General features: G+C 59.3%; 58 protein-coding genes (2 of these 58 cut by a window edge). 27 read left to right on the forward strand and 31 right to left on the reverse strand.

Going from position 1 to position 56428, the window contains the following annotated elements:
• The 7 genes from secY to QA646_RS05300 all read left to right on the forward strand — a co-directional run.
• Positions 1-598, forward strand: the final stretch of a protein-coding gene (gene secY, locus QA646_RS05270) for a preprotein translocase subunit SecY (RefSeq protein WP_283057983.1). The gene continues 743 nt to the left of window position 1, outside the view; only the last 598 of its 1341 coding nucleotides appear in the window; its start codon lies off the left edge, out of view; its stop codon occupies positions 596-598.
• The gene (locus QA646_RS05275) at positions 595-1245 is read left to right on the forward strand and encodes an adenylate kinase (RefSeq protein ID WP_283057984.1); all 651 of its coding nucleotides are present in this window, start codon (positions 595-597) and stop codon (positions 1243-1245) included. The genes secY and QA646_RS05275 overlap by 4 nt, the downstream gene beginning before the upstream one ends.
• Before the next feature lie 218 nt (positions 1246-1463).
• A complete protein-coding gene (gene rpsM, locus QA646_RS05280) occupies positions 1464-1832 on the forward strand; it encodes a 30S ribosomal protein S13 (RefSeq protein ID WP_004118424.1) in 369 nt (122 codons plus the stop codon).
• Between the two features lie 133 nt (positions 1833-1965).
• Complete coding sequence (gene rpsK / locus QA646_RS05285) at positions 1966-2355, forward strand: 30S ribosomal protein S11 (RefSeq protein ID WP_004118426.1); 390 nt, start codon at positions 1966-1968, stop codon at positions 2353-2355.
• A gap of 103 nt (positions 2356-2458) precedes the next feature.
• The gene (locus tag QA646_RS05290) at positions 2459-3469 is read left to right on the forward strand and encodes a DNA-directed RNA polymerase subunit alpha (RefSeq protein WP_283057985.1); all 1011 of its coding nucleotides are present in this window, start codon (positions 2459-2461) and stop codon (positions 3467-3469) included.
• A gap of 45 nt (positions 3470-3514) precedes the next feature.
• Entirely contained in the window at positions 3515-3937 is a 423-nt protein-coding gene (rplQ, locus tag QA646_RS05295) for a 50S ribosomal protein L17 (protein WP_107107815.1), read from the forward strand.
• Positions 3938-4109: 172 nt separating this feature from the next.
• Positions 4110-4532 (forward strand): DUF2809 domain-containing protein, encoded by a 423-nt coding sequence (locus tag QA646_RS05300; RefSeq protein ID WP_283058976.1) that lies wholly within the window; start codon positions 4110-4112, stop codon positions 4530-4532.
• 25 nt (positions 4533-4557) lie between these two features.
• Here QA646_RS05300 and msrQ read toward each other — a convergent pair whose 3' ends face one another.
• Positions 4558-5214 (reverse strand): protein-methionine-sulfoxide reductase heme-binding subunit MsrQ, encoded by a 657-nt coding sequence (gene msrQ / locus QA646_RS05305; RefSeq protein ID WP_283058977.1) that lies wholly within the window; start codon positions 5212-5214, stop codon positions 4558-4560.
• Positions 5211-6158 carry a protein-methionine-sulfoxide reductase catalytic subunit MsrP gene (gene msrP / locus QA646_RS05310; protein ID WP_283057986.1) on the reverse strand — a complete coding sequence of 316 codons (948 nt, stop codon included), beginning with the start codon at positions 6156-6158 and terminating at the stop codon, positions 5211-5213. The genes msrQ and msrP overlap by 4 nt, the downstream gene beginning before the upstream one ends.
• A gap of 344 nt (positions 6159-6502) precedes the next feature.
• Between msrP and ilvD the strand changes: the two genes are divergently transcribed.
• Positions 6503-8341 carry a dihydroxy-acid dehydratase gene (ilvD, locus tag QA646_RS05315; RefSeq protein ID WP_283057987.1) on the forward strand — a complete coding sequence of 613 codons (1839 nt, stop codon included), beginning with the start codon at positions 6503-6505 and terminating at the stop codon, positions 8339-8341.
• Positions 8342-8547: 206 nt separating this feature from the next.
• On the opposite strand, the gene QA646_RS05320 is transcribed toward ilvD, so the two are convergent.
• A complete protein-coding gene (locus tag QA646_RS05320; RefSeq protein WP_283057988.1) occupies positions 8548-8895 on the reverse strand; it encodes a lysozyme inhibitor LprI family protein in 348 nt (115 codons plus the stop codon).
• A 175-nt stretch (positions 8896-9070) separates the two neighbouring features.
• Here QA646_RS05320 and QA646_RS05325 point away from each other — a divergent pair, with 175 nt between their 5' ends.
• Positions 9071-10474 carry a DegQ family serine endoprotease gene (locus tag QA646_RS05325; protein ID WP_283057989.1) on the forward strand — a complete coding sequence of 468 codons (1404 nt, stop codon included), beginning with the start codon at positions 9071-9073 and terminating at the stop codon, positions 10472-10474.
• A complete protein-coding gene (locus QA646_RS05330) occupies positions 10471-11787 on the forward strand; it encodes a replication-associated recombination protein A (RefSeq protein ID WP_283057990.1) in 1317 nt (438 codons plus the stop codon). Before QA646_RS05325 ends, QA646_RS05330 begins: the two co-directional genes overlap by 4 nt.
• 8 nt (positions 11788-11795) lie before the next feature.
• On the opposite strand, the gene QA646_RS05335 is transcribed toward QA646_RS05330, so the two are convergent.
• The gene (locus QA646_RS05335) at positions 11796-12125 is read right to left on the reverse strand and encodes a DUF1883 domain-containing protein (RefSeq protein WP_283057991.1); all 330 of its coding nucleotides are present in this window, start codon (positions 12123-12125) and stop codon (positions 11796-11798) included.
• A 282-nt stretch (positions 12126-12407) separates the two neighbouring features.
• Between QA646_RS05335 and QA646_RS05340 the strand changes: the two genes are divergently transcribed.
• Positions 12408-12854: a VOC family protein gene (locus QA646_RS05340; protein WP_283057992.1), complete on the forward strand. Its 447-nt coding sequence runs from the start codon at positions 12408-12410 to the stop codon at positions 12852-12854.
• A gap of 60 nt (positions 12855-12914) precedes the next feature.
• Here the strand turns inward: QA646_RS05340 and QA646_RS05345 are convergent, their stop codons facing one another.
• Positions 12915-13931, reverse strand: a complete 1017-nt coding sequence (locus tag QA646_RS05345; protein ID WP_283057993.1) for a 2-dehydropantoate 2-reductase — start codon at positions 13929-13931, stop codon at positions 12915-12917.
• A gap of 229 nt (positions 13932-14160) precedes the next feature.
• On the opposite strand from QA646_RS05345, the gene QA646_RS05350 reads away from it, so the two are divergent.
• The 4 genes from QA646_RS05350 to QA646_RS05365 are packed head-to-tail and all read left to right on the forward strand — an operon-like array spanning position 14161 to position 18413.
• A complete protein-coding gene (locus tag QA646_RS05350; RefSeq protein ID WP_283057994.1) occupies positions 14161-15609 on the forward strand; it encodes a hypothetical protein in 1449 nt (482 codons plus the stop codon).
• Entirely contained in the window at positions 15587-16405 is an 819-nt protein-coding gene (locus QA646_RS05355) for a hypothetical protein (protein WP_283057995.1), read from the forward strand. Before QA646_RS05350 ends, QA646_RS05355 begins: the two co-directional genes overlap by 23 nt.
• Positions 16405-17406: a hypothetical protein gene (locus QA646_RS05360; protein ID WP_283057996.1), complete on the forward strand. Its 1002-nt coding sequence runs from the start codon at positions 16405-16407 to the stop codon at positions 17404-17406. The genes QA646_RS05355 and QA646_RS05360 overlap by 1 nt, the downstream gene beginning before the upstream one ends.
• On the forward strand, positions 17400-18413 hold the full coding sequence (locus tag QA646_RS05365; RefSeq protein WP_283057997.1) for an OmpA family protein: 1014 nt from the start codon (positions 17400-17402) through the stop codon (positions 18411-18413). The genes QA646_RS05360 and QA646_RS05365 overlap by 7 nt, the downstream gene beginning before the upstream one ends.
• A 16-nt stretch (positions 18414-18429) precedes the next feature.
• On the opposite strand, the gene QA646_RS05370 is transcribed toward QA646_RS05365, so the two are convergent.
• From QA646_RS05370 to QA646_RS05395, 6 genes are all read right to left on the reverse strand, one after another.
• The gene (locus QA646_RS05370) at positions 18430-20052 is read right to left on the reverse strand and encodes an ABC-F family ATP-binding cassette domain-containing protein (protein WP_283057998.1); all 1623 of its coding nucleotides are present in this window, start codon (positions 20050-20052) and stop codon (positions 18430-18432) included.
• Positions 20053-20241: 189 nt separating this feature from the next.
• Positions 20242-21231, reverse strand: a complete 990-nt coding sequence (locus QA646_RS05375; protein ID WP_283057999.1) for an acyltransferase — start codon at positions 21229-21231, stop codon at positions 20242-20244.
• A gap of 431 nt (positions 21232-21662) precedes the next feature.
• Positions 21663-22609 (reverse strand): IS630 family transposase gene (locus QA646_RS05380; RefSeq protein ID WP_283055531.1). Its coding sequence is split into 2 segments (ribosomal slippage): positions 21663-22261 and positions 22261-22609, totalling 948 coding nucleotides; the frame shifts between segments, so codons are not numbered across the junction.
• An 86-nt stretch (positions 22610-22695) separates the two neighbouring features.
• Positions 22696-23304 (reverse strand): ImmA/IrrE family metallo-endopeptidase, encoded by a 609-nt coding sequence (locus QA646_RS05385; protein ID WP_283058000.1) that lies wholly within the window; start codon positions 23302-23304, stop codon positions 22696-22698.
• Positions 23271-23639: a helix-turn-helix domain-containing protein gene (locus QA646_RS05390; RefSeq protein ID WP_283058001.1), complete on the reverse strand. Its 369-nt coding sequence runs from the start codon at positions 23637-23639 to the stop codon at positions 23271-23273. The genes QA646_RS05385 and QA646_RS05390 overlap by 34 nt, the downstream gene beginning before the upstream one ends.
• 72 nt (positions 23640-23711) lie before the next feature.
• Entirely contained in the window at positions 23712-23867 is a 156-nt protein-coding gene (locus tag QA646_RS05395) for a hypothetical protein (protein WP_283058002.1), read from the reverse strand.
• A 1067-nt stretch (positions 23868-24934) separates the two neighbouring features.
• Here QA646_RS05395 and QA646_RS05400 point away from each other — a divergent pair.
• Entirely contained in the window at positions 24935-25228 is a 294-nt protein-coding gene (locus tag QA646_RS05400) for a nucleotidyltransferase domain-containing protein (protein WP_283058003.1), read from the forward strand.
• Between the two features lie 46 nt (positions 25229-25274).
• On the opposite strand, the gene QA646_RS05405 is transcribed toward QA646_RS05400, so the two are convergent.
• The 6 genes from QA646_RS05405 to QA646_RS05430 form a co-directional block, all read right to left on the reverse strand.
• A complete protein-coding gene (locus QA646_RS05405) occupies positions 25275-27128 on the reverse strand; it encodes a TniQ family protein (protein ID WP_283058004.1) in 1854 nt (617 codons plus the stop codon).
• Positions 27129-27135: 7 nt separating this feature from the next.
• Positions 27136-28215: a TniB family NTP-binding protein gene (locus QA646_RS05410; RefSeq protein WP_283058005.1), complete on the reverse strand. Its 1080-nt coding sequence runs from the start codon at positions 28213-28215 to the stop codon at positions 27136-27138.
• Positions 28216-28218: 3 nt separating this feature from the next.
• Positions 28219-30594: a hypothetical protein gene (locus QA646_RS05415; protein ID WP_283058006.1), complete on the reverse strand. Its 2376-nt coding sequence runs from the start codon at positions 30592-30594 to the stop codon at positions 28219-28221.
• The gene (locus QA646_RS05420) at positions 30594-31331 is read right to left on the reverse strand and encodes a hypothetical protein (RefSeq protein ID WP_283058007.1); all 738 of its coding nucleotides are present in this window, start codon (positions 31329-31331) and stop codon (positions 30594-30596) included. Before QA646_RS05420 ends, QA646_RS05415 begins: the two co-directional genes overlap by 1 nt.
• A 138-nt stretch (positions 31332-31469) precedes the next feature.
• Positions 31470-31919, reverse strand: coding sequence for a hypothetical protein (locus tag QA646_RS05425; protein WP_283058008.1), 450 nt, complete (start codon positions 31917-31919; stop codon positions 31470-31472).
• Between the two features lie 9 nt (positions 31920-31928).
• The gene (locus QA646_RS05430) at positions 31929-32399 is read right to left on the reverse strand and encodes a hypothetical protein (protein WP_283058009.1); all 471 of its coding nucleotides are present in this window, start codon (positions 32397-32399) and stop codon (positions 31929-31931) included.
• Here QA646_RS05430 and QA646_RS05435 point away from each other — a divergent pair.
• Positions 32398-32895: a hypothetical protein gene (locus QA646_RS05435; RefSeq protein WP_283058010.1), complete on the forward strand. Its 498-nt coding sequence runs from the start codon at positions 32398-32400 to the stop codon at positions 32893-32895. The two genes, QA646_RS05430 and QA646_RS05435, sit on opposite strands and share 2 nt — an antisense overlap.
• 233 nt (positions 32896-33128) lie before the next feature.
• Here the strand turns inward: QA646_RS05435 and QA646_RS05440 are convergent, their stop codons facing one another.
• Positions 33129-33692, reverse strand: coding sequence for a hypothetical protein (locus QA646_RS05440; protein WP_283058011.1), 564 nt, complete (start codon positions 33690-33692; stop codon positions 33129-33131).
• A gap of 53 nt (positions 33693-33745) precedes the next feature.
• Complete coding sequence (locus tag QA646_RS05445) at positions 33746-34138, reverse strand: hypothetical protein (RefSeq protein WP_283058012.1); 393 nt, start codon at positions 34136-34138, stop codon at positions 33746-33748.
• A 115-nt stretch (positions 34139-34253) separates the two neighbouring features.
• Between QA646_RS05445 and QA646_RS05450 the strand changes: the two genes are divergently transcribed.
• Both QA646_RS05450 and QA646_RS05455 read left to right on the forward strand, forming a co-directional pair.
• A complete protein-coding gene (locus tag QA646_RS05450; RefSeq protein WP_283058013.1) occupies positions 34254-34652 on the forward strand; it encodes a cupin domain-containing protein in 399 nt (132 codons plus the stop codon).
• A 333-nt stretch (positions 34653-34985) separates the two neighbouring features.
• Entirely contained in the window at positions 34986-35975 is a 990-nt protein-coding gene (locus QA646_RS05455; RefSeq protein WP_283058014.1) for an aldo/keto reductase, read from the forward strand.
• Positions 35976-36019: 44 nt separating this feature from the next.
• Here QA646_RS05455 and QA646_RS05460 read toward each other — a convergent pair whose 3' ends face one another.
• Entirely contained in the window at positions 36020-36913 is an 894-nt protein-coding gene (locus QA646_RS05460) for a LysR family transcriptional regulator (protein ID WP_283058015.1), read from the reverse strand.
• 107 nt (positions 36914-37020) lie between these two features.
• Here QA646_RS05460 and QA646_RS05465 point away from each other — a divergent pair, with 107 nt between their 5' ends.
• Positions 37021-38220 (forward strand): arabinose transporter, encoded by a 1200-nt coding sequence (locus tag QA646_RS05465; RefSeq protein ID WP_283058016.1) that lies wholly within the window; start codon positions 37021-37023, stop codon positions 38218-38220.
• 50 nt (positions 38221-38270) lie between these two features.
• Complete coding sequence (locus tag QA646_RS05470) at positions 38271-38504, forward strand: tautomerase family protein (protein WP_283058017.1); 234 nt, start codon at positions 38271-38273, stop codon at positions 38502-38504.
• A 160-nt stretch (positions 38505-38664) separates the two neighbouring features.
• Here QA646_RS05470 and QA646_RS05475 read toward each other — a convergent pair whose 3' ends face one another.
• Positions 38665-39558: a LysR family transcriptional regulator gene (locus QA646_RS05475; RefSeq protein WP_283058018.1), complete on the reverse strand. Its 894-nt coding sequence runs from the start codon at positions 39556-39558 to the stop codon at positions 38665-38667.
• A 118-nt stretch (positions 39559-39676) separates the two neighbouring features.
• Here QA646_RS05475 and QA646_RS05480 point away from each other — a divergent pair, with 118 nt between their 5' ends.
• The 3 genes from QA646_RS05480 to QA646_RS05490 all read left to right on the forward strand — a co-directional run bounded on the left by QA646_RS05480 (position 39677) and on the right by QA646_RS05490 (position 41448).
• Entirely contained in the window at positions 39677-40279 is a 603-nt protein-coding gene (locus QA646_RS05480) for a flavodoxin family protein (RefSeq protein WP_283058019.1), read from the forward strand.
• Positions 40280-40370: 91 nt separating this feature from the next.
• Entirely contained in the window at positions 40371-41054 is a 684-nt protein-coding gene (locus tag QA646_RS05485; protein ID WP_349254258.1) for a carboxymuconolactone decarboxylase family protein, read from the forward strand.
• Positions 41055-41076: 22 nt separating this feature from the next.
• Positions 41077-41448 (forward strand): DUF2255 family protein, encoded by a 372-nt coding sequence (locus tag QA646_RS05490; RefSeq protein ID WP_283058022.1) that lies wholly within the window; start codon positions 41077-41079, stop codon positions 41446-41448.
• A 266-nt stretch (positions 41449-41714) separates the two neighbouring features.
• Here QA646_RS05490 and QA646_RS05495 read toward each other — a convergent pair whose 3' ends face one another.
• The 6 genes from QA646_RS05495 to QA646_RS05520 form a co-directional block, all read right to left on the reverse strand.
• Positions 41715-42731, reverse strand: a complete 1017-nt coding sequence (locus QA646_RS05495) for a zinc-dependent alcohol dehydrogenase family protein (protein WP_283058023.1) — start codon at positions 42729-42731, stop codon at positions 41715-41717.
• Between the two features lie 108 nt (positions 42732-42839).
• Positions 42840-44183, reverse strand: a complete 1344-nt coding sequence (locus QA646_RS05500) for a cytochrome c (RefSeq protein ID WP_283058024.1) — start codon at positions 44181-44183, stop codon at positions 42840-42842.
• 120 nt (positions 44184-44303) lie between these two features.
• Positions 44304-46559: a xanthine dehydrogenase family protein molybdopterin-binding subunit gene (locus QA646_RS05505; protein ID WP_283058978.1), complete on the reverse strand. Its 2256-nt coding sequence runs from the start codon at positions 46557-46559 to the stop codon at positions 44304-44306.
• Between the two features lie 5 nt (positions 46560-46564).
• Complete coding sequence (locus QA646_RS05510) at positions 46565-47026, reverse strand: (2Fe-2S)-binding protein (RefSeq protein WP_283058025.1); 462 nt, start codon at positions 47024-47026, stop codon at positions 46565-46567.
• 242 nt (positions 47027-47268) lie between these two features.
• Entirely contained in the window at positions 47269-47433 is a 165-nt protein-coding gene (locus QA646_RS05515; RefSeq protein ID WP_283058026.1) for a hypothetical protein, read from the reverse strand.
• 48 nt (positions 47434-47481) lie between these two features.
• Entirely contained in the window at positions 47482-48375 is an 894-nt protein-coding gene (locus tag QA646_RS05520; protein ID WP_283058027.1) for a LysR family transcriptional regulator, read from the reverse strand.
• Positions 48376-48745: 370 nt separating this feature from the next.
• Between QA646_RS05520 and QA646_RS05525 the strand changes: the two genes are divergently transcribed.
• The 3 genes from QA646_RS05525 (at position 48746) to QA646_RS05535 (ending at position 50945) form a co-directional block, all read left to right on the forward strand.
• Positions 48746-49021, forward strand: a complete 276-nt coding sequence (locus QA646_RS05525) for a cyclophilin-like fold protein (protein WP_283058028.1) — start codon at positions 48746-48748, stop codon at positions 49019-49021.
• Positions 49022-49165: 144 nt separating this feature from the next.
• Positions 49166-50386 carry an MFS transporter gene (locus tag QA646_RS05530; protein WP_283058029.1) on the forward strand — a complete coding sequence of 407 codons (1221 nt, stop codon included), beginning with the start codon at positions 49166-49168 and terminating at the stop codon, positions 50384-50386.
• 274 nt (positions 50387-50660) lie between these two features.
• The gene (locus tag QA646_RS05535; protein WP_283058030.1) at positions 50661-50945 is read left to right on the forward strand and encodes an SOS response-associated peptidase family protein; all 285 of its coding nucleotides are present in this window, start codon (positions 50661-50663) and stop codon (positions 50943-50945) included.
• Positions 50946-50969: 24 nt separating this feature from the next.
• Here the strand turns inward: QA646_RS05535 and QA646_RS05540 are convergent, their stop codons facing one another.
• The 4 genes from QA646_RS05540 to QA646_RS05555 form a co-directional block, all read right to left on the reverse strand.
• Positions 50970-51611 (reverse strand): methyltransferase domain-containing protein, encoded by a 642-nt coding sequence (locus QA646_RS05540; RefSeq protein ID WP_283058031.1) that lies wholly within the window; start codon positions 51609-51611, stop codon positions 50970-50972.
• On the reverse strand, positions 51608-52246 hold the full coding sequence (locus QA646_RS05545; protein ID WP_283058032.1) for a DedA family protein: 639 nt from the start codon (positions 52244-52246) through the stop codon (positions 51608-51610). Before QA646_RS05545 ends, QA646_RS05540 begins: the two co-directional genes overlap by 4 nt.
• Positions 52247-52478: 232 nt before the next feature.
• A complete protein-coding gene (locus QA646_RS05550) occupies positions 52479-55637 on the reverse strand; it encodes an efflux RND transporter permease subunit (RefSeq protein ID WP_283058033.1) in 3159 nt (1052 codons plus the stop codon).
• Positions 55637-56428, reverse strand: the 3' portion of a protein-coding gene (locus QA646_RS05555) for an efflux RND transporter periplasmic adaptor subunit (protein WP_283058034.1). Its footprint extends 318 nt past the window's final position; only the last 792 of its 1110 coding nucleotides appear in the window; its start codon lies beyond the right edge, outside the window — the gene reads right to left on this strand; its stop codon occupies positions 55637-55639. Before QA646_RS05555 ends, QA646_RS05550 begins: the two co-directional genes overlap by 1 nt.

Consider the following 56428-nt stretch of genomic DNA (forward strand, 5'->3'; position numbering starts at 1 on the left):
GTATCCGAAGCGCCAGGTCGGCACCCGCATGTTTCAGGGCGATACCTCGCACCTGCCGCTGAAGCTCAATACATCAGGTGTTATTCCAGCGATCTTCGCATCGTCGCTGCTGCTGCTGCCTGCGACCGTCGCCGGCCTTGGCAACAACACGGCCCTGCCGACGTGGGTCACCTCCATCGTTGCGGCCCTCGGTCACGGGCAGCCGGTCTACATGGTGCTCTACGGTGCCCTGATCGCCTTTTTCGCCTTCTTCTACACCGCGCTCGTCTTCAATCCAAAGGATACGGCCGACAATCTGAAGAAGCATGGCGGCTTCATTCCAGGCATTCGCCCGGGTGAGCGCACCGCCGAGTATATCGATTATGTGCTGACCCGAATCACGGTGATCGGCGCGATCTACCTTGTCTTCGTCTGCATTCTGCCCGAAATTCTCGTGTCCCAGACAGGTATTCCGCTGTCCCTGGGTGGCACTTCGCTTCTGATCGTGGTTAGCGTAACGCTCGATACGGTGGCACAGATTCAGGGTCACCTGATTGCACAGCAATATGAAGGCCTGATCAAGAAATCGAAGCTGCGTGGAGGAAAGAGGGGGCGATGAGATTGATACTTTTGGGGCCGCCGGGAGCAGGTAAGGGGACCCAGGCCCAGCGTATCGTGGAAAGGTACGGCATTCCGCAGCTTTCCACGGGCGACATGCTGAGAGCCGCGGTGGCAGCCGGGACAGACGTTGGCAAGCGCGCCAAAGCTGTCATGGACGCCGGCAAGCTCGTTTCAGACGAAATAGTCAACGCGATCGTGTCCGAGCGTATCGACCAACCGGATTGCGCCAAGGGCTTCATTCTTGACGGTTATCCGCGCACGCTTGTTCAAGCTGATGCGACGGAGGCGATGCTGAGGGAGAAAGGTCTCAACCTTTCCGCCGTGATCGAGATCAAGGTGGATGACGCCGTACTCGCCGATCGTATTTCGGGCCGTTACACTTGCGCCAACTGTGGCTCCGGTTATCACGACGAAAACTTGAAGCCGAGGGTAGAAGGGGTGTGTGACCGCTGCGGTTCCACGCATTTCAAGCGCCGCGCCGACGACAATAGAGAAACGGTCGTGGAGCGTCTGCAGGTCTACTACAAGGAAACGTCGCCGCTCATCGGCTATTACTATGCCAAGGGCAAGCTGCAGTCGGTAGACGGCATGGCCGATATCGAACATGTGACCGCCGATATCGAGGCCATCCTGTCCAAGCTGTAGGTGGTCTAAAATAAACTTGCCGGAGCGGTTGCTTTTTTGCGCTGATTCCGCTAAACACCGCGCCAACTCGCGACATGCCATGCGATCGGCGCGGATTTCCGTAGGGAAGTCCGGGTACGGTCGTTTTGACGTGTTGCGGACCCAAGTTTGAACAAGCAGCTCCAGGGCTGCATAACAAAGACCTCTGCCCGGGCGGAGGGAATGCAAGGAGAACAGGCGTGGCTCGTATCGCTGGCGTCAACATCCCGACTGCAAAGCGCGTAGTAATTGCGCTTCGTTACATTCACGGGATCGGACCGAAGTTTGCACAGGAAATCTGCGAGAAGGTCGGTATTCCGGCTGAGCGTCGCGTCAATCAGTTGACGGACGCAGAAGTTCTGCAGATCCGCGAAACCATCGACCGCGACTATCAGGTCGAAGGCGACCTTCGTCGCGAAACCGCAATGAACATCAAGCGTCTGATGGACCTTGGCAGCTACCGCGGCCTGCGTCATCGTCGCGGCCTGCCGGTTCGCGGCCAGCGCACCCATACCAATGCCCGCACCCGCAAGGGTCCGGCAAAGGCTATTGCTGGTAAGAAGAAGTAATTTCCGGGAAGCCGGATTTGGGAGGCTGGCGGTCTGCGCCGGCCTCTTTTGAATTTGGAACGGGGCTATACAGGCGTCGTTCCGGTGTAGCCGCTGGCATTACGGCGGTGAAGAGATCCAAGAAAGGACTACCATGGCCAAGGAAGCCGTCCGCGTTCGCCGTCGCGAGCGCAAGAATATCACGTCGGGCGTTGCGCACGTCAATTCGACCTTCAACAACACGATGATCACCATCACCGACGCACAGGGCAACGCCATTGCCTGGTCGTCCGCTGGTGCCAAGGGCTTCAAGGGTTCGCGCAAGTCGACTCCGTTCGCTGCTCAGATCGCTGCTGAAGACTGCGCCAAGAAGGCCCAGGAACATGGCATGAAGTCGCTGGAAGTCGAAGTTTGCGGTCCGGGCTCCGGCCGTGAATCTGCTCTGCGCGCGCTCCAGGCTGCCGGTTTCATGATCACGTCCATCCGCGACGTGACCCCGATCCCGCACAATGGTTGCCGCCCGCGCAAGAAGCGCCGCGTCTGATCATCGCCACTCACGGCACCAGCCGGCGCATTTGTGTCCGGCTCGGTGCTTCTCAAGCTCGGTTGTCACGATTGGATGGTGGCAACGAACGGAAGGCAAGAACATGATTCAGAAAAACTGGCAGGAACTGATCAAGCCGAACAAGGTCGAGTTCTCCTCGGGCGGTCGCACCAAGGCGACGCTCGTGGCTGAACCGCTGGAACGTGGCTTCGGTCTCACCCTCGGCAACGCGCTGCGTCGCGTTCTGCTGTCCTCTTTGCGCGGCGCCGCTGTGACGGCCGTGCAGATCGACGGCGTGCTGCATGAGTTCTCCTCTATCCCGGGTGTTCGGGAAGACGTGACGGACATCGTGCTGAACATCAAGGAAATCGCCATCAAGATGGACGGCGATGACAGCAAGCGCATGGTCGTCCGCAAGCAGGGCCCAGGCGTGGTAACGGCTGGCGACATCCAGACGGTCGGCGATATCGAAATCCTCAACCCCGAGCATGTCATCTGCACGCTCGACGAGGGCGCCGAAATCCGCATGGAGTTCACCGTCAACAACGGCAAGGGCTATGTGCCCGCCGAGCGCAATCGTGCGGAAGATGCTCCGATCGGCCTCATCCCGGTCGACAGCCTCTATTCGCCGGTCAAGAAGGTGTCCTACAAGGTTGAAAACACCCGCGAAGGACAGGTTCTCGACTACGACAAGCTGAGCATGTCGATCGAAACCGATGGCTCGATCACCGGTGAAGATGCCGTCGCTTTTGCGGCTCGCATCCTCCAGGATCAGCTTGGCGTCTTCGTCAACTTCGACGAGCCGCAGAAGGAAGCCGAAGAAGAAGCAGTCACCGAACTTGCTTTCAACCCGGCGCTCCTCAAGAAGGTGGACGAACTGGAACTGTCTGTTCGCTCGGCAAACTGCCTGAAGAACGACAACATCGTCTATATCGGCGACCTCATTCAGAAGACCGAAGCAGAAATGCTCCGCACGCCGAATTTTGGTCGCAAGTCGCTGAACGAAATCAAGGAAGTTCTCGCTTCCATGGGCCTGCATCTCGGCATGGAAGTGCCGGCATGGCCGCCGGAGAACATCGAAGATCTCGCCAAGCGTTACGAAGACCAATACTAACCAATCAAACTGCGGGCGAATGTCTGCAAGTGAAGGAGAATAGCCATGCGCCACGGTAAAGCCGGCCGCAAGCTGAATAGAACCGCTAGCCACCGTAAGGCGATGTTCGCCAACATGGCGGCTTCGCTCATTACCCATGAGCAGATCGTCACCACGCTCCCGAAGGCGAAGGAAATTCGTCCGATCGTCGAGAAGCTGGTCACCCTCGGCAAGCGCGGCGACCTGCACGCTCGTCGTCAGGCCATCTCGCAGATCCGCGACGCAGCCGTCGTTTCGAAGCTGTTCGACACGATCGCTTCGCGCTACGCCACCCGCAACGGCGGCTATCTGCGCATCATGAAGGCTGGCTTCCGCCAGGGCGACAACGCCGCTCTCGCAGTCGTCGAATTCGTCGATCGCGACACGCTCGCCAAGGGCGCAGCCGACAAGGCTCGCGTTGCTGCTGAAGAAGAAGCTGCAGCCGCTTAATCGGCTCGCTTCGAATATAGAATTAAGAGGCCGGATGAGTGATCATCCGGCCTTTTGTCGTTTACGGTCCACCACGGTCCGCCGGGGCGGACTTTTATGCCCCAGATCGCTATGGAATAGCGGCGCTGCATTGCTGCGTCGCGTGCTGGCCTGTGCGCATTTGTCAGTGAGGATGCCGATGGACACGCAGGGAAAAAAGACACGCGAAAGGGTATTTTTGTTCTCGGCACTGCTGCTGACCATAATCAGCGGCCTGGCGCTTCGGCGATATGGCTATGCGATGCATCTGACCTTTGTCGCCGTCAAATATGGCGGCTCGCTATTGTGGGGAGCGATGGTCTATTGGCTCCTGGCGATAATCTTCGTTTCGGCAGGTCGTTTCAGGATCGCCTCGGTGGCGCTTATCTTGGCTGTGTTGGTTGAGCTATTCAGGCTTTGGCATATGCCGGCGCTGGACGCATTTCGATTGACCACCGCCGGAGCTTTGTTGCTGGGTCGAGTCTTTTCGCTCTGGAATATCCTGGCCTATGTCATCGGTATTGCGGTGGCGCTGGTACTTGATCGTGCGCTGCCAAGGCCTAAACCTTCGGTTTGAACGCTATTCAAAGATCGCGATCGCTTCAGGCGGCCCTGGAGCGGGAAACGGCTATCGGTTTCCGCGCTGCCCTGCGCTTCTCCATCATGATCGGCCGATACGACCGATAGAGGATCATGACGATCAGCAAGCCGATATAGATATATTGCTCCAGCGACAGCACTTTGGTCGACAGCGCGAAATGCAGCGCGCCGCAGGCGGCGATGATATAGACCAGCCGATGCAGCCAGATCCATGTCTTGCCAAGACGTTTGATCGAAAAATTGTTGGACGTCACGGCCAGCGCCAGCAGCATGACCAGCCCCGCCATGCCGAACATGATGAAGGGCCGCTTCAGCACATCGTCGATGACGGCCTGCACGTCGAGCGCCTGGTCGAGGATCATGTAAACGGCCAGGTGAAACAGCGCGTAGTAGAAGCAAAGCAGGCCGAGCGCTCTCCGGTAGCGTAGGTAGTTCCACCCAAAGAGATCGCGTGCCGGAGTGATGGCGAGCGTCAGAAGCAGAAAGCGGATTGCCCAGAGCCCGAGGAAGAGCTCGAAGGTCTTCACCGCATCGGCGCCGAGCTGATCCGTGGCGCCGAGATAGAATTCCCATGCGGCCGGTATCAGACCGATGACATAAAGCGCCCAGACGGAAGCCGGCTGCCAGCGTTTGGGCAGGGCGAGGGAAAGAGCCATCAGAAATTCGCCCTCAGGTCCATGCCGGCGTAGAGGCTTGCGACCTGATCGGCATAGCCGTTGAAGGGCAGGGTGGGGTGACGATTGGCGCCGAAGAAGCCGCCTTCGCCGATGCGGCGCTCGGTCGCCTGGCTCCAGCGCGGATGATCCACCGCCGGATTGACGTTGGCATAGAAGCCATATTCCTGGCCGTTGGTCGCTTGCCAAGTGTTTATTGGCTGCTTGTCGGTGAGGGTGATGCGCACGATCGACTTGATGCCCTTGAAGCCATATTTCCACGGCACGACAAGGCGGATCGGCGCGCCGTTCGCATTCGGCAATGTCTCGCCGTAGAGACCGACAGCCAAAAGTGTCAGCGGATTGCACGCTTCATCGAGCCGCAGGCCTTCGACATAGGGCCAGTTCAGCGACTGGAAAACGCCTGACTGCCCGGGCATCTCCTCCGGCCGTACGACCGTTTCGAAGGCGATGAATTTGGCACTGCCCAGCGGCTCGACCTTGTCGAGCAGGGCCGAGAGAGGAAAGCCGTCCCAGGGGATGACCATCGACCAGGCCTCGACGCAGCGCATGCGGTAGACGCGCTCTTCCGTCGGAAACTCCTTGATCAGCGCATCGATGTCGAATGTGCCGGGTTTGCCGACCATGCCATCGACCTTGACGGTCCAGGGCCGCGGCTTGAAGTTGCCCGAAAGCCTCGCCGGATCGGCCTTGTCGAGACCGAATTCATAGAAATTGTTGTAGGTGGTGACGTCCTTGAGCGGCGTCAGCTTCTCGTCGACCGTATAGTTGCTCTTGGTGGCGTTCAACGTAGCGGCAAAAGCGCTTTTGCCGCTGGCAATCGCAAGGCCGGCGCCGGCCGCAGCCGTCAGGAATTCCCGGCGCCTCAGATAGACCGAGCGCGGCGTGATCTCGGAAGAGGCGATCTTCGGCGGGCGATAGGACGGCATTACGATATTCCTTTCTACGATCGTAGAGATGATACGGCCTCTACGCGGGAGAAACATGATTTGTTACCGTCTTACGACGTTATTTCTTTTCAACGGAAACCAACTTTTTGTGTGCTTCCGTGATGGAATAAACAGCCCTTTGTGTTGTCTATGTCATTTCGCTGATGACTGAGCCAGAGACTAGCTTGCCCTTGCGGCGTACCGGATTCGGTCGAGTTGATAGTGACAGTCCGGCTCGATTGGATTAGGACATTTCCAAAAAGCAGGAATGTCGGCGCTCCTTTCGGCGCAAAGCCTCTGGCCGGCCGGCGCCTCACAATTTCCAAGACGACGAGGAAGACACGATGCCAGCTTATCGTTCCAGAACCACGACCCACGGGCGCAACATGGCCGGTGCGCGCGGCCTTTGGCGCGCGACGGGCATGAAGGATAGCGATTTCGGCAAGCCCATCATTGCGGTGGTCAACTCCTTCACGCAGTTCGTGCCCGGCCATGTCCACCTCAAGGACCTCGGCCAGCTCGTGGCGCGCGAAATCGAAGCCGCCGGCGGCGTCGCCAAGGAGTTCAACACCATCGCCGTCGACGACGGTATCGCCATGGGCCATGACGGCATGCTCTATTCGCTGCCGTCGCGCGAGCTGATTGCCGACAGCGTCGAATATATGGTCAATGCCCATTGCGCCGATGCCATGGTCTGCATCTCCAATTGCGACAAGATCACCCCCGGCATGCTGATGGCCTCACTGCGCCTGAACATCCCGACGGTCTTCGTTTCCGGCGGCCCTATGGAAGCCGGCAAGGTCGTCCTGCACGGCAAGAAGCATGCGCTCGATCTCGTCGACGCCATGGTTGCCGCGGCCGACGACAAGATCAGCGATGAAGACGTTCAGGTTATCGAGCGTTCGGCCTGTCCGACCTGCGGCTCCTGCTCGGGCATGTTCACGGCCAATTCGATGAACTGCCTGACCGAGGCTCTCGGCTTGTCGCTGCCGGGCAACGGCTCGACGCTTGCCACGCATGGCGACCGCAAGCGCCTCTTCGTCGAAGCCGGCCATCTGATCGTCGATCTCGCCCGCCGCTATTACGAGCAGGAGGACGCATCCGTCCTGCCGCGTTCCATCGCTTCGAAGCAGGCTTTCGAGAACGCTATGGCGCTCGACATTGCCATGGGCGGCTCCACCAACACGGTTCTGCACATTCTCGCGGCCGCGCATGAAGGCGAAGTCGATTTCACCATGGCCGACATCGACGCCCTGTCGCGTCGCGTGCCCTGCCTGTCGAAGGTCGCACCCGCCAAGAGCGACGTACATATGGAAGATGTGCATCGCGCCGGCGGCATCATGTCGATCCTCGGCGAACTCGACAAGGGTGGCCTGATCAACCGCGATTGCCCGACCGTTCACGCCGAAACCCTCGGCGATGCCATCGACCGCTGGGACATCACCCGCACCAACAGCGAAAGCGTGCGGGAGTTCTTCCGCGCAGCACCGGGCGGCATTCCGACCCAGGTTGCTTTCAGCCAGAACGCACGTTGGGAAGAACTCGACACCGACCGTCAGAATGGTGTTATCCGCTCTATGGAACATCCCTTCTCCAAGGATGGCGGTCTCGCTGTTCTCAAGGGCAATCTCGCGCTCGATGGCTGCATCGTGAAGACGGCCGGCGTCGATGAATCGATCCTGAAATTCTCTGGCCCGGCCCGGGTCTTCGAAAGCCAGGACGCATCCGTCAAGGCGATCCTCAGCAATGAGATCAAGGCCGGCGACGTCGTCGTTATCCGCTATGAAGGCCCGAAGGGCGGCCCGGGCATGCAGGAAATGCTCTACCCGACCAGCTATCTGAAGTCGAAGGGCCTCGGCAAAGCCTGCGCGCTGATCACCGACGGCCGCTTCTCCGGCGGCACTTCGGGCCTCTCCATCGGCCACGTTTCGCCTGAAGCCGCCAATGGTGGCATGATCGGCCTGGTGCGTGAAGGCGACATGATCGACATCGACATCCCGAATCGCACCATCAGCCTGCGCGTCGACGAAAAGGAACTCGCTGCCCGCCGCGAAGCGCAGAACGCTAAGGGCTGGCACCCGGCAGAACAGCGCAAGCGCAACGTTACGACGGCGCTGAAGGCCTATGCGGCCTTCGCGACCAGTGCTGACCGTGGCGCAGTTAGGGATTTGGGCGGGAAGTAATCAAGCCCTTCGCTCCGTCCTGAGCTTGTCGAAGGGGCGGGGAGGAGGTGGGCTGGGACAATTGAGCACAGCGAAATTGTCCCAAGTCGGATGAGGGCCTTCTCGAAATCAGCCGCGACGGCAGAGTTTGCCGGACCGCGGTAGCCCCTTACCGTAGCCCTCTCCTCGTTTACACGGGGCGAGGAGACGACAGAGCAAGAGGCCCGCTAAAGCGGCCGATTGATCCGCTTATACGTCTCATCCAGCGCTTTCAGCCGTTCGTCATAAGCTCCCTTGATGCAAGCGGCATCGGCACCACATGCCTGCCGCTTCTTCAGCCAGGCCGTCTGCTCGTCTTGCAGCGTGCCGCGTGAGCCCATTGCGAGCAGGCCGGAGAGCAGGTCGAAGGTCGTCACCATCTTCACGTCGGCATCGTTGAGCGCTCTATTATCGCAGATCGTCTTCTCGTCCGGTTGAAGGGTCTGCGAATTGCAATTGAAGCTCGCGGCCTCCGACGTGTTGGCCGTCGCTAGGGAGGTAACGAGAAAGACTGCCGCAAGGCTGGTTGATCGCATGATTTTGCTCCATCTGCCGGTTTCCGAAACGAAATGCGCAATCACGCGTTTTTGTTCATCATACCTGTTCTTCCCGCGCGTGGACCACCAATTATACTTCATGCTTCCGCCCTCTTTTCTTTCTAGCGTCGGACGCTACAACGTTGTTTCAAGAGCATTAAAGAAGGAAAATTCCATGCAGGTCCTGCTGAAGCGCACCGCCATTTCGATGATCGCCGTCATCATGACGATGCCGCTTTCTGCCGAGGCGCAGACTGCCAAGTCCGTGCCGCAGAGCCAGATGCAAATGCAGCTTTCGTTCGCACCGCTGGTCAAGCAGACGGCCGGCGCTGTGGTCAATGTCTATGCAGAGCGGCAGGTACAGCAACGGTCGCCTTTTGCCGGCGATCCCTTCTTCGAACAGTTCTTCGGTCAGCGCATGCCGAATCGCACCGAGAAGCAGGCCTCGCTAGGCTCCGGTGTCATCGTCGAGGCGAACGGCACCGTCATCACCAACAACCACGTCATCGATGGCGCTGATGATATCAAGATCGCGCTGTCTGATGGCCGCGAGTTTCCCTGTGATGTCGTCCTGAAGGATGATCGGGTCGATCTCGCTGTCCTGAAGATCCAATCAAAGAGTCAGAGCTTCCCCGCCCTGCCAATCGGCAATTCCGATGCCGTCGAAGTGGGCGATCTCGTGCTGGCAATCGGCAACCCCTTTGGCGTCGGCCAGACGGTGACGAGCGGCATCGTGTCGGCGCTGGCGCGCAACCAGGTGAAGAACGAGGTCGGCTTCTTCATCCAGACCGATGCCTCGATCAATCCCGGCAATTCCGGTGGCGCTCTGATGAACATGACGGGCGAACTGATTGGCCTCAACACGGCCATCTTTTCCCAGGGCGGTGGCTCGAATGGCATCGGCTTTGCCATCCCCGCCAATCTGGTCAAGGTTTTTCTCGCTGCCGCCGATCGCGGCGACAAGACCTTCGATCGCCCCTATATCGGCGCTTCCTTTGAACCGGTCACGTCTGATGTTGCCGAAGCGCTCGGGCTCGACAAGGTGCGCGGTGCGCTTGTGACAAAGGTGGTCGAAGGCGGGCCTGCGGCGAAGGCTGGCCTGAAGGTTGGTGAGGTCGTCACGGCCGTCAACAATATCCCCGTCGAACATCCGGATGCGCTTGGTTACCGTCTGACGACCGCCGGCCTCGGTGCGACCGTTGATTTGACCGTTCTGGACAACGGCAAGGAACAGCACGACAGCATGACGCTTGCTGCGGCGCCGGAATCCACGCCGCGGGAGGAAAAGCTGATCCAGGGCAACAATCCCTTCTCGGGTGCGACCGTCGCCAACCTGTCGCCGCGCGTCGCCGATGAATTGCATCTGCCGCCGGATGCGAACGGCGTCGTGGTCGAGAATCTGAAGGCGGATTCGCCGGCCGAGCGCCTTGGTTTTGCGCCGAAGGATATCGTCGTTTCCGTCAACGGCGTCGCGATCACCTCGACGGACGTGCTGCAGCAGGCCGTTACCGGCAATCCGAGCTTCTGGCGCGTCGAAATCGAGCGTGACGGCCAACGCATCCGGCAGTTCTTCCGATGAGCGATGATCTGTTTGCACCACGGATACCGGAGGAGGTCGCCAAGAGGCGGCCTCTCGCCGACCGTCTGCGGCCGCAAACCTTGGCAGATGTCACCGGTCAGCCACATCTGACCGGCGAGGACGGAGCGCTGCGGCGGATGATCGACTCCGGCTCGCTCGGCTCCATGATCTTCTGGGGGCCGCCCGGCACCGGCAAGACGACGGTAGCACGGCTGCTGTCGGGCGAGGCGGGTTTGGCCTTCGAGCAAATCTCGGCAATCTTCTCCGGCGTCGCCGACCTGAAGAAGGTGTTTGAAGCCGCACGCCTGCGTCGCATGGATGGCCGCCAAACGCTGCTTTTCGTTGATGAGATCCATCGCTTCAACCGCGCCCAGCAGGATAGCTTCCTGCCGGTCATGGAGGATGGCACTGTCATCCTGGTCGGTGCGACCACCGAGAATCCGTCTTTCGAGCTCAACGCCGCTCTCCTGTCCCGCGCGCGCGTCCTGACCTTTCGCGCGCATGACGAGGAAAGCCTGGAAGAACTGCTGCGTCGCGCTGAGCAGGCGGAAGGCCGGCCGCTGCCATTGACCGAGGATGCCCGCGCCAGCCTGATCCGCATGGCCGATGGCGATGGCCGCTCTGTGCTGACGCTTGCCGAAGAAGTCTGGCGTGCCGCGCGCAAGGACGAGCTTTTCGATCCCGACGCGTTGGTCAAGATCGTGCAGCGCCGGGCGCCGGTCTACGACAAGGCGCAGGACGGCCATTACAATCTGATCTCGGCTCTGCATAAGTCCGTGCGCGGCTCCGACCCCGATGCGGCGCTCTACTATCTCGCCCGCATGTTCGACGCCGGCGAAGACCCGCTTTATCTCGGAAGGCGGCTGGTGCGCATGGCGGTGGAGGATATCGGTCTTGCCGATCCGCAGGCGCTGGTCATCTGCAACGCCGCCAAGGATGCCTATGATTATCTGGGGTCACCGGAAGGTGAATTGGCGCTAGCCGAGGCCTGCGTCTATCTCGCCACCGCCCCGAAATCGAACGCCGTCTACACCGCCTTCAAGGCCGCCACGCAGGCCGCCAAGCAGAACGGCTCATTGCTGCCGCCCAAACATATCCTCAATGCACCGACGAAGCTGATGCGCACGGAGGGATATGGCGACGGCTACCGCTACGATCACGACGAACCCGATGCCTTTTCGGGCCAGAATTATTTTCCGGAGAAGATGGGCCGCCAGATCTTCTACGATCCGCCGGAGCGTGGGTTCGAGCGCGAAATCCGCAAGCGGCTGGACTGGTGGGCGAAGCTGCGCAAGGAGCGCGGTGAACAATAGGATAGACGTCACCTGGCGGTGACGTTTTCCGCTGCCTTCTGTATGCGCGGCGCCGAGGCCTTGTCGATCATCTTCACGCTCGATTCCGCCAACCCGTTATGGCCCTCCATGTCCACGACCAGATGCCAATGGCCCGTCTCCGGAATGGACAGCCGGATCGGCGATTTCTTGGCGACGCCGCCGAGGAACTGATGCTTCAGAGTTTCCGTAAAGCGCTCGAAATTCGAGCTGTTCATCAACCGGACATTGGCGATGGCCGACAGCGTGATCTCGATCACGGTGCCGGCACGTTGCTCGCCTAGATCGTAATGGCTGTAACGGAAGGCAGGCTTTGACATTGCTCTTTTACTCTGGTGACACCCGGCCGTTATTTTAAGCAAGTGCCGGTTAAGGAAGCGTTGGACCGGGTGCCGTGAGGCGATCGAAGCCTGTTTCGAATTGCTACGATGTAGGTTTGGGGATAATCGCCAAACCATCGAGCTCGAACATCCATCCCTGCGGAGTGTGTATATATCGGCTGGATTATAGTTGCATTCCTTCGTCGCGAAATGCAGTGCCGCGGCCGTTGTTAGGGGAGGCGACAGCTCGTAGATTGAAACGACTTCTTGGAGATTGGAAACATGACGCTCAAGCGGATGGACAACGTAGGAATCGTCGTCGAAGACCTCGAAGGGACGATTGATTTCTTTCGCGAACTCGGCCTCGAACTGGAAGGTCGGGCCACGATCGAAGGAGAATGGGCCGGACGTGTCACTGGACTGGGCGATCAGCGTGTCGAGATTGCCATGATGCGCACGCCAGACGGCCACAGCAGGATCGAGCTCTCCCGCTTCCTCACGCCCCCTGTCGTCGCAGATCACCGGAATGCCCCGGTCAACGCCCTGGGATATCTCCGCGTCATGTTCGCCGTGGACGACCTCGACGGGACGCTTGAAAGGCTCCGTACGCGCGGCGCGCAGCTTGTAGGTGAAGTCGTGCAGTATAAAGACGCGTATCAGCTCTGCTACATTCGTGGGCCTGAAGGGCTTCTAATCGGACTCGCCCAAGAACTTAGCCGAGCGCAATAGAAGTAGGGGTGATCGTGCTTCGCTCCCTTGCCGAGGGCGCCTTTGGCTGCGGGGACAGGCTTATCCCGCCGCCCGCAAGTTCTCCCGGTCCAACTGCGTCACCAGCGTCAGGATTGTCGCTGAGGTCGGTGTCGGGACACCGGTGAGCTTGCCGAGCGAGACGACCATGCCGACCAGCGGCGTGATTTCCAGCGGCTTGCCGGCCAGCAGATCCTGCAGCATCGAGGTGCGTACCGGGCCGATCCGGCGGGAGCGCTCGAGGCGTTCGTCGACGGAAATCGCCAGACGCGCGCCCAAGGCTTCCGCAACGACTCTCACCTCGTTCATCACCTGGCCGACCATGGCAGAAAGGGCAGGGTTGTTCATGATGTCGGACATCAGCGCCCGTGTGAGAGCGCTGATCGGATTGAAGGCGGCATTGCCCATCAGCTTGCTCCAGATCTCGTCGCGAATGCGTGGTGAGATTGAGACATTGATACTGGCCTGCTTCAGGAGAGCCGCGATCGTTTCGATGTCGCCGGTTACTTCGCCGGAGGGTTCCCCGAGGACGAAATGGCCGTTGTTGCTGAGCCTGATCTCGCCGGGATTGATAACCTCGGCGCCCTGATAGGCGACGCAACCGATAACGCGCTCAGGCCCGATCAGTCGCCAAAGATTGCCGTTCGGATCGAGCTCTTCCATCTGGCGTTCGGCGTGGCCGCTTTGCTCATCCCGATGGAAATACCACCAGGGTATGCCGTTCAGAACCATCACGACACGCGTCCGGTCATGCAGGAGCTTAGCGATGCCGGGCGCTGCCGCATCGAGCTGATGGCCCTTGAGCCCTGTGATTATCAAGTCCTGCGGCGGGAGCTCCGCCGCATTGTCGGTTGCGGTCACCTGCGCCACGAGCGGACTGTCCGCTTGAGCCTCCCAGACCTGCAAGCCACCCGCGCGGATGCCTCCCAAATGCTCGCCGCGCGCCACGACTGAAACGGTCGCCCGCTCTCTCAATCCCAAAGCCAGTTTCGCCGCAATTGTGCCGCCGAGCGCGCCTGCGCCGTAGATGCAGATGGTTCTGAGCGAAAGGGGTGCCATATCCTTGATCTCCGGGTCTGTAACGATCGGAGGAAGTTAGTGCTCTTCGATGGGCACTTCTACCCTTCTTAGAACAAGTATCACGTTCAAGCTCCGCATCGTCGGCTCGGGCTATTCTTTACCACAATCGCATTTTAACCTCGGGAGCGCCGCTGGACCAGAAACAACCAGTGCGGTATCGGTTGATCGCTGGTCCTTTTAAAGTTGATCGTGTCGCCGAGGAAGATCGTTGCGTTTCGAAGCCTTAAACCGCCTCTGGGAGACCGTTCGGGAGACTAGCCATGATTTCCAGGCCTCTACCGACGTGTTTCCTGTTGTCGATATCGAGAAGCTGAGCACAACGCTCGGCCTGAAGGAGAAGGGCGCGGCTAATGGCGGTCTCAACCGGCCAGCGCAAAGCGCTCAGTCTTTCGATGAGACCGAGCAGCGCGTCATCGCTTGGGTGGAGGCGGAAAAGAAAAGCTCTTACCAGGTCCTCGAAGACCAGTTCCAGACTTTCGACAGCCGCTTGCGCAATCTCGATTTCGAAGGTCAGTTCGGGCTGATACGCCAAGCGAATGCGTCCAGCGTTTCGGATTTCAAGGCGGAGGTCGCGAGCGGCGTGGACGAGCTGCACGGCCTGCGCCGTAATCTGAAGACCGCCGAGGACGAGATGGTCGACTTCAAGTCTCGGCACAGGCTGCAGCGCGCAGCAAAGGTTTCCAGCAAGGCTGCCTGGGGCTTCAAGGTCTCGCTGATCATCTTCCTCATTCTCATAGAGATGGTGATGAACGGCAGCTTCCTTGCCAAGGGGAGCGAGCAGGGCATTGTCGGCGGCGTCACCGAGGCGGCGGCCTTCGCCTTCCTGAACATCGGCGCGGCGTTGATGTTTTCCTTCTTCTGCGTGCGTTTCCTTGTACACAGGTCGTTCTTCTTGAAGCTGCTCGGTCTGCTCGGCTTGATCGCCTATGTCGCCGTGGCGCTCGCGATCAATATCGCGCTGGCGCATTACCGCGAAGTGTCGGCGACCATCCTCTCTGGCGCCGGAACGGAGGTCATGCAGCGGCTGAAGGCTGCGCCGCTGGGTCTGCAGGAGCTGAATTCCTGGATGCTGTTTGGCGTCGGCTTGATGTTCTCGCTCATCGCCTTCATTGATGGCTGTTACCTGACCGATCCCTATCCGGGGTTCGCCGGCGTGCAGAAACGCCTCGATGCGGCGCGAAGCAATTACATCGCCCGCAAGCTCGATCTGATCGACGATCTCCGGGATATCCGCGACGAACACAATGGCAAGATCGAAGAGATCATCCGCGATCTCAGCATGCGCCGGCAGGAGATCGCCGCCATTATCGCTCATCGCGCCAGAACGGCCGGCCTCTTCCTGGAACATCAAAATCATCTCGAGCGCACTGCCAACACGCTCCTGACCATCTATCGCGAGGCCAACAGAGGCGCGCGCGCAGAGCCGGAGCCTGCTTATTTCGCATCGTCCTATCGGCTAGAGCGCCTGACGCCGGTTCTGCACACGGACGAGGAATGGGACGACAAGGTGCTCGGTGAGCGCATTCAGAGCGCTCAGACCGAATTGACTCAGCAGATCATGCGGATCGGTGACGAGTTCGAAAGCGCCATCGAGAAATATCACAAGCTCGATAATCTTTTCCCGGAGGGCATCATTGGCACGACGCAAGCGGCGTAGCCGAGCCGGCAGTTCGGCCGGCCTTATCATCGCGACGGTTTGCCTCGCCGTTCTGTCCCTCGGTATCGTCGGCGCCTATGGTTGGCTGCGCTACAAGGCTAGCGGCAATGTCGCGGTCGACCAGGCCTCGCTCTGCCCAGTGGACGGCCCGAAAGCGGAAACGGCGATCCTGCTCGATGTCACCGATCCGATCGCGGACACGACGGCGCTTGACCTGCGCAATCAGTTCCAGAAAATCGTCTCCGACGTGCCGGTCGGCGGCGCGATCGACATCTACGCGCTGACGGAGAAAGAGGGCGAGCTCATCCAGACCTTCCACGGCTGCAATCCGGGAAGCGGTGCCAGTGTCGACGAATGGACCAGCAATCCCCGCCTGGCCCAAGCGCGCTGGGAAAAAGGTTTCGCAAAGCCGCTTGCCGATATCGCCGGCAAACTGAGTGTCGGGGAGGCGGGTAAGCAATCGCCGATCATGGCCGCCATCCAGAAGATCAATCTGGAAGTCTTTGCGAGCGCTGCCGGTGGCATACCGAAACATCTCTACATCGCCTCCGACATGATCGAACATACCGACGCCTTCTCGAACTATCGCGACGGCGCTTCCTATCAGAAATTCCAGCAGAGCCCGGCGCGTGATAAATTCCGGACGTCACTGGATGGTGTCATGATCAAGATCCTCGCCTTTCAAAGGCCGAACATGAAGTTCAGTATGGAGCAGCTTGCAAATTTCTGGGCGCAGTGGATCAAGAGCAATAATGGCTATTTCGACGGCTTCGTCCGATTGGAGGGGATACGCTGATGGCCGATGTTGAAGCGAGGCTGGCCATACGCGACTATGGGCCGATGGTCCTCTTCGGGCTGGTCACGGTCGGCGGCATGATTTTCATCTGGACGTCCAAGCTTCTTGGTTGGCCGCTGCCGATCGTGACCGGCGTGCCGCTGCTGCTGATGGCAGTCTATTTCGGGATCTCGGTGGCTTTTGCCGGATTTCGCCTGCACAACGAGCAGGCGGGCGACAATCTCTACTACATGGGATTTCTGTTCACCCTGTCGAGCCTCGGCGTATCGCTCTACCTCTTTGCCGGCGAGACGTCGATCGAGACGATCGTCCGCAATTTCGGCATCGCCGTCACCTCAACCATTGCCGGCGTCACGCTCCGTATTCTCTTCAACCAGATGCGCCGCGATCCGATCGATATCGAGCGCAGCGTCCGCCACGAACTGGCCGAGATGACCCGCCGTGTGCGCTCGGAACTGGACTCTTCGTCGCGCGAGTTTTCTCACTATCGGCGCGTCAGCAACCAGATGCTGTCCGAGGGGTTCGAGGAAATCGCGCGCCAGGCCGAGCGCAGTGGCGAGGAGATCCAGAAGATTCTGGAAGTCCTGGCGAAGCAGGCGGTCACGCCGATCAACGAGGCGGCAGCGCAACTGACCGAAACGACGTCGCAGCTTTCCGAGATCATTGGGAAATTCGGCACAGCCGTCGAAACCGTCGGTAAAAAGCTTGAGGAAATCCGCTCGCCCGAAGACGTTGTTCGGGCCGAGCTGGCGCCCGCCATTGCTGCCATCAAGGAAATGGCCGAGGCGCAGTTGCAGCCGTTAAAGAATATCGAGCAGACGCTGAGCCGCATGGCGGACTTGCCGGGACGATCGTTTTCACCTGAATTCAAGCCGGTCGATTCCCAGGTTGTACCCGTGAAGGATGAGCCGCCCTCCGCGGCGATTACAGCGGTCACGGCCAACGAAAACGAACCGCCGGCGGATGCGCCAAGGCGTAAGCGACGGTGGCATCTATGGTGATGCGCGTCTCGGATACTGCGCCAAAGCTGGAGCACAAGGGCTATAATCGCGGGCTGATCCTCGGCCTGACCATGGCCGAATCCATGCTGCTGCTGGTCTTCTGCCTGCTTCTGGTCGCAGCCGCCATGATTTCCGCGGAGAGGAACCATCGTTATGAGACCGAGCGGAAACTGAAAGACGCCGAGCAACGGCTTGTGCTGCTGGAAAAGAAACAATCCGAGCAGGCGGCGCGTCTGGTGCAACTGCAAGCGAAACTGATTTCCGGCGACCTCTCGGCGGCCGACCGGGCGACGCTGGAAAAGGAGTGGCGTGAACTGGTCGAGGCGCGTGAAACTTTGGACAGTATGGGCACTGATGGGACGAAGCCGGAGGATCTGCAGGAGCTTGCCAAGATCGCTGACGTGCTGAAGCAACATGGCGTCGATCTCGCCAAGGCGCCGGACGAGGTGAGCAAGTTGCTGGCGGGACAGGGCGGCGGAAAAGGCGCTCATGATTGGCCGCCGATCATCAATCTCGACGACGCCAAGAAGAACTATTTCCAGTCGGGCAGCGCCGAATTGACCAAGACCTTTGAGCGCATGCTCGACACGACGATCTCGAATGAGATTGCCAGCAACCTCAGCCTCTATGACGCCGACATTGTCGAGGTGATCGGCCACACGGATGAGCAGCGCGTATCGCGGACAAGCTCGAACCTCGACGATACGCTGATTGGGGCCATGGACGGCAAACTGCCGATATCGGCCGTCGAGCCTGCGGACAATGCCGGGCTTGGACTGGCGCGCGCGGTCGCCGTCGCCAATGTCCTCAAGGCCAATCCGAAGCTGAAGAACGTCACCATCCTGCCGATGTCGGCCGCCCAATTGATCCTGCCCGGCGATACGATCACAGCAGGGCAGGCGGGCGCCGTGGAATCCCGCCGGCGCATCGAGATCCGGGTCCGCGGCAGGACCACGCCGGTTGCCGTGATCAATGCCGGCGTTACGGCGTCGACGAATACGCAATAGCGCCGAGTTCGGCGAATCAGCCTCGCAGACCGGGTGCCTCGTAGCCGGTGCGCTCCACATATTCGGTATAGCCGCCGGTATATTGATGAACGCCCTCCGGCGTTAGTTCCAGCACGCGATTGGAGAGCGCCGCCAGGAAATGCCGATCGTGCGAGACGAATAGCATCGTGCCTTCATATTGCGACAGCGCCTGGATGAGCATCTCTTTCGTATCGAGATCGAGATGGTTGGTCGGCTCATCCAGCACCAGCAGGTTCGGCGGATCGAAGAGCATGATCGCCATCACCAGCCGCGCCTTCTCGCCGCCTGAGAGCACTCGGCATCTCTTTTCGACATCGTCACCGGAAAAACCGAAACATCCCGCCAGCGCGCGCAATGAGCCTTGCCCCGCCTGCGGGAACTCGTGTTCCAGCGTCTCGAATATGGTGCGTTCGCCATCCAGCAGATCCATGGCATGCTGGGCGAAATACCCCATCTTCACGCTGGCGCCCAGAGCGACGCTGCCGTCATCCGGCTGCGTGGAACCGGCTACCAGCTTCAGCAGGGTGGACTTGCCGGCGCCGTTGATGCCCATGATGCACCAGCGCTCCCTGCGCCGCACCATGAAGTCCAGCCCTTCATAGATGACACGGCTGCCGTACTTCTTGTGGACGCCCTTGAGATTGATCACATCTTCGCCCGAGCGCGGCGCCGGCTGGAATTCGAAGGCGACGGTCTGGCGCCGTTTCGGCGGCTCCACCCGATCGATCTTCTCCAGCTTCTTCACGCGGCTCTGCACTTGCGAGGCATGCGAGGCACGCGCCTTGAAGCGTTCGATGAATTTGATTTCCTTGGCAAGCATTGCCTGCTGGCGTTCGAACTGAGCCTGCTGCTGCTTCTCGTTCTGTGCCCGCTGCTGTTCGTAGAATGCATAATCGCCGGAATAGCTGCTCAATGAGCCGCCGTCGATCTCGATGATCTTGGTGACGATGCGGTTCATGAACTCGCGATCGTGCGAGGTCATCAGCAAAGCGCCCTCGTAACCTCTGAGGAATTCTTCCAGCCAGATGAGGCTTTCCAGATCCAGATGGTTGCTCGGCTCGTCGAGCAGCATGACATCGGGGCGCATGAGGAGAATGCGGGCAAGCGCCACGCGCATTTTCCAGCCGCCCGACAGCGCGCCGACATCGCCGTCCATCATCTCCTGGCTGAAACTGAGGCCCGCCAGCACTTCGCGGGCACGCCCTTCGAGGGCATAGCCGTCCAGCTCCTCGTAACGCGCCTGCACTTCGCCATAACGCTCGATGATCTCGTCCATCTTGTCGGCCAGGTCCGGATCGACCATCGCGGCTTCCAGCTCGCGCAGCTCGGCGGCAACCGCGCTGACGGAGCCAGCGCCTTCCATCACTTCGGAGACGGCGCTGCGGCCCGCCATTTCGCCGACATCCTGATTGAAGTAGCCGATGGTGACGCCCTTATCGACGGAAACCTGCCCCTCATCGGGCAGCTCCTGTCCGGTGATCATCCGGAAAAGCGTCGTCTTGCCGGCGCCGTTCGGGCCGACGAGCCCGACGCTCTCGCCCCTGTTGAGCGCCGCGGATGCCTCGATGAAGAGGATGCGATGGCTGTTCTGCTTGCTGATATTCTCGATACGAATCATGTTTACGCGAGGCCCGAAGAAAGTTTTGGCGCCTTATGCCACGGGTCGCGAGCTCTGTCGCAGCTTTTTGGTCAAAAGATGAGATCGATGACAAACCGATGTCAGTCGCGGTGATTTTCGAGGCACTGAGGCATGAAGCGACCATTCGCCCGTCGGTATCCGCCACATCCAGTCTGTACGTCAACCGCTCTACGCCGGCTGCGGGCGTGGCGGTCGCATTTTTCGGAGTATCGGACGCTCTATGAAAAGGTAGCAGATGATCGCGAAGGCCAGCGAACCCAATACGAGGAACGCAGGCTGCGCGGCGTGCGGCACGCCAGCGCGCAACAGCAGCGCCGTTACTATGACGCCGGTGAGCACGTGCCAAACGTAGATGGAATAAGAGGCGTCACCAAGGAAGTGCAGGAATGCGAGTTTGGGAGCACCTCGCTCCCGTTCTGCGAAAACAGCGCCCGACAACAGCAGCACCGCAGGTATGCCCCAGCGAACCGCCCGGTCGACATGGGGTATCAGGTCACTCGCCATCAACAGCACCAATCCGGCGATCATCAAGCCGATAGCGGCGTGAAAAGACAGCCGAAAACCCTGCTTCCACAAGCGTCCGATGACGACTCCGGCCGCAAATTCAAGAATGACCGGCTCCGTGAAAACACTGATATAGCCGAGTGGCAGCAGGTAGTGCGTAATGACGACGGCCACCAAAGCCACCATCAGGAACCATAGCCGTCTGAGTTCGGGCAGAAACAGCGAAATGGAAAAGATGAGATAAAAGAACATCTCATAGGACAGGGTCCATCCCTGCTCGACAATGGGATGCATTGCTTCGCCCTTCATGACGGGCAGGAAAAGCAGTGAGCCGATCAAATTCCCGATGCTCGTGTCTATGTTGAAGAAGAACTGCGGTTTCAACACAGCCATGACGAATGTCGCCGCCGTCGCAATCCAGTAAAGCGGCACTATTCTGAACAGCCGGCGCACCATGAACTCTTGCGGACCGACCGATCTTCCCTCGGTCGTGACCCACATGATGAAGCCGCTGATGACAAAGAAAATATCGACCCCCGCTGCTCCGACCCTGAAGTTAAGGCCGTATGCGGCGCTGCCATGGAAGCAGAGGACGGAAATCGCGGCGATAGCCCGCAGATACTGAATGCTTGTGATGTCATTGCCGATTTTCAAGACGGTGCCCCGCGCGACTGGACTGCCACCGCCAAGGCCTTGCCGGCCGGTTTGGCGATAAAATGAGTCGAAAGGCCGGACACTCACACAGAACAGCTTGGAGCGCACGGCGGACCGAATGTTGCTGGCAGCAACAATTTCAATGAAACCCGATGATTTCCCGCCGGTTTCGTGACGAAAATCGGGCATTTCGGATGTGGGACGGTTGTGGCGATAAATTGTGGGCGCTCTTTATGCGCGAAAAGCTTGCCTATCGGCCGAATATCCCGCATTTTGTCTGAATGGTCCTTCGCGCAGAGATTGTTTTTTATTTATTTCAGTTAGTAATTTCAGGCGCTCTGATTACCTGAAATCTTCAAATACTTTACGGGCAAGCACAGCGCTGAAGTGATGAGGGGCAAAATAATAGGTGCATCTAGAGCGTTTCCCATTCATGCTGGATCGTATCCACATGAGTTGAAGTAGTTTCGGGCCTCTTGTGGGTCGACCCGCCCAATCAGCTTGCCGATGCGATCCCATAGACCGGTTACGGTTCTCTCGGCAGCTTTTCGCAGGAGTGCCTTCAGCTTGGAGAAGGCCTTTTCTATGGGATTGAAGTCCGGGCTGTAGGGCGGAAGGAACATCATGGTCGCACCTGCCGCTTCGATCATCTCTCGCGCCGCCGGTCGTTTGTGGCTGGATAGATTATCGAGAATGACGACATCACCCGGCTTCAAGGTTGGAAGCAGGACCTGAGCGACATAGGCTTCGAACCACTCACCGTTGATCGGCCCGTCGATGACAAGCGGTGCCACTATTCCCGTGCTGCGTAGGCCTGCAACCAGTGTGGTTGTCTTGCGGTGACCATGCGGAAACCCCATTCGCAACCGCTCACCCTTGCGGCATCGTCCATGAGTGCGGGCCATATTGGTTGCCGTCCAGGTCTCGTCGATGAACACAAGCCGCTCCGGGTCGAGATCGAGTTGGTCCTCGAACCAGGCTTGCCGCTTTTCCAGGATGTCCGGACGGCTCTGCTCTACCGCATGGCCAGTCTTTTTTTGCGCGTCTGGTTGTGCCGAACGAGAAACCGGTGCAGGGCCGACTTGCTCGCGATGATGCCTTGGGCCGCAAGAGCGTCACGAAGCTCAAATAGCGTCCCATCCCGGTGCTCTGCAAGCCAAGCCATTATCAGATCGGCATGAGCTTCAATCTTATGGGAACTGCGGTCGCCACCAAGCGGACCGGGACGAACGTTTCCATGCCGAATTTGCAGGTTACGCCAACGGCTCACGCTGGCTGCGCTCACACCAAAACGCTCGGCTGCCTCCCTATGAGATGCTCCGCCATCGACGGCGGCAAGCACACGTATGCGAAGATCAACGGAAAGGGCTTTCGACATATCTGCCGACCTCCATCGGCAGATAGGTTGAATCAGAATGCAAGTGATTTGAAAAGCAATTCGATTCAATCAGTCAGGGAAGCGCTCTAAAGCTCGAGGGTGTGCTGCGAACTGAGGAGGTCTCGTCTCATTCGAATGGCGCGTACCTCTTGCCGTTTCGACATCGTGATATTGCCTTTTGAAATCCGTACCGGAACGCCGGCGAGCGCAGCTAACGCCTCAGGTTGCTGGCGATGTTCAAACGCGATATGTGGCGGAAGAAGAAAGTGCCTAGCAAACATATCGGCTTGGTCTTCGGTGCTTTCCATCGCGTTCATATTCTTGAACCGTTGCACAGCGCCATTTGGATCCTTATGCATCTGAACATTCCGATCTCGATGCAAAAGGAAGTGTCCAAGCTCATGGGCGAGAGTCAGGCGCGCTTCTGCATCATCGTTACAGGCCGCGCGATAAACCGATCGTTTCACCACAATCCGATCCCTGTGAGGTTCCGCGACAGCGTCTTCCTTCATCTCGGCATCGAGGACGATAATGAGCCTGAAGTTTGGAAACAGTCGAACCAGCTTGAATTCGAGGATCGACACGACGTCGATGCGATCGACATGAGCCACCTCGAATTCAGTCCGATACTTCAAGGCTTCAATCATCATCTCAGGAGTGGTTAGACCTCTGGATGTGAAGTAGTCCTTTGCCATTTCTCGCGATGCCTCTGTAAATCCACGACATTAGTCGCGCCGGTTTCATCGACGATGGACGCGATAGTCGCTGTCGCGACCCTTGTTTGTTCTTTCCGCAAGAGCTTTGGGAAAGCATCGATATCGATGCCTAAGAACTCGCAGAGTTTCTCACGCTCGATTTCTGAGCCAACGTTCTCGCCAGCTTCAAGCTGGCTGATGATATTTTCATCGATGCCAAGCTTCTCGGCCAGCCTACAGAAGCTCCATTCGCTTTTTTGACGGTTGCGCCGAAGCATGTCACCGAAAATCCGAAGCGCAGCCTTCAGGCTGGCATCCTCTATTTCACTACTCATCGCTAAACCTCATTCTATAGGAAATGATTACAGAGGGGGAGGCACCCTTTCGCGGGCGCCTCCAATGTCTGCTTATTTACGCCGGCTCGGCTCACTTTTGGTATCGCCGTAACCGGGCTTCGGAACGCGCTCGACAGTGGTCGTATTCGGTCGGCGCTCGGCTTCCTTCACAGGAATGAACTGGCCCGACTTAGAGTCTCTGCCGACATCGAATGTCTTTCTGGTCATCTCAAAACCCTTTCTGGGTGTGGAAAATGCCCTGAGCTAACCTCGACATTCAGAACCGAATCCTCCTATAGTGCTCTTGCTTAAGGGGCAGTCGGATGAAGTTCTGTCTGCCATGCGAACGCTCAAAGCTTATTCGCAAATTGCCGTAATCGTGGCCGCGGTCCCGGTTACGGCATCGCGGATACAGGTTCAAATCTCAAATTTTCCGGCTTTTTAGTGCCTCCTTCGTGCTGATTCGGCATCGAAGATAGGGTAAATTGCTGCACCTGTAAATGAAAAACCGTAAAAATATCGTTAAATTACAGTATTCTGTAGAATTTCTCGCGCGTTTCAGGTGAGAATTAGAATGTAACGTGAATTTTCTATTCAAGAATTTAATCAAGGAGACTCGGCGATGCTTGCTGCACGCCGATTCTCCCTCCGATTTATGCTTCCAGTCGCTTGGAGACTGTCGGTTAATTCCAAGGATAGCTTTCCAAAATCGACAATTTTTTTGCTTTCTTCCTGATGCTAGTTCCGGACATCGAATGTGTTCGGAACCATTATTTATTTGCGCAATTCTAGGCTCGTTTTGAGTAGCTGCCTGTGTAGTCTGACACCAACAATGTCGCGCGTTAACTAAGAAAAGCGGGTAAATACAGATAGCCTTGCGACAACATCTGTGTCGTAAAAATCGCAATGCTGTGTCACAGCTTGATGCCAGGCGATCCAAAAAATGGTTTGATTGGTCCATTTTTTGGTTTTTTCTTTGTATTATCAGAAGAGTTGATTAGGTTTCGCCGTGTGTCTAGCGGGGCGAGAACATGTCACTGGTCGACTTTTTATTTTCAGTTCGTCAGCAGAATATGCTTCGTGCCTTGCTTCTTCATCCGGGGAAGCACTACGGTACGAACTAACTTATCTCCATCGGCGGAGCCGGTGTCGGCGCTGGACGCCACGTGCTTCAGGCTATGGAACGCTCGGGAATTGTGGTGAAGTCCTCGCGGGGAAACCAGCGTCTGTATTCGATCAATATTCACAGTCCGATCTATCGCGAGCTCAGGTCAATCTGCTTGAAGACTTTCGGGATGGCGGACGTGATCCGACAGGAACTGGAAGCAGTCCGGAGCCGCGTAGAGCTTGCGTTTCTGTTTAGATCGATGGTTCGAGGCGACGACAGGGCAGATAGCGACGTCGATATTCTAATCGTCGCCGACCTTGATCTTTTTGATCTGGGAGCGATGATCGAAAAGCTGCAGGATGTCTTTCAGAGGGAGATCGACCTAAGCCTCTATTCACCTCAGGAATGGAAGGCGTTAACCGACGACATTGTTGTCAACAAAATCAAAAATGGGGAAAGGATCGACCTGATCGTTCGCTGACCCCGAGGACAATGCTTGTCGCATCAGGGGTGAAGCCTCGCCCTGATTATCTGAACCAAGTGTAAGACGTGTCATCTCGCTCGCCTGGAACCGTGATATTCTCAACCTCCTTCAAGGCGTTTGAAACTTCGGAGCAGAGGTAGAATTCGGGAAATCGGCCGGCCTTTGCAATGACGGCCTTAACGTTTGAAAGACGAAGAGCAAGCTGTAGCCGTTTCAAGGTGACTTGGTGGCGTCTTACTGCTCCACGCACAGTTGCGTATTTATCATAGAATGCATGCAAATCTTCGGCGACAATGTATCGGATCAGTCGGTTCTGGCTGTTCTTTGCCATGTAGCTCGTGACGTAGCCGGCGTTGCAGAGCACTTTCAGATTATCGACTCCAATCCGTAGTATTTCGTCAGCTTCCGCCATCGTTAAATCGACAAGCGCAGCCGTACGGCACAACGACTGGATTTCTTTGGGATCCACTCGGATGGCGTCGAAGCCGACTTTATGGTTGTCCCAGGTGAGATTCCGCAGCCTCTTGGACTGAAGTAGCAATATGATTTCGGGCATTTGCAGACCACACGCTTTTGCAGCAGCGTTGAGTGGTAGCAGGTCTTCGAAGGACCCGGTCCTGTCGGGCCGTAGGCCGTCGACTACCGCTTGGAGAGCTTTTCTCGAAAACCTTTCGTTCAGCCCCACCTGACGCATTGCCTTGATGCTTGGAGAGAATATCCCTGCTTGCCGGAATTTTGTGAATTGGGCATACGACACACCAACCATCGCCGCAGCCTCGGCTGGGAGAATGGAATCTTCCATGAGCTCGTAAGCCTTGTAAGCTGCCTCCCTGGACATCGCCCCAGAGTTCGATGAACAAACGTCCATCAAGTTCATGGCTACGGCGAATTTGCGTAGCAGGGTCGGCCTGACGCCGAACGTCTGCCGCAACTCTTTCTCTGAGAGATACCTTGCCGTATCGCTAGTGCCAAACACGTTGGCAGACTTGCTTAGAGGCAGACTTGCAAACGCATACTCATGCATCGCCTTTTTAACGTCGTCCCATGCCGGATCTTTCTGATGCCACATGATGCTGTAGAACCGGCCGTAGAGCTTGCCTCCGCCAATGACGGAAACGTAGTTCTTGGCTCTTTCATGAAAGACGTCCATCGCGTCATGTAATCCCGTGACGCCGCGGGAAAGGTAGTTGTACCCCTCCGCACCGGCTTGCCACAACCGTTCGTCATCGAGAGATTCTTGATCGGCATCTTTCCCAAACAGGAGGCCGGTGCCAATGATCTGCGCTAAGTAGCCACCACGGTCCAGGCTCATAGCGTCGAGGATGCTGCCATGCCGACGAATGCCGTTGAGCCGATCGATTGCAAAACGCTCGAAGTCCGTCATCGGTCTTGGTCGGACAGCGCCGAATCCCGGATCGATTTCTGCTACCGACAGGTTTTCGATCAGATCGTGGCAGCGTATCGAAGTTAACAAGGACCGTCCAAAATCGTTTAATGCGCAATTGTGATGCTGGCAGGTTCTGACGAATTGCAGAGGCCAGATCTTGCGCATGTAGCGCCGCGTACCGGGCATGCGTTCTGACGACTTCTCATCCTCGGCAAAACACAATGGGCAAACTCGCAAACCGGTGCGGACGTAAAACTTCTCCAGTATCGCTTCGCCGCCAACGATCCAATTCTTGCCGTCTTTTCCGATAGAGGCCCGCCGTATCTGATCGATCGATATGCGGCTCAGCTCGGCTAATGTCTGTATGGCGACTTCTTTTCCGTTGATGACGTCGGAATACTGAAAGCCCATATCCAGACAGAAATCCGGCGCGCTCTTTACGTTTGCTGCAGCAAACCTCGAGCAGAAGCTGGTGAGGCTTTCATCTTCAAGCAACGGTACGCGGTACATGGCCTGCCTACTCCTCCGACGACTTCTTCGGACTACGCTTGGTGGCCGGCGCAAACACGCCGGCACGGTTGACGGGGCGAATGATCGTCCTCCACTCAGCGGAGGCCATGACGTTGGTCTCCAGCTCGTAGTCGCCGTTCACAAGGCGGCGGTAGCCTTCCTCCCAGCTCTCCTGAGTGACCGTGTCCTTCCCGTTCTCCAGCGCGTCTTCGATCGAGTGGTATATGATTTTCATCACCAATCCCCACCTGTAATGCCCGCCGTACATCAGCCGCTCGATGAAGTCCGGCTCGACTTCGGGAGAAAGCTTGAGACCCGCACGCTGTTCGACGAGTTCGATGATGATCGCTGCCAGGTATTCGCCGTCATTCTCGAGCGTCATGTTCAAGAGGGCGAAATCATCGACACGCCGTAGCAACTGATCCTTGGGGTCGCGCAAGACGACTTCCTTGATTTCGGGGAGTCCGACCAAGACTACGAAGATCGGCCATGTCGGATGCTGAAGCATATTCTTGATCGTGTCCGCGATGTGAGATGGACCCTTGTATTGCGGCGACTCCAAGACGTGTTGAAAGTCGTCGATGATGACGACCCTCGTTCCCCGCCGCCTGAGATATCGCCGAACGTCCTGAACCATCCCCTCTGTGCTTTTTCTTCGGATCACTTCGTAGTTCATTGCGCTGAGAAGCGCTTCGGCCAGATCCGGGACCGATGCCTTCGACGGCGCCTTGATATACAGAGCCGGGTAGTAAAAATTGCCATAGCCGTCCGGGACGGGCTGAAATGCCTCCTCGTCCTTCAAGACCTGCTCGATGAGGGCCGACTTTCCCATCCCGGTTTCGGCATGGATGGTCACCGCGAACGTTTCCGGGTCGAACTGTGAGACCGCCCTTTGCATCCGTTTGAGGGGCACGTCGATCCACTTGTCGTTGGGGGTCGAGTAGTAAGCCAACTTGACCGAATGCATGATAGCGGCCGCCTTCCGCTGCATCGGAGTAAGCGCTTGAGACATCGCGTCGGCGACGGCGATGGCACCAGGATCGCCCGCGCTCGCCATTGGTGGCTTGTCAGTCTTGGAGATGGTCATGTTTTACTCGTCGTCTTTCCAGTCTGATTTGAAGATCGGGGGGCGCCCTGCCTTTCGAGGAGGCGCCATCGGCTCTGTAGCCGCCTGGAAACGTGTTCCCCGCATGAGGTCGGTCACCTGCACCTTGCGCGGCGGAGGTTCGTCCTTCTTTTTGCGAGGCTTCTTGTCCTTGACGGCGGGCGGCGTCGACATTGGCTCCGGGACGCCGTCCTCAGCTCGACGTGAAGCGAATTCGTCCGGGTTGAACGTTCCTTTCGAGGGACCGATCACGGACCGCGCATCGCGGGCGTCTTCCTCGGCGCCCGCTTTCGCGTCAGAGCCGTTGTCCGGCTCGTATTCATCCTTAATATCTTCGTCGGGAAGGTTTTCGACGAGGAACAGTTGGGGGTCTGGATCGTAGTCCGGCGTCAGACGGTTGCCGGCCACATATCCGTTGAACACCTGCTTCTCGAAGTTATCGTAGTCGTCCTTCGTGACGATGTGCGAAGCGACGCTGTGCTTGTCTTCAGAGAACTTTGCGGTGCTCATAACCTGTCGGAGCGCCGCTCCGATGACCTTCATGTCCTGGATGTCGTGCTGGGAGTACGAAGCGTCCATAAGCCGTTTTGTCGTGACCCACTCGATCGCGGATACGCCGTCGAAACCTGGGATCGCCGCCTTCACCCAAAAGAAGCCGTCGTCGGCGACAGTCCGGAACCCCAAAAGGCCGAGGTTGTAGGGGTTGGCCTTGATGATCACTTCCTTGTTCGTGTAATGCGCGAAAAGGGCCTGCACTTCGGTGCTGTAGTACGGGATCCCCAGGCAGACGATGCCGGATCTCGAAATCGTGCGAGTCCCGGCCTTCATGCCGAAGATCAGTCCTTCCTTTTCAGGGTCGGTAAGCGTCAGCACGGGGTGACGGTTCGTCATCGTAGCCCAGGCATCGATAGGCTTCTGGCCATCGAGGCCCTTGTGTTTGGTGAGATGGTAACAATCGACGATAAGTCGAACGAGGCACCGAGCAAGCTCCTCGAAATCCATCGAAGCGTTTGCTTCGGATTCATAAGCACCACGGACGATGGGGTTGGAAAACGTTTGCCCGGTAAAAAGTCGAAGCCAGCGTTTGCCGGTCCTGAAAAACCGCTCGATGCGGCCGCGCAGGCGGGGCGTCCCCAACGGGGGCATGAGATGACTGCCGCAAAGCGCGAGGACGGTGTCCTGGAACTCCTCGTCGAGGTACGCACCGCCGTGGTCCGTCGCAACCTCTTCGGGAATACCATGCTGGATCCAGTCGGTCTCGGTGCCGGCCGCCCTGGCGAAGTTGTCTTTCGGCATGACCGCCATGTGCAGCGTGGCGACGCCGGACCTCCCGTTCGGGTTGGAGTCCAGGAGCCGCAGCGCAAGAATTGATCGAGTCCCGCAATCGATAGCGACCGAAGCCCAGAAACGATCTTTCAGAGTTTCAATCTGCTCCTGATATCTCGGGCTTATGACATTCCACAGTCGCGTCTTCTTCAACAGCGTTATGATGTCGAGCTTGTCTTCGTCCATCTCGATGCGCTCGAGAGGTCGGTACTTTCGGTTGGCGGATTTCGAGAGCTCGTTCTTGTCCCTTGCCGTCTCCTCGCCAAGCCGTCCCAGGTCGAGTAGCATGCGCTTCTGCTCGGCAACACGCCGATAGAAGGTCCGGATGTTCTTAGGGAGAGGCAGGGGGTCGGCGCTGACTTCGTTCTCTGCATTGAGAAGCTGCCATTGCAGGGCGATGTCGGGCTGCTTGGAAGACGCGAGCTTCCTGGCCTCGGCGTCCAGCAACTTGTTCACCCGCGGATCAAGTTTGCGCTTTGGCGGCTTCTCGTCGCCGGGATGCCCTCCATACATTAGGCAAAACGGGCTTCGGTTCCCTTCTTCAAACCTATCGAGGAGCCGCATGAAGTGGCGCGGGGTGCACATGTGATGCGTCTCGACGACAATCTTCTTCTGCCCGCCGCGCGGCGTCGGCATGCACCGTTCGAAGTCTTCGGCATACTCTTCGTAAAACTCCAATATGCTGTCATCGGACCGGGATCGAAGTCCGACTGCCTGTTCGTCAAGAAACCTAGTGAGCATTCTGGCGCGATAATTGATGTGCGGCGGGATGATCGCCGGATCGACCATTTTTCGCTTTCGCTCGAGAGCTGCTTCCTCGGTATAGTGGTCTCTTTTGATAACGATCGCGCGGAGACGGATGCGCCGCGCGATTTCTGCATAGGAATGAAACTCGACAGACCCTTCGCCGCCGATCTCCGTGAAGAAGTAGCCATGCTCCTTGGGAACGGGCTTAACGCGAAAGGCGGCGCCCTTCATCTCAACCCGATCGAAGATCGTGAGACGTGTCGAGGTAAAGGGTTTCATGTCGTCCATCAGTTCACCTTCCGAGCGCGGACGAACGACACGGGTTCGAACGTCAGCGCCTTGTCATCGGTGACGTGCTCGGCCAGGCCGTCACCCATCAAATTCCAAAGTGCGATCCATCCATTCCCTTCGTTGCCGAACTCCTGCACCAGCTCGAAGGCGCGGACCGGCTTGGTCTTCGTCTTGAGCAGTTCGAGCATTCGTACGCAGTCAGGAGAATTCTTGAGGCGTCGCGCCGACAAGATTTCACGTGCTCGGTAAATTTCGGCTTTCGTCACAACCTTCTCCGTGAGGATTTCAATGCGATGCGCGTAATACTTGAGGGCATGGTTACGAATATCCTCCACCGCTGCCTTCAACAGTCCGCGCTTGTCCTTGTTCACCGGGCGCACGCAATAGAGAACCACTTCTCCATTGTCATAGACCACCTTCAAGTCGGCCCAGTGCTCACGCTCGATGCCGCAGCGATCGGTGTACTTGATAGGGCCGAACTGCGCTTCAACGGATCGGACGCCCTGCATCGCCCAGAAGACGACCGCGCAGTCCCGCTCGAAAAGGCTCTCAAACACCAAGTAGACGTTCGTGCCGGGCGCGCACATGAGGATGCGGCAGGAGGAGCGCGACTTCTTGGCTACGCGACGGCCGGCAGGTGAGGCTACGACGTCGCGGTAAACCGTGAGACCGTAAACCTCCTCGATCGACTGCTTATATTTGCGCGCCTCGGTCGATCGTCGACACGATGCCACCTCGGTAGCCTTCGTCAGGTTCCGCTACGTACGTCTTGCGTTCATAGGTGGCCTTCCAAGGCATATAGCCGGCGCGGACATAGTAGACCGCCTCGAGACGAGAAAGAGCCTGAATCATGGCGATGCTTCCCTTCGCAATCAGACCGCTTCGCAGACAGCCATCTGGGAACCAGGACGCAAGTCGCGAACACGTTTCAGAAACGTCTTGTAGGAACCCGTACGAAGGCCCATGCGATAGGCTTCCGCGCTTAGAAGGAGCCAGCCGAAGCTTAGCGGCTTCTTGAACGGACAATAGTAGGTGACGTATTCCAGGGCAAAGATGCACTGAATGACCGTCTCGTCATAGCTGAAAGCCTTGCTGCGCTGGCGCTGAAACCATTCGCGGAGTGCGACCGATCGGTTGATGCGGTCTTCGAAGCCGCGCACGTAGTCGATCTGAAACGTTATGCGGAACTCCTCGTTCACGAATACCAGGTCTTTCGCTGGATCGGGCTTCGCAGCCTCGCTGAGACGGCTTCCCAGACGGTAGTCTGAGAAGAGCTTGTTCTCGAGATTCTCGTAATCCTGCTTGGTCGTTGCGATATTCATCACAGCCCCCTACGACTGGTTCGAAACGATAGCGTCGAAGCGCGAGACGAGCGCTGTCACCGAAGGACGGCCGTCATCGACCCCCATGCGCGCCTTCCACACGAATCCGCGCGGCAGATCCGCGACGCGGGCACGGAACGTGCTGTAGGAGGGCAGGCGCATCGGACGGCGGCCAGGCATCATGCGCGCATCCTTCAAGATGAGCGTCTGAAGGTACTGCCAGAGCTCGCGGACGGTGGGGCGAGTGAGGTCGGCATAACGCAACGCGACGACGCACTGCAGGGTCGTTTCCTCACGCGTGAAGTAGCGGCCGCGCTGACGCTCGAGCCACAGGTTGATTTCGTCGCGATATTCGAGGTCCAAAGCCTCGGCATCGTTCGACGGCACGCTGGAGAGGGGCAGACCCGTCTCGATGAGAGCGTCCACGCGATCAAGCGCGCGCTTCCTGAGGAACTGTTTGGTTTCGGGAACCGTATTCATGTCAATCACCATCCACTTGGCGGTTCCGGCGGCGTCGACGCACGACTGCACGACCGGGAACCAAAGTTGCATCGGCTTCGAGAACGATCGACGACGGCGCGGACCGAACGGAAGAAGACCTCCGGACGGGCTAGGCTGCCGTCGGGAACGCTTGGAAGCGTTGTTGGAGATGGATGAAGTGGAGAGCCTTGTTCGTCATGTCTACTTCCTCAATTCCGGGATTACGGGAACATTCTCGAGGAGTGCCGGCGGCATCGTATTGTGCCGCGGCAGATACCACGGCGCTTTACGACGCTTGCCGACCACCTTGTTGGCCGTATGCTGGTACCTTCGACTTCATGACTATATGTCTCGTTTCGTTGCCGCTCCGTTCGGAACGGTGGCGCAATATGGCGCAGATCTTGTGCGGACTGTCAAGAAAAATATTCCAGTGAACAGGCGTAATTGGCATGCGCTTTTTCAGATGTGGGGAAATGTGACTTGTTATGCAATCTGATTGCTAGATTTTTAGTAAAATTTCGCGCGACGTATTGAGGCTTTGTCAACAATTGGGGCCACGTCCGATCGGTCTCACGAGTCCTTGGTTGGCATGGGATCCGCGACGACGGTTATTTTATTCAAAGGTCGGGGCTGCCTCGTCTTTCGTCACGGATTACCCGTTGTCGTCGTAGTCGGGGTTTGTCATTCTCCGCCAGTTCCTCTCGGCACTCCAATGAGGATTGACGCCGCCTAGCCGGCCGGGGCGATCATCCGACGCCAATCCAGGCCGGATGAACTGAGTTCCTCCGGGATGCGCCATCGGTTGTCCGGCCTTACATGCCAGACGCCGTCCCTTGGGCAATAGAGGCCGGGAAGGCGAAAGCGGCTGCTAATCTTGAGGTAGTCCCCGACGTCTTGGGTGGCGAGTGGCATGCCATAGACGATGGCAACGGCCGCTATCTCAGGATCGCAGCCAAATTCCAGTCTCGGAGGGTCTCCATGACTGCGCCAGAAGCGCGCAAACTCAGGAACCGTGGCCATGCTGGCCAGGAGCCGTTTCACTTCCGAATCCACCGGAGGAATCCAGATGTCGGTCTTCAGGAGCTCGTCCAGCCATTTCGATAATTTGGCGCCCCTGACTGGATCAGTTCTCGAAAGATTTAGGGCGCCGCGTTCAAGCTCAAAAATCGCGGTTGGAGGAACGGCGATCGATGCCGGTGGTATCTGATCGAGAAAGAAAATGACGTCTTCGTCCGGCTCCGTGCGCCGGGCTTCGCTGAGGACGCTGGTATCCAGTAGTATGAAGTTCGCCATTCCGCGAATCCCTCTCGCGGTTGAATCCGTGAATTTGACGCCGGTTATGGTTATCAAATGGTAAACAAATGAGTATAAGGATTCGCTAGGCGCAGGAGCTGGTGATGGATCGCGACAACAGATGGAAGATGCGTGAGGTATTGAACGATGTCCGGCTCCTTTTCGCGGCGGCAAAGAAAGACGGCCCTCAGCATGTTTTTGACAACGATGGTGTTTTCACCGTCTCTTTTTCCGAACGCGGAGAGAAGGGCAGTGCGCGGAGCTTTTTGACGAGCGGCGGTCCTGACGATAGCCGATCCTCCTGACCACGCGATCCGAATAATTGGGCCGATCACGCGGATAGCCCGGTCACGTCCTCCTACCGAGCGTGATGACGTTCGATGGCATGCAAGCAACCGCTGGTTCGGCGTGCGGCAATTATTGCGGAAAAGTGCTGCCGATTTCATTTATGAGCTGCACCCATAATTGCTAGCGCGACGAGGCACCTAATCTTCAGAAGTCATGGTGCTACATAGGCTCCGAGAACGGGCAGCCCTGCCCGTCCAGTAAAGGAGCTTTACGATGAAGATCGACAAGAATGGCACTCAGTCCTCCGGCAAGGGTCCTGCCGACTGGTTCACTGGCACAGTACGCATCGACCCGCTGTTCGCCACGAATGAGGCCCGCCGTGGCGCAGCCGGGGCGGTGACATTCGAACCGGGGGCGCGCACTGCATGGCACACCCATCCGCTTGGGCAGACGCTGATAGTCACGGCTGGCTTCGGGCTTGTCCAGCGCGAGGATGGCCCGATCGAGGAGATCCGTCCGGGCGACGTGGTCTGGTTCGAGCCGGGTGAGAAGCATTGGCATGGTGCTTCGCCAACGACAGCGATGACCCACATCGCCATTCAGGAGAACCTCAACGGCAAGGTTGTCGACTGGATGGAGCATGTTACCGACGAACAATACTCCGGCCAATGAGGACGAGGAGCTGGCCATTCGTCCGCGCGTTGTCTGCCACATGACGAGCTCGGTCGACGGCCGTCAGCTCATGGACCGCCGGAACGAAGCCGGCGGCGGGAATCGCGCGCGGCGCCCTTCGTCGCCACTACGACGAAATCTACAGGCCGCTTGAGCCTAACGAAGCTTCGCAGACCACCTGTCATCGAAGTGAGCCCAACCGCCAGCGCTTATGAGCAGGACTCATAATTCCAATCATGCCGGTACATCTAATTTGCCGGAAGACTCGCGCTAGATTCGTTGCGACGTCGGAGAGCGATGAACGATTTTCGACAACCTCGCGAGGAGACGAATATGCAGACGCGTAAACTTGGTCAGGGCCTTGAGGTTTCGGCGCTGTCGCTTGGCGCCATGGGATACGGCAAGTCCCGCGACATTCCGGACCGCAAGCAGATGATCGGCGTTCTGCGGAGCGCAGTGGATGCTGGGATGGATTTTTTCGACACTGCGGAAGTCTACGGCCCCTGGACAAATGAGGAGATGGTCGGGGAGGCATTCGCCGGGGTCCGCGACGAAGTGAAAATCGCTACGAAATTTGGCTGGAACATCGATCAGAAGACCGGCGAGCATCTGGGCGGCGTCAACAGCAAACCGACCCAGATCCGAAGCGCTGTCGAAGGCAGCTTGAAGCGGCTCGGCACCGACTACATCGATCTGCTCTATCAGCACCGCGTCGATCCCGACGTTCCCATGGAGGACGTCGCCGGAACGGTGAAGGAGCTGATCGGCGAAGGCAAGGTCCGCTATTTTGGTCTGTCGGAGGCGGGCGTCCGGTCGATCCGGCGCGCGCATGCCGTCCACCCCGTCGCGGCCCTCCAAAGCGAATACTCCCTGTGGACACGTGATCCGGAACGGGAGATCATCCCGACGCTTGAGGAGCTGGGCATCGGCCTCGTTCCGTTCAGCCCGCTGGGCAAGGGCTTCCTGACGGGAAAGATCGACGGTTCCACGTCGTTCGCGTCGAACGACTTCCGCGCACAGATCCCCCGTTTCACCGAAGAAAACCGCCAGGCGAACCAGAAGCTGGTCGAACTGATCCGCTCAGTCGGAGACCGCATTGGCGCGACGCCCGCGCAGGTGGCCCTCGCATGGCTTCTGGCTCAGAAGCCATGGATCGTCCCGCTCTTCGGCACCCGCTCCGTGGAGCGCTTCAAGGAGAACGTCGGGGCGCTAGCGGTCGAACTGTCGGACGACGATCTTAGGGCGTTGCGCGACGGAGCGGAAGCGATCAGGATTGAAGGAGAACGCTATCCTGAAGAGGTGATGCGACGATCGGGTCTCTGAGCAGACTCTACAAGTCTGCTGCGCTGGGGCTGCTGGGCAACCCATCAATCTCGATGGCGCAGTGCATCCAAGACGATCGAAAAGGCCAGCGAAGGCGGCTTCCGGCTCGGATAATAAAGGTGGTAACCGGTCCACGGCGGCGTCCAATCCTTGAGCACTCTGATGAGCCGTCCTTCGTCGACATATGACTGTGCGAGTGCCTCGGGCATGTAGCCGAGACCATACCCGTCGAGGCAGGCGTTCAGGATCTGGTTGATGCCGTTGAAGGTCATCTGACCCTCGACGCGGACGCGGATTTCCTCGTTGTCCTTCTCGAACTCCCAGACATAGTTGCCGCCGTGCGTCGGCAGACGGAGATTGATGCACTTGTGGGCGGTAAGCTCCTGCGGAACCTTCGGCTCTTTCCGCTCGGCGAAGTACGACGAGGAGCCGACGACGGCAAAGGCCAGATCGGGTGCGATGCGGACCGCCACCATGCCCTGGGCGACCGTCTGCCCCAGACGGATTCCGGCGTCGTAGCGCTCCGCGACAATGTCCGTCAGGCCGTAGTCGACGGAGATTTCGACATTGATGTCAGGGTACTCCTTCATTACCTTCGCTAGCTTCGGCCAGACGAACCGGTCGACGGCATAGTCGACGGCGGTGAGCTTGACCGTCCCAGCCGGCTTTTCACCCATTTCCGTCACCGCGGCCAGTTCCTGTTCGATCTCCAGGAACTTTGGCGCGAGGTTGGCGAGAAGGCGTTCGCCGGCGGGCGTCGGACTGACGTTGCGCGTCGTCCTCGTCAGAAGGCGGACGCCCATCCGGTCCTCGAGTTGCTTGACGGTATGGCTAAGGGCGGATTGTGAGACGCCGAGCTGCGACGCGGCCCTTGTGAAGCTGCGCTCGCGCGCGACGACCAGGAAGAACAGCAGATCGTTCACGTTGTCGCGGAGCATTTATAAATCGACCTCATAAGTCTTAGCAAGTTTCATCGTATTATCATATAAGCCGTGAACGTCTACAAGTCGAACATCAACACTTCAGACCCCAGTGGAGATTTCGGATGACCGAAGTTCCGATGCAGGAATCGGAGACGTCGCGCCTGGCGATCCCGCTTCTTCCGATCATGACGGCGGTGTTCGTCGCCTTCCTTGTCATAGGATTGGCGCTGCCGGTCCTACCGATGCACGTCCACGACGGGCTGGGATTGGGAGGATTTGCCGTCGGCGTTGTCGCGGGAGCGCAGTTCGCGGCATCGCTCGTCTCCCGCGTCTGGGCCGGCCACTTCGCCGACAACAGAGGCGGAAAGCTCGCGGTCGTCTGCGGGCTGGTCGGCGCCTCGGTCGCCGGCCTCCTGTACCTGGTGTCGCTGGAGTTCGAAAGCACGCCGGTCGCCTCCGTCTCGATCCTGGTTGCCGGGCGCGCCGTTCTGGGCGGTGCGGAGAGCTTCATCATCACTGGGGCCGTCGGCTGGGGCCTCGTGCTCGGCAGCCCTGCCAATACGGGAAAGGTTATCGCCTGGATCGGAACCGCGATGTACGCGGCGTTCGCAGTCGGTGCGCCGATCGGCGGATCGCTCTACGACGCCTTCGGCTTTGTGTCCGTTGCGTTGGCGACCATCCTTGTTCCCGCCTTGACACTGTCGGTCGTCGTGCCGATGAAGGCCGTCGCGTCACCGCATAGGGAACCTGCTGCGATCCGGGCCGTGCTCGGCGCCATCTGGGTGCCGGGCGTAGGTCTGGCGATGGCGAGCCTCGGCTTTGGAGCGATGATGACCTTCGCCTCGCTGCTCTTCGCCGAGCGCGGCTGGACGCCCGTATGGATCGGTGTCACCGTCTTCGCGGTGTCCTTCATCTGCGCACGTGTTTTCTGCGGCCACCTGGCCGACCGGTTGGGCGGCGCCACTGTCGCGCTCGCCTGCCTTGTCCTCGAGGCGCTTGGGTTGGCCGTTATCTGGTATTCGCCGTGGGAGCTCCTCGCTGTTCTTGGCGCGGCTCTCACCGGCTTCGGCTACTCGCTTGTCTATCCGGGCCTGGGCGTCGAAGCGATCCGGCGAGCACCTGCAAAGAGCAACGGCCTGGCGATGGGAACCTATACCGCGTTCCTCGATCTTGCGCTCGGTTTCGCAAGTCCTCTGCTCGGCCTGCTGGCGGGAGGGGCGGGGACGCGGAGCGTGTTTCTCGCTTCGGCGATCGTGGTCGCCTGCGCCTGCCCTGTCGCCGCCTGGCTCAAGAAGCGGACGGTGGCGACCACGCGACAATAGCTCTTCGCGCGAGAGCGTTTCGTTCGCGCGCCAGAGGAAAGGAGAAAAACATGCCGCACGTCCTCGTGAAAATGATGGAAGGCCGCTCCGAGGAGCAGAAGAAACAGCTTGCCGAAAAGATGGCGGGCGTGGTGATGGCCGTGCTCGGCAGTGACGAAGGATCGATATCGGTGGCGATCGAGGACGTCCCGGCCGGGCGATGGGAATTCGACGTCTTTGTTCCGGAGATCAAAGGCCGCAAGGAGTCGCTATACAAGAGACCCGGCTACGCATCCGTCGACTGAGTTGAACATCCACGCAATCAAGCAGCAAAGGGAGAAGGCGCTCGTCGCCTCCCGGCATCCGCTCATCACGGCTGGGGCACCTTCGAAAATGGAGACCAAGGCCGCGAGGAGCTTGGGGTTGTAGTCGCCGCTGGCAGTTGATCGCGCAAAAGCCTCGTCTTCACGCCTTGTACCTCAGCGCCTCCACCAGGAGCGTGAAGGCGGGCGAGGGGTGTCGGCGAGACGGATAGTACAGATGATAACCAGGAAACGGCGGCGACCATTCGGCTAGCACCTGGACGAGCCGTCCGTCGTCCAGATATTCCCGAACGACGTCTTCGTGGACATAAGCGAGACCAAATCCGTCGAGAGCCGCTCTCACAAGCTGCGGCACGCCGTTGAACGCCACCTGGCCATCCACCCGGACCCGAAAATCATGGCCGTCGCGCTCGAATTCCCAGGCGTAGAAGCCGCCGTAGCTCGGCAGGCGCATGTTGATGCAGCGGTGCGTGGCCAGCTCCTGCGGCGTCCTTGGCGGTGGCCGGTCGCTGAGGCAGGACGGCGCCGCCACGACGATCATTCGTGCCAAGGGTCCGATGCGGACAGCGATCATATCCTTCTGAACCTGGTCCCCCAGACGAACTCCGGCGTCGCAGCGCTCCGCCACGATGTCCGTCAGTGCCGACTCGGCGACCAGCTCGACTCTTATGTCGGGAAAATCTGCGAGAAACTTGGAGAGCTTTGGCCAGAGGATCGTGTCGATCGCGTGCTGGCCCGCCGTGATCCGGAAGCTTCCCGCCGGTTTGTCTCTGAACTCGCTAAGCGCTGACAACTGGGCCTCGATGGTCCCGAGCGCAGGGCCCAGGGTGGAAAGCAGTTGTTCGCCCGCCGCCGTTGGAGAGAGGCTTCGCGTCGTGCGCGTCAGCAGGCGCAGGCCTAGCCTCGCTTCCAGCCGCTTGATGATAAGGCTGAGCGAAGACTGCGACGTGCCTAGCCTCGCGGCTGCCTTCGTGAAGCTCTTCTCCTCGGAGACCACAAGGAAGGCCATCAGATCTCCGAGTTCTTCCCGTTTCATTTATTGATCTCCGATATAAGTTCAATCTCATATTACCGTCTAATCGAAATAATTAGTTGCGTCCATATTTTCCTGAGCAAGCGGCGCAGCGCCGTTCAACTTATGGAAAGCGAGACAGATGAAGGTATCGATTGTCTACGACAGCGGTTTCGGCCACACCGCCAGGCAGGCCCAGGCGGTGGCTGAAGGAATAGCGGAGGTCAAGGACGTCGAAACGAGCCTGATCGCCGTTGCCGATAGCTCTATCCCGTGGGAGACGCTGGAGGCCAGCGACGCGATCATCTTCGGGTCGCCGACGTATAACGGGCTGGTGAGCGCCAGATTCAAGCAGTTCATGGAGGACTCCACCAAGGCGGCATGGTCGCAACAGAAGTGGCGTAACAAGATCGCTGCCGGCTTCACCAATTCCGGTGCTCAGCATGGCGACAAGCTGAACTCGCTGATCTCGATGTCCCTGTTCGCGGCACAGCATGGAATGATCTGGGTGGGGCTGGATCTCATGCCGGGCAACAGCAGCAGCAAAGGCACTGTCGAGGACCTGAACCGACATGGAGTCTGGCTCGGCGCCATGGCGCAGTCCAACACGGACGAAAGCCCCGACGCCACGCCTGGCGCGAGCGATTTGCGGACGGCTGCCTACCTAGGCCAAAGGGTGGCCGAGATCGCCGGCAGATTCAACAAACGTGTAGTGGATGCCCCTGGGCAATTCTTGTCCATCTGAAGGTGAAGTAGAAGACCCAGCTCAATCGGAGAGAACAATGTCGAACCCGCACCCCGCGTCTCGCGCACTGACAATGGAAGAAGTACGATCTGTGTCACCTGCCTTGGCCGACTACACGCAGAAGATCATCGCCGGCGACCTCTGGAGCAGGCCGCACCTTTCCGCGCGTGACCGCAGCATCGTCACGCTCGCCGCTCTTATCGCCCGCGCACAAACGATTGGGATGCCCCACTACTTCAACGTAGCGCTCGACAACGGCGTCACGCCCACGGAACTATCCGAGATCATCACGCATCTCGCCTTCTACAGCGGATGGTCGAGCGCATTTTTCGCCGTCGAGGTTCTGAAGGGAATCTATTCCGCCCGCGGGATCGGACCGGACCAGCTCCCCGAGGAGCCCGTGGAACACCTTCCGATCGACGAGGAATCAGAGGCGCTGCGGGCCGCTACCGTGCAAGAGAATTTCGGCGAGGTTTCACAGGGGCTCGTCGACTACACGAGAGAGGTGGTGTTCCGGGACCTATGGCTCCGGCCGGGGCTGACGGCGCGAGACCGCAGCCTGATCACCGTGTCGGCACTTGTGGCGTCCGGACAGCAGGCGCAGATCACATACCACCTCAACCGTGCGATGGACAATGGACTGACCCAAGCGCAGGCGTCCGAGATGCTCGTCCAGATCGCCTACTACTCCGGCTGGCCCAGCGCCTTTTCGGCAATGCCGGTTGTGAAGGATGTCTTCGCGGACCGGAGAAAACGCGCTGGTTCGGCCGGCTAGATCACACAGGAAGGTTTCTCCTATGACTTGGCAACAGCAGGAACTTCAAAGTGTCGCGAAGGCCGATGATCTGCATATCTCGCCGTTGCGCGGGGATGGCAGAACCTATGGTACGCCGACCTGGATATGGTCGGTGGTCGTGGATGGCGGCTTGTACGTCCGCGCGTACAACGGGCAAAACTCGCGCTGGTACCAGTCGGCGATCAAGCAGCAGGCTGGCCGCATCAGTGTCGCCGGAATGACGAAAGAGGTGTCGTTCCGACCCGTGGAAGGCGATGTCAACGATCGCATCGATGATGCCTATCGCGTGAAATATTCTTCCAGCCCGTATCTGAAATCCATGATAAGCGGGCGTGCACGTGCCGCCACGGTCATGATAAGCCCCAGGGACTAGGTGCTTCGTTCGCCAATGCCGCGAAGTTCACGTTGGATCGCGCTCAAGGCCGCACCGGTCACGCAGAACCCTACTTCGTCCGTCGCATTCGAGATCTCCGAAATGGTAAAGCCAAGCTAACATTCATCGGCAATCATATTGGCGAAGCGCGCTGTTGGCGACGCCTTCCGGCGCCAAGACGGTCGGGGGCACCAGGCCAGCGAAAGAAGTGCGATGACGAGGTCGCTGAAGTCGCTGCAACAGCAGCGACCTCGCCGATGGCGGATTTAGACTCTCAGCAACGTCTTGATGGCGCGGCGCTCGTCCATGGCGCGATATCCTTCGGCTACGTCGGACAGCGGCAGTTCGAGGTCGAAGACCTTGCCAGGATTGATCTTCCGTTCAAGCACAAGATCCATCAGATAGGGCAGATAGCGGCGGACCGGCGCCGGACCGCCGAGCAGGCTCTTCTGTTGGAAGAAGAGATTCTGTCCGTCGAAGGTGACGCCATGGGGAACGCCGACAAAGCCGATCTTGCCGCCGGGGCGCGCGCAGTTGATCGCCTGTGACATGGATTCCTGAGTGCCGACGCATTCGAGGACCGATTCCGCTCCGACCCCGTTAGTCAGTTGCTTGATACGGGCTATCCCTTCTTCGCCACGTTCGGAGACAATGTCGGTCGCACCGAACTCGAGCGCAAGGTCCTGACGGGTCTTGTGACGACTCATGGCGATGATGCGCGATGCCCCCATCTGCTTGGCGGACAGGACGCCCATCAGGCCAACGGCGCCATCGCCGACGACGATGGCGGTCGAACCTTCCTGCACGCCGGCCGCGTCGGCCGCGTACCAGCCGGTTCCAAGGACGTCCGAAACTGCGAGAAGACTCGGGATCAGATCGTCAGCCGGCATTTCTGCGGTTGCGACGAGCGTGCCGTCTGCCAGCGGCACACGCGCCAGCGGGGCCTGGGCACCGCTCATGAATTCCCGCTGCTCGCAAGACGACTGGAACCCGAACTTGCAGTGCGGGCAGGTGTTGTCCGATATGCAGAAGGAGCCGACGACGAACTGGCCGGGCTTGACCGTGGTGACGGCACTGCCGACCTCCACGACGACGCCGCAATACTCATGGCCCATGGCCATGGGAGCGGTGACTTCGTTCGCTCCGCGGAACGGCCAAAGATCGGACCCGCATATGCAGGATGCCGAGAGACGGATAATCGCGTCGGTCGGTTTGAGTATCTTGGGTTCGGCAACTTCTTCGCATCGGACGTCGCCGGGCGCATAGAGCATGGTGGCAAGCATTGTTTGTTCCTTTCTTGGCTGCGCGGCTTCCATGGGAAGCGGTCGAAATAGCCGACGAGGGAAGCGCTTTGCGCCGGCATAACATTGCAGGTGACGCGGGAGGAGGGATCAGCGCATCTGCAAGATGATCGGGTTGCTGGTCGCCGGGTCTGTGTGCTCCCTCAATGCCTTGACGTCCTCTGCCCGCACGGCGCTGCCGCGGTTGCCCCAGGTGGACCGGACATAGGTCAGCACGTCGGCGATCTGCTGGTCCGACAACTGCTCGCGGAACGGCGGCATGCGATATGCGTCCGGCACGCCGGCTGTGACAACGCGGCTCGATCCATTGAGCGTCACGTTCACCTGCGAGTCGGTATGCCCGATCAGCGAGGAGGCGGCGCCCGCGAGCGGCGGGATCCATTGATTCTGCCCCTTTCCGTCGGGGCCGTGACAAAAGCTGCAGCGCGCCGCATATGTCTGAGCTCCAGGCGTCCGGTTCGAACCGGCGGCCGAGATCGAAGTCGCCGTCGTGTCGCTCCAGGGACTGCTGTCGCGGGCGGGGTCGCCGGGAAGTGACTTCAGGTAATGACTGATGGCTCTCAAGTCGTCGTCGGTCATGAACTGTGTGGAATTATTATACGCCTCCGTCATCGATCCGAAGACGACGGCATGCTGATTCCTGCCATTCTTGAGGAATTGGAAGATGTCCTCCTCGCTCCAGCGGCCGAGGCCGGTGTTGTGATCCTGACGGAGGCTCGGCGCGTACCAGCCATCCAGTAGAGCGCCGGACAGGAACAGCGAGCTCGTTTCGTCGGACGCCTTTTCGTTCATGGCGACGCTTCGTGGCGTATGGCAGGCACCGCAATGGCCGGCTCCTTGGACGAGATAGGCGCCGCGGTTCCACTGCTCGTCCTGCTGCGGCTTCGACACGTAGGTGTTGGCGTCGACGAAGACGGCGTTCCACAGCGCCAGCGGCCAGCGCATGTTCAGAGGCCAGCCGATCCCGCTCGGCCGGTTCGCCTGGTTTGCGGGTCGAACGCCGTTCATGAAGAACGCGTAAAGCGCCTGAACGTCGTCATCCGTCATCTTCACATAGGATGGATAGGGCATAGCCGGATACAGCCGACGCCCGCCCGGCGTCACCCCATGGCGAACGGCGCGGTCGAAGTCGGCGAGGCTGTAGTTGCCGATACCGGTCTCCCTGTCCGGGGTTATGTTTGTCGCGAAGATCGAGCCGAGCGGCGTTCCCATTTCGAGACCACCGACGAACGGCTTGCTGTCCGGCGTGCTATGGCATGCGACACAGTCCGCTTGCCGGGCTACCATCTCGCCGCGTTGGACGAGGTCGGCCGAAGCCGGGATCGATGCTGCGGCCGTATCGAAGGGCGATGAGGGCGAGCGGTTGACGAACCATGTCAAACCACCTCCGACCACGATCACGATGGCAAGAAGAACGAGAAGGAATCTCTTCAAGAACAGTCCATCCTCTGCAAGGGCTGGCTAGGCAGGCGCCACGACCAGCGTCGATGCCGTCGGGGCATTGCTCGCGTACGTCGTCGGCCAAAGCTTGAATGCCGCGCCGACGACGTTGCGTTAGCTTTGAAAGGTATAGCGGGAGAGCGGCATGCTGCGGACGCGCTGACCGGTCAGCGTCGAGACGGCGTTCGCGACCGCCGGGGGCACCGCGGGCAGGCCGGGTTCGCCGATCCCTCCCATCTTTTCCCCGCTCTCGATGATCCGGGTGTGTACACGCGGCATGCGAGCCGGCGGCAGGATGGGATAGAGATCATAGTTATGTGCAACCGGCTCGCCTTTCTGGTAGACCGCCTCTTCGAGAAGAACCTGCGAGACGCCCAGCGCCACCGCGGAGTTGATCTGAGCTTCGATGATCGCCGGGTTGACGATGCTGCCGGGATCGATCGCCTCCCACACGTCGTGAACCACCACCTCTCCCGATTGGATAGAGACTTCGGCGATCGCAGCGGTATGGCTGCCGAATGGCGAGGCCATGCCGATGCCGCGCGCGCGCCGGGTACCGTCTTCCGCCGTGAATGGGCCTCGCTTCCAGCCACCCGACAAATCGCCTGCCGCCTTCAGCAGGTTGCTCAGCCGCGCGTTGTCTTTCAGAAGCTGCAAGCGGAGGTCATAGGGATCCTTGCCGCCCTTGTCGGCCATCTCGTCGAGGAAACACTCGTACAGGAAGTCGTTCATCGAATTGCCGACCGACCGCCAGTAGGCGAGCATGACCGGGTTCTCCACGTGGACCTGCGCGATGCGCTTGTTCGGGATCGCATAGGCCTTGCCCGTCAGACCTTCGACCGCGGTATCGTCGATCTTTTCACTATGGCCCGAAATGCCCTCGGTCGGGCCTTCACAGACGCTGACGGCCTCCAATGCGACCGGCATGCCGTTATCGTCCAGGCCGCCTCTGAATCTTACAGCCGCCATCGGCCGCAAGGGGTCGCGCAGGAACTCCTCCTCGCGGCTCCAGATCAGCTTGATCGGTCTGCCGGTTTCTTGTGCGAGCGCGATCGCTTGTCGGAACGGGTTTGCCGCCGCATAGAGGAAATGCCTTCCGAAGAAGCCTCCCAGCAGAGGGCTGTGGATGTTGATCTTGGATGCGTCCAGACCAGTGATCTTGGCGATGTCCGCCTGGAACATCTCGGGGGCCTGGTTCGGCATCCAGATGTCGAGACTGCCGTCGCCGTTGAATCTGGCGAGCGCGGACGGTGGCTCGAGCTGAGCGTGATGAAGATATTGGCTGTGGTAGGTCGCCGATACCACCGTCTTCGCGTTTGCAAGCGCGCCGACGACGTCGCCCCCCTTCTCCGCGTCCTTGCCGTCGCCAGGCTCCTCGGCTAGGCGGTCCGCGAAGGCCGCGGTCGAGAAGTCGATCGGCATGATGCGGGTCCCGTCGATGACGGGCTTGCCGTTCGCTTCGTTCCATTCGACCTGGAGGGATTCGACCGCCCGTTTGGCGTTCCACCAACGTTCGGCAACGACTGCGACCGCTCCAGGGAGACGGTGGATCGAGTGAACCCCTTTCATGGACCTGACCGCATCCTCGTTTCGGATGTTGCCGACGGACTGACCCAGCCTCGGCGCATGCTGCACGGCGGCGTGAAGCATTCCGTCGACCTTGCAATCGATCGCGTAGGTGGCCCGCCCGGTGGACTTGTCGTAGACGTCGAGGCGTTTGACCGGCTTGCCGATCCAACGAAACTGGCTTCGGTCCTTCAGCGTCACGCTGTCGCGCTCCGGTATCGGGAGATCCATCGCGTCGTGCGCGATCTCGCCATAGGCGAGGGACCTCCCCGAAGCGGCATGGACGACCCGTCCTGGCTCGGTCGTCAGCTCACCGAGAGGAACGCCCAGTCGCGTGGCGGAAGCCTGGAGGAGCATCTGACGCGCAGCGGCGCCGACATGGCGCATCGTATCGTAGCTCAGACGAACGGACATGCTGCCGCCCGTAATCCGCATGCCGCCCAGGATGATCTGGTAGTCGGGACCCGCAGGTGCGTTCTCGACCGTGAACGACGCCGGATCCAGATCAAGGTCCTCTCCGACGATCTGCGCCATCGCCGTGAATATCCCCTGGCCGCCTTCGACGAAGGGACTCATAAGACGGGCCGTACTGTCCGGACGGATCTCCAGAAAAGCTGGAACGCGGGTTCCAGGGGTGATTTTCGCGGCCGCTCCCTGCGCACGAGCAGGACGGATCGGCAGTCCGAACCCGATGACCAGCGCACCTGCCGTTGCCCCGGCGGACGCGAACAGAAAGCGTCTGCGTGAAACGTTGACCGGCGCACCCGCGGAAAGTCCGGCCACGCCGGAGAGCTTGCGATAGATCTCGTTCACAGCGACGACTCCTTCCGGCCGGCGAGATCGCGGACCGCCGCCTTGATGGAGTTGTATGTTCCGCACCGACAGAGGTTCACCATCGCCGCAGCGATGTCATCGTCGGTGGGATTAGCCGTCTGCTTTAGAAGCGCGGTCGCCGCCATGACCTGTCCCGACTGGCAGTAGCCGCACTGGGGAACCTGATGATCGACCCACGCGGCAACGACAGCCTTGCCGACCGGATCCTGCTCGATCGCCTCGATGGTGGTGACCGTCTGTCCGGCAACGCTGTCGAGCGGCGTCACGCAGGAGCGGACGACTTTGCCATTTACCAGTACGGAGCAGACGCCGCACTGGGCGAGGCCGCAACCGTATTTCGTTCCTGTCATTCCAAGTTCGTCCCGGATGACCCACAGCAGCGGCGTGTCCGGATCGGCTTCCACCTCGTAGACCTCATCGTTGATGCGAAGTTGCATGGCAATTCCTCAAATTCGCAGGCCGCCCCCGGTCGGAAGATGGCTCTGGCGCATAACGCGGCTAGCATCCTCCCTTTTGACGTTTCTGATTAGATGCTTCCTGTCGATAGAAGTTATGAGCCAGTTTCATAAAACACTCGCTGCACCGCGGACCTCCGCGGCGGCGGAGAAGGGAGTGTCGGGCAACGTCCCGCTACCCGATGCCGGGAGGTCAAGCCGCGGGTGCTGGTCGAAGAGGCTTTTCAGCTTGTCAACGGAATCAGCTCCATGCGGTCGCAAAGATCGACACGGCCCGCGCCCTTGACCCAGACGAGCTCCTTCGGCTCGGCTGCCCGCTTGTAGAAGTTGTTATTGACGTTGACATTGCGATGGACGCAATGCGCCCGATCGTGAGGTTTGTCTGACAAGGCTCTGAGAGGTGGATCGCCCTCCCACTGCTGCACCTGAAGTGGCGATCAGGTGCGGTGACGCAGGAAGTCCACGAGCGCGGAGAAAGCAGGCGAGGATTGGCGCCTGCTGGGGTAGTAGAGGTGGTAGCCGTCCCAGTAAGGCGAAAATGCTTCAAGCACCCGCACAAGCCGACCCTCTTCTATATGGGGCAGCGCGATGTCCTCCGGAACATAAGCTAGCCCCAGGCCTTCCAAGGCGGCTTCCACGCCCTGATAGGAGTTGTTGAAGGCTAGCTGCCCCTCGACCCGGATTTTCATCTCCTTGCCCCCGTCTTCGAATTCCCACGGCCAGAACCCGCCCAAGGTGGAGAGGCGCTCGTTTATGCAGTTGTGTCGGACGAGCTCCTGCGGATGCTCGGGGATTCCCTTGCTTTCGAAGCAGGAGGGCGCACCGACAACGGCGAATCGGAAGTCGGGACTTATGCGCACCGAAATCATGTCCTTGGCGACCTGCTCGCCCATTCGGACGCCGGCGTCGAAGCGTTCGGTTACGATGTCCGAGAGTGCGTTTTCTCGAACAAGCTCCACCTTCACGTCCGGGTAGTTCGGAAAGAAGTTCTTCAGCTTCGGCCAGATCATCCATCGGATCGCGTGATCTGACGCCGTGATGCGGATATTCCCCGCTGGCCTGTCCCGGAGGGCTGTCAAGTTCTCGAGTTGCGCGTCGATTTCGTCGAAGAGCGGGCCAACGCCCTGAAACAGCTTCTCGCCCGCATCGGTAAGGGAGACCGCCCGCGTCGTGCGAGTGAGAAGACGGAGGCCGAGCCGCGCCTCGAGCTGCCGAATAATATGACTCAGCGCGGACTGCGATACTCCAACCTTCGCAGCCGCTCTGGTGAAGCTCTTCTCTCGGGCGACGGCCAGAAAGGCCATCAGGTCGTTGACGCTCTCGCGTGCCATCCTTGAACTCCTTCGATGAAGCGCGGTTGTAGCGGATTGCGGATGACGGAACACTGAAATCATTGTGAACACACGGTCATTCATGAGCCAAGCTCATAACTTCATGCGACGCAAATCGCCTAATCCAATCGTCGACGCTCTGTTAAAACCGCAATGTCACGCAAGCGGAAGAGGTGCCAGGATGAGCGCGGGCGTAACTCGGAGAAGTCTCATTGCTGCGGCTTTGACGGGATGCGTGCCCGTCATCGCGCTAGGAGGCGCCCCGCCATCGAGTAGGAAATCCCAAAGTGCGAAAATGAGGATCGAATTCTCTTTCTCTGATCACACGTTTACAGCCAGCTTGTACGAGAACGCAGCGGCGCGCGAACTTATGTCCATGCTACCGCTGGACTTGATGATCGAAGACTACTCTATGAACGAGAAGATGGCCTACCTTCCGCGCAAGCTTGCGGTGCAGGGGACCGAGGCTTTTGCTGACGAGTCCGTCGGCGACCTCTGCTACTACGCTCCCTGGGGAAATCTGGTCTTCTTTCACGCCGGCTATCGATACTCGCGCGGTCTCGTCCGTCTCGGCAGACTGGACGGTGGAGCCGCACCGCTTTTGACAAGAGGCAAGTTCCCGCTTCGCGCCCAGCAGGTTGCTTGAGGGCATCGCCCAGACATCTTTCATGCACGCGGCACATGTGTCCTTGCCGGCAGACGACGGTGATCGATCTCGGTTGGCTGGACTGGTTGAGCCCGTCCTTCCCCTGAAACACAGCAGCCTCGGCCCTTGCCGTATGGAGACCACATGCGAGAACAAGTTCTACTGCGGTCCGACGTGATCGACGAGGAGATCGTGACGGGTCCGGCCAACTGGGGAGCCGTCTTCGCGATGTCCCTGTGCGTGTTCGTGCTGATCGCATCGGAGTTCATGCCGGTGAGCCTGCTCACCCCGATCGCAGCCGACCTGCATCTCACCGAAGGGCAGGCAGGCCAGGCCATATCGGTTTCGGGTATCTTCGCGGTGCTGACAAGCCTCTTCATCGCTTCCATCTTGGGAAGCCTGGACAGGAAGATCGTGCTTCTTTCGCTGACGGGGCTCATGTTGGTTTCGGGAGCCGTTGTCGCACTTGCGCCGAACTACGCGGTCCTGATGGTGGGCCGTGCACTCCTGGGCGTCGTGATCGGCGGCTTCTGGTCGATGTCCACCGCCACGGTCATGCGGCTCGTCCCTGAAGATGCGGTTTCCAGGGCGCTTGCGACCCTGAACGGCGGGAACGCGCTCGCCGCGACCGTCGCGGCTCCGCTCGGCAGCTTCCTCGGCGAACTGATCGGCTGGAGGGGTTCCTTTTTCTGCATCGTGCCAATGGCGGCGCTGGCAATCTGCTGGCAGGCTGTCACCCTGCCGCGGATGCACGGTGGAGGTGGAACCGCCGCCACGGCGTCTTTCCGCCTGCTTGGAAGGCCACCGGTTGCGCTCGGAATGGCGGCAATCCTTTTCTTGTTCATGGGGCAGTTCGCGCTGTTCACCTACCTGCGCCCTTTCCTTGAAACCGTCACGCAAGTCGACATCTCGACCTTGTCGCTCTTGTTGCTCATTGTGGGTATCGCGGGGCTCGTTGGAACAGCTTTCATCGGACACGTCCTCGTGCGAAGCCTATATGGCACGGTCACAGTCGTACCGCTTGTTCTGGCCGCGATCGGAATCGGATTGACCATCCTTGGTGGATCGACAACCGCTGTCGCCGTCCTTCTTTGCTTGTGGGGTCTGGTCGGAACTCCCGCGCCGGTGGGCTGGGGCACATGGCTGTCCCGCACGCTGCCGGAAGACGCCGAGGCTGGCGGCGGACTCATGGTCGCCACCATCCAGTTTGCAATCACCATGGGCGCGACAGTTGGCGGCCACCTGCTTGACATGAGCGGCTACCAGGCCACGTTTGCCACCAGCGCGCTCCTGCTCCTCCTTGCTGCGACGCTCGCCTTCGTTTGTTGGTTCGCGACCGGAAGCAGGAATGTGCCAAAATCGTGAGAGCATAGACGCGCGCATGGGCTAGCCATGGAAGCCTGCTCGCCATCTTCGGCACAGCTCTTACGGGGCAGAAGCAACGCTTCGAAGTTGAACTGTCCATCATCCATCGTGCCAACGCCGACGGAGCCCCTTGCTAGTCGGCTTCCTGGTGAACGACTGCTGTCGTGATCCTCCGGAACCTGACTACACCAGCCATGTCGAGGGCACGCCGGTGCCGAATGCCTGGTTTGCCGGCGATGAAGATTGCCCGCTTCTGTGATTTGCAGGCGCATGGGTGCCGAACTGGACCGGTGTCAGGAAGATCAAGGAAGGGGAAGTAACCTGCGATGTCTACGCTTTCCTGACGACGGCACCAAATAGAATCGTTGGCGAAATCCATGAGGCGATGCCGGTCGTTCTCCGGAACGAGGAAGAAATCGAACTATGGATGACTGCCTCATGGGAGGAAGCGAAACGGCTTCTTCACCGACGGAGCGTTCGGATTGATCCTATAAGCCGAGCAAGTCGTGTCTGGTGGCAGTTGCTACCCGATTCCGCGAATATACCGTGGACGAGATAGAGCAGCGACTGGAGCTATTCAGCCTTATCGCCCGATGCCGCATGGATGGCTTTTCAAAGTTGTACGAAGGATTGTCTCGAAAGGTCCTCGTCTCGTTATCCTGTAGACTGAGGCCGGAGGCAGATTGCGCAACGTTCCGCCGATACGCCTGGCCTTCAGACCCAGCCTATCGAGTATGGGACGGGGTACCGGGCACTTGAGACCGTATGTGAAGTGGTAGAAGGCGCCGCCATGCTGCAGATAAGCGAAGGCGCCTGCGAGAACCCTGATCACCTTGCGGGGCGGCATCGATAGAAGCGGTAGACCACTGACGACGGCGGTAACCGATCCATACGGAAACAGATCGCTGGAGGCAATATTCGTCGCGTCCATCCGGAGGACGCGCACCTCGGGAAACTGAATATGTAGGCGTCGAGCGAAATCCACTCCCTGTTCGATGAGCGTCAAATCGCTCGACCGCAGACCACGCGCAAGCAGAGCTCGCGTGAAGACTCCGGTTCCTGGACCCAATTCCAGCACGGGTCCATTAAATGGTGAAATCTCCGACGTTATCAGTTGCGCGAGAGCGTTGCTCGAGGGCGCAATCGCTGCAATGCGATGCGGATCGGCAATCAAAGCGCGGATGAAGCGAAGGTGATCTGCGATGGCGTTGTAGGTGAAGCTCATCGTGCCCTTGCCTTCCAACGCCAGCTCACGAAGACGAGTCCTTCGGCAACGATCAGTGCGATCGCGGTCTTGAGCGCCACGACCGATGCGTTCATGTCTGTATCGATGAGCGCGACGATATATCCCACTCCGATAAAAAAACCGTTCCAGAGGGCAGCTCCCAAGGTGGTCGCGCCGACAAACCGCCAGAATTCGGTACGTAACAATCCTGATATGCCTGGCGCGATGAGCCGCACGGTCGGGACCAACTGTGCGATCAACACGATCGAATGCTCGTTGGAACGAAATCGATCCTCCCAACGGAGGTATCTTGTCGACGAAATCCCAAGTGGGCGCGCCGACCCTTCGATAAAGCGCCGCCAGCGGCGTTCGCCGACTGCTCTTCCAATTGCATATAAAGACAAGCAGCCTAGAAGGCTGCCGATTAGGCTCAACGTCAGGGCTGCGGGTAGAGAGAAATTTCCGTGTGCCGCCGCCATCCCAATTACAACGAGCAGTACATAGGAAGGGAGCACCGGTATGAGGCGTTCCAGGAACGTTGCGACTATTGGGGTCCCGACTCCGTAAGCGGCGACAATCGGAATGAGGGCAGCGAGTGGATCTGATGCGAGCATGTCAATCACACCTTCATTCATTGGCGACCGCGCTCCTTCGGAGATGCAGGAGCGTGGCGTAGATCAGCCCCAGGGCATAAGCACGGGATGAGCAGGACGCGCAGGCGGCATCATGCCGCCTGCGTGGGGTACACGTCCCGCGGTCTCGTTCCGGATGGGGGCGGTGGAACGCGACCGAAGAGGTTGGCGTGAGCGGCCAAGCATTGCGTCTGTTTGGCGGGACACGTCCGGCCAATGACTTGCCGAAAACAGATCATCGATGAGCCTGCCCCTTTTTCGAATGGAGTGGTTTAAATGCGATTGCCTCATGATCGTTGGACGCATGCTGCATCTCGTCGCCGGCAGTTGTCTGGCTCAGTCCGACCCAGCGCAGCAGCCGCTTGAGCGCCATTTCCAGATCGTCGACGAAGGTGAAGATGACCGGGATGACGATGAGGCTGAGCAGCGTCGACATCATCACGCCGCCGATCACCACGATGGCCATCGGCTGCCGGAAACTTGAATCGCCACCAGTCAGGCTCAGCGCGGCCGGCAACATGCCCGAGGCCATGGCGATGGTGGTCATGACGATCGGCCGCGCCCGCTTGTGGCAAGCATCGACGAGGGCATCGAACCGCGACATGCCCTGCCGACGAGACATGATCGCGTATTCGATCAGCAGGATGGAGTTCTTCGTCACCACGCCCATCAGCATCAGGAGCCCGATAACGGCGGGCATCGAGAAGCTGGTTCCAGTCACCACAAGCGGGACCAGCGCACCGCCGAGCGAAAGCGGCAGGGCCATCAGAAGCGTGAGCGGCTGCAGGAAATCATGGAAGAGCAGGACGAGGACGGCATAGATGCAGAACACACCGATCGCCATGGCAAGCGCAAAACTCTGGAACAGCTCGGAGCTGCGCTGCAATTCGCCTTGTTCCACGAGGGTGACGCCCGGCGGCAGGCGCTGCAGCGCCGGCAGCGCCTTTGCCTCGCGGTTGACATCGCCCAGAATGCGGCCGTTGAGTTCGACCGAGACCGTAACATTGCGCATCCGGTCGATGCGGTCGATTTCAGAGGGGCTCCCGTCGATGCGGATATCAGCAATCGAACCGAGATCGACATTGCCATTAGTGCCGGCCACCCGCATGGTCTTGATGTCGTCGAGATTCGTGCGCGTCTCCGGTGAGAAGCGAACGACGATCGGCACCTGGCGCTGCGGCAGGTTGAGTTTCGGCAGGTCGGAGGAATATTCCCCATTCGTCGCCACCCGCACGGCGCTGGCGATCGCATTCGACGTTACCCCGAGTGCTGCGGCGCGCGCAAAGTCGGGCTTGATCTGGATTTCCGGCGCCTGCCTTGCCGCTGTCGATGTCACAGCACCGATGCCATGCAGCGTGCGAAGCTGTTCCTCGAGCGCCGTGCTGGCGCTGTCAAGCGCATTGGCATCGTCACTGGCAAGGGTGATATCGAGCTTAGTACCATTACCGCCACTGCCGACCTCCACACGCACTCCTGGAAGAACGGCAAGCGCTCGCCGGATATTGCTTTCGATTTCCGACTGCTTGCTGTCTCGATCGGCGATCGGCGTCAGCACGACGACGATTGTTGCGGAGCCCACATCACTGGTGGTGGTGACGTTGGGTCCACCGCCGTTCGAAGACGCAGTCCCCACGGACGAAAACACATGCGTGACGTTGCTCTGCATGCCGATGATATCGGCCGCTTTTCTGGTCATCGCATCGGTCTGCTCGATGGTGGCACCGGGCTGCAGGGTCAGCGTGACTTGGGTTCGCGCGTCATCGGAAGCGGGCAGGAAACCCGACTTCAGGAGCGGGATGGTGGATAGCGAGAGCGCAACGACGACAGCCGTCACGACAACCGTGGTCTTCCTGTAGTTCAGGGCGGCCTTTGCGATTGCCATATAGGCGCGCATGATGCGCCCGTCCTTCTCCTCGGATGGATAGGCCTTCATGAAATAGGCGGCCATCATCGGCGTCAGCAGACGCGCCACGACGAGCGAGGCAAGGACCGCAACGGCGGCAGTGATGCCGAACTGGCGGAACACAAGGCCCGGTATGCCACTCATGAATGCCGTCGGCAGGAACACGGCGACCAGTGTGAAGGTGGTGGCGATGACGGCGAGCCCAATTTCGTTGGCGGCTTCCATCGCAGCATCGATGGGCCGCTTGCCCATGTGCAGGTGGCGAGCGATGTTCTCGATCTCAACGATCGCATCGTCCACAAGGATGCCGACCACGAGCGACAGTGCCAGCAGCGTAACGATGTTCAGACTGAATCCGGCGAGATACATGACGAGGAAGGTCGGGATGACGGACAGCGGCAGCGCCACGGCCGAGAGGATCGTCGCACGCCAGTCCCGCAGGAAAAACCACACCACGACGATCGCCAGGATCGCGCCCTCGTAAAGCATGTCCATCGAGCCATGGTAGTTATCCATGATCCGCCCGATCGTGCTGTAGGCCTCATCGATCTGCACATTCGAATGGGCGGCTGCGAACTTTTTCATCGCCCTGTCGACGTCGGCCGCGACGCCGCTATCGGAAAACCCGTTCGAACGTTTGATCTCGACCGCGATCACCGGCTTCCCGTCGAGATAGGCCATTGAGGAGCGATCCGCGAAGCTGTCCGTGACGGAGGCTATGTCGTCGAGGCGGACCTGTTGGCCATTGGCCAGTGGAATACGCAGCCCCTTCAGCGCCTCGACTGATGGCAGGGCGCCAAGCGTGCGAAGGGTTTGGCGGGTGCCGCCGACTTCTCCGAGGCCGCCAGACGTATCCGCCTGGACGGCTTTCAACTGCGATGACACGGTGGCTGCCGTGACTCCAAACGAGGCCATTGTCGCGGGGTCGAGGTCGACGTGCACCTCACGATCGACCCCGCCGATGCGGTTGACCTGCCCGACGCCCTGCACCGACAACAGCGCCTTGGTCAGATCATTGTCGACAAACCAGGAAAGCTCGGTCTCGTTGAGAGCCGTCGAGCGGACGGCGTAGGTAACGAGCGCGGAGCTTTGCACCGTGACCTTGGTGACGCTCGGAGACTCCATCTGCGAAGGCAGATCGGCCTTGACGCTGTCGACGGCATTGCGGACCTCATTGAGAGCTGTTTCGCTGTCTTTCTCCAGCTTGAAGGAAACCTTGATCGAGACGGTGCCGTCGGTGATCGTCGTGGTGATGTGGTCGAGATAGCTGAGGGAGGCGAGACTATCCTCGATGGTGCGGGCAACCTCGGTCTCGAGTTGCGTGGGCGCCGCGCCATCGAGCTTGGCGGTGACGCTGATGGTCGGCAGGTCCATATCCGGAAAATTCTGGATCGGCAGATGCCTGAAGGCCAACAGCCCGCCGACGGCAAGCATGATGAACAGCAGGATCGCCGGGACAGGATTGCGAATCGAGAAAGCGGAGAAGTTCATCAGTTTTTCTCCGCAATCTTCACGAGGTCGCTGTCCGACAGAAAGGCACCACCCGACGTCACGACCTTCGCCGATTGATCAATGCCGGAGACGATCTCGACCTCGCCGTTGTTGCGGCGACCGGTTTCCACCCGCACCCGTCGCACCCGCTTGTCATCGTCGGCGGTGAAGACGTAGCTGATGCCATCGCGGAACACGATCGCCGTCTCGGGGACGGTCAGAGCCGGTGTGGTCTGCAGTTCGATGCTGCCTGTGACGTACAGGCCGGTCCTCGGACGCACGTCGGCCGGAAGCGCGACATAGACGATCGCCCGGCTGGTGTCGGTGCTGACCGAGGGACCGACAAGCCTTACCTTGCCCGCAATGGCGTGCCCGTCCGGTCCGTTGATTTCAACGCTCAAGCCTTCCGAAATGCGCGGCAGGTAACGCGCCGATACTTCCGCCTGCCATTCGACGCGCTGCTGGCGCACCATCCGGAACAGCTCGGTGCCGGTGGAGACGACGGCGCCGAGGTTGGCGGAGCGCGACGTTATGAGGCCATCGTCGACGGCGGTGATGGTCGTCTGGGCAAGCTTGATCTTTTCGCTGTCGAGCGCTGCTTCCTCGGAGGCCAGGCTTGCCGTCGCCGTCTGCTCGTCGGCGAAATATTCGGTAATCTTCTCGTCGGAAAGAGCGCCCGAGGAACGAAGCTGCCGCGCCCGATCCGCATTCGTCTTGGCCTTCGTCAGGTTTGCCTCGGCGGTCGTGACGGCCGCCTCCTGTTTGCGAATGTCGGCCAGCACGCTGTCCTG

The organism is Rhizobium sp. CB3090, from assembly GCF_029714285.1.
GTDB lineage: Bacteria > Pseudomonadota > Alphaproteobacteria > Rhizobiales > Rhizobiaceae > Rhizobium.

What these genes read in the sequence shown, in the direction of transcription:
- QA646_RS05495 (WP_283058023.1), bottom strand. Translation starts at nt 42,731, where the DNA reads ATGCTTGCCACCATGCTCTATGCGCCCGGCGACGTCCGATGCGAAGAA.
- QA646_RS05475 (WP_283058018.1), bottom strand. Translation starts at nt 39,558, where the DNA reads ATGAAACGGGAAGAACTCGGAGATCTGATGGCCTTCCTTGTGGTCTCC.
- QA646_RS05465 (WP_283058016.1), top strand. Translation starts at nt 37,021, where the DNA reads ATGACCGAAGTTCCGATGCAGGAATCGGAGACGTCGCGCCTGGCGATC.
- rpsK (WP_004118426.1), top strand. Translation starts at nt 1,966, where the DNA reads ATGGCCAAGGAAGCCGTCCGCGTTCGCCGTCGCGAGCGCAAGAATATC.
- QA646_RS05430 (WP_283058009.1), bottom strand. Translation starts at nt 32,399, where the DNA reads ATGAATACGGTTCCCGAAACCAAACAGTTCCTCAGGAAGCGCGCGCTT.
- QA646_RS05520 (WP_283058027.1), bottom strand. Translation starts at nt 48,375, where the DNA reads ATGGCACGCGAGAGCGTCAACGACCTGATGGCCTTTCTGGCCGTCGCC.
- QA646_RS05360 (WP_283057996.1), top strand. Translation starts at nt 16,405, where the DNA reads ATGGCCGATGTTGAAGCGAGGCTGGCCATACGCGACTATGGGCCGATG.
- rplQ (WP_107107815.1), top strand. Translation starts at nt 3,515, where the DNA reads ATGCGCCACGGTAAAGCCGGCCGCAAGCTGAATAGAACCGCTAGCCAC.
- QA646_RS05400 (WP_283058003.1), top strand. Translation starts at nt 24,935, where the DNA reads ATGGCGGACGTGATCCGACAGGAACTGGAAGCAGTCCGGAGCCGCGTA.
- QA646_RS05290 (WP_283057985.1), top strand. Translation starts at nt 2,459, where the DNA reads ATGATTCAGAAAAACTGGCAGGAACTGATCAAGCCGAACAAGGTCGAG.
- QA646_RS05435 (WP_283058010.1), top strand. Translation starts at nt 32,398, where the DNA reads ATGTCAATCACCATCCACTTGGCGGTTCCGGCGGCGTCGACGCACGAC.
- QA646_RS05325 (WP_283057989.1), top strand. Translation starts at nt 9,071, where the DNA reads ATGCAGGTCCTGCTGAAGCGCACCGCCATTTCGATGATCGCCGTCATC.
- QA646_RS05385 (WP_283058000.1), bottom strand. Translation starts at nt 23,304, where the DNA reads ATGGCAAAGGACTACTTCACATCCAGAGGTCTAACCACTCCTGAGATG.
- QA646_RS05445 (WP_283058012.1), bottom strand. Translation starts at nt 34,138, where the DNA reads ATGAAATCGGCAGCACTTTTCCGCAATAATTGCCGCACGCCGAACCAG.
- QA646_RS05550 (WP_283058033.1), bottom strand. Translation starts at nt 55,637, where the DNA reads ATGAACTTCTCCGCTTTCTCGATTCGCAATCCTGTCCCGGCGATCCTG.
- ilvD (WP_283057987.1), top strand. Translation starts at nt 6,503, where the DNA reads ATGCCAGCTTATCGTTCCAGAACCACGACCCACGGGCGCAACATGGCC.
- QA646_RS05455 (WP_283058014.1), top strand. Translation starts at nt 34,986, where the DNA reads ATGCAGACGCGTAAACTTGGTCAGGGCCTTGAGGTTTCGGCGCTGTCG.
- QA646_RS05335 (WP_283057991.1), bottom strand. Translation starts at nt 12,125, where the DNA reads ATGTCAAAGCCTGCCTTCCGTTACAGCCATTACGATCTAGGCGAGCAA.
- QA646_RS05425 (WP_283058008.1), bottom strand. Translation starts at nt 31,919, where the DNA reads ATGAATATCGCAACGACCAAGCAGGATTACGAGAATCTCGAGAACAAG.
- QA646_RS05480 (WP_283058019.1), top strand. Translation starts at nt 39,677, where the DNA reads ATGAAGGTATCGATTGTCTACGACAGCGGTTTCGGCCACACCGCCAGG.
- QA646_RS05275 (WP_283057984.1), top strand. Translation starts at nt 595, where the DNA reads ATGAGATTGATACTTTTGGGGCCGCCGGGAGCAGGTAAGGGGACCCAG.
- QA646_RS05365 (WP_283057997.1), top strand. Translation starts at nt 17,400, where the DNA reads ATGGTGATGCGCGTCTCGGATACTGCGCCAAAGCTGGAGCACAAGGGC.
- QA646_RS05330 (WP_283057990.1), top strand. Translation starts at nt 10,471, where the DNA reads ATGAGCGATGATCTGTTTGCACCACGGATACCGGAGGAGGTCGCCAAG.
- QA646_RS05440 (WP_283058011.1), bottom strand. Translation starts at nt 33,692, where the DNA reads ATGGCGAACTTCATACTACTGGATACCAGCGTCCTCAGCGAAGCCCGG.
- QA646_RS05395 (WP_283058002.1), bottom strand. Translation starts at nt 23,867, where the DNA reads ATGACCAGAAAGACATTCGATGTCGGCAGAGACTCTAAGTCGGGCCAG.
- QA646_RS05545 (WP_283058032.1), bottom strand. Translation starts at nt 52,246, where the DNA reads ATGAATGAAGGTGTGATTGACATGCTCGCATCAGATCCACTCGCTGCC.
- QA646_RS05390 (WP_283058001.1), bottom strand. Translation starts at nt 23,639, where the DNA reads ATGAGTAGTGAAATAGAGGATGCCAGCCTGAAGGCTGCGCTTCGGATT.
- QA646_RS05525 (WP_283058028.1), top strand. Translation starts at nt 48,746, where the DNA reads ATGTCCATGCTACCGCTGGACTTGATGATCGAAGACTACTCTATGAAC.
- QA646_RS05340 (WP_283057992.1), top strand. Translation starts at nt 12,408, where the DNA reads ATGACGCTCAAGCGGATGGACAACGTAGGAATCGTCGTCGAAGACCTC.
- QA646_RS05450 (WP_283058013.1), top strand. Translation starts at nt 34,254, where the DNA reads ATGAAGATCGACAAGAATGGCACTCAGTCCTCCGGCAAGGGTCCTGCC.
- QA646_RS05345 (WP_283057993.1), bottom strand. Translation starts at nt 13,931, where the DNA reads ATGGCACCCCTTTCGCTCAGAACCATCTGCATCTACGGCGCAGGCGCG.
- QA646_RS05510 (WP_283058025.1), bottom strand. Translation starts at nt 47,026, where the DNA reads ATGCAACTTCGCATCAACGATGAGGTCTACGAGGTGGAAGCCGATCCG.
- QA646_RS05540 (WP_283058031.1), bottom strand. Translation starts at nt 51,611, where the DNA reads ATGAGCTTCACCTACAACGCCATCGCAGATCACCTTCGCTTCATCCGC.
- QA646_RS05405 (WP_283058004.1), bottom strand. Translation starts at nt 27,128, where the DNA reads ATGTACCGCGTACCGTTGCTTGAAGATGAAAGCCTCACCAGCTTCTGC.
- QA646_RS05415 (WP_283058006.1), bottom strand. Translation starts at nt 30,594, where the DNA reads ATGGACGACATGAAACCCTTTACCTCGACACGTCTCACGATCTTCGAT.
- QA646_RS05530 (WP_283058029.1), top strand. Translation starts at nt 49,166, where the DNA reads ATGCGAGAACAAGTTCTACTGCGGTCCGACGTGATCGACGAGGAGATC.
- QA646_RS05410 (WP_283058005.1), bottom strand. Translation starts at nt 28,215, where the DNA reads ATGACCATCTCCAAGACTGACAAGCCACCAATGGCGAGCGCGGGCGAT.
- QA646_RS05320 (WP_283057988.1), bottom strand. Translation starts at nt 8,895, where the DNA reads ATGCGATCAACCAGCCTTGCGGCAGTCTTTCTCGTTACCTCCCTAGCG.
- msrP (WP_283057986.1), bottom strand. Translation starts at nt 6,158, where the DNA reads ATGCCGTCCTATCGCCCGCCGAAGATCGCCTCTTCCGAGATCACGCCG.
- QA646_RS05490 (WP_283058022.1), top strand. Translation starts at nt 41,077, where the DNA reads ATGACTTGGCAACAGCAGGAACTTCAAAGTGTCGCGAAGGCCGATGAT.
- QA646_RS05470 (WP_283058017.1), top strand. Translation starts at nt 38,271, where the DNA reads ATGCCGCACGTCCTCGTGAAAATGATGGAAGGCCGCTCCGAGGAGCAG.
- QA646_RS05460 (WP_283058015.1), bottom strand. Translation starts at nt 36,913, where the DNA reads ATGCTCCGCGACAACGTGAACGATCTGCTGTTCTTCCTGGTCGTCGCG.
- QA646_RS05370 (WP_283057998.1), bottom strand. Translation starts at nt 20,052, where the DNA reads ATGATTCGTATCGAGAATATCAGCAAGCAGAACAGCCATCGCATCCTC.
- QA646_RS05300 (WP_283058976.1), top strand. Translation starts at nt 4,110, where the DNA reads ATGCCGATGGACACGCAGGGAAAAAAGACACGCGAAAGGGTATTTTTG.